We start from the raw sequence: 57,671 nt of genomic DNA, 5'->3' as shown, positions 1-57,671 counted from the left end.
AAGGGAAAGAACAAAAGAGCTGAACAAGGTCGTCCTTGGATATACATAGATGAAATAAATGAATATGATGGTGAATATGAAAATGGAGATATAGTTGAAGTATATAATCACAAAAATCACTTCATTGGTAAAGGTTATATTAACGATAGAAGTAAAATAACAATTAGAATAATGACAAGAGATATTAATGAAGAAATAGATGAAGAATTCTTTAAGAAAAGATTTGCCGCAGCTTGGGATTATAGAAAAACTGTTATTGATACATCATCATGCAGATTTATATTTGGAGAAGCTGACTTCTTACCTGGATTAACTGTTGATAAATTCGAAGATTATTATGTAATTCAAATTTCTACATTAGGAATGGATAAATATAGAGATTTAATAGTTAAAATATTAGTTGAAGAGTATGGCGCTAAAGGAGTTTATGAAAGAAGCGATATAAAAACTAGAGAAATAGAGGGATTAGAACAAACTAAAGGTTTCTTAACTGAACCATTTGATACTGATGTTGAAATTATTGAAAATGGTGTTAAATACATAGTTGATTTAGAAAACGGACAAAAAACTGGGTTCTTCTTAGATCAAAAAGAAAATAGAGCTGCCATGCATAGAATTTGTAAAGGTAAAGATGTTTTAGACTGCTTCACTCATACTGGTTCATTTGCCTTAAATGCAGGTATAGCTGGCGCAAAATCAGTTCTTGGAATTGATGTATCTCAACATGCCGTAGATTGTGCTACAAGAAATGCTAAATTAAATAATTTACAAGATGTTGTTAAATTTGAATGTCATAATGCATTTGATGTTCTTGGAGATTGGTCAAGAGAGGGTAAACAATATGATGTTGTTATTCTAGACCCACCAGCATTCACTAAGTCTAGAAATACTGTTAATGCTGCAATTAGAGGATATAAAGAAATTAACCTTAGAGGTTTAAAAATGGTTAAACCAGGTGGTTACTTTGCTACATGCTCATGCTCTCATTATATGAGTGAAGAACAATTAAAGAAAACTGTTCTTGAAGCTGCTCATGATGCTAGAAGAACCTTAAGACAAATTGAAGTTAGAACTCAAAGCTCAGATCATCCAATTCTTTGGAATTCAGATGAATCCTACTACTTAAAATTCTTTATATTCCAAGTGGTATAAAAGCTTTTACAAATAACTAAAACATAAAAAGTCGGCTTATGCCGACTTTTTAATATATAAATTAATAAAAATAAATTAGTTTACTATTATCTTTTATATCTTATTTATTATTATTTCTTATTCTCAATAATCTGATTAAGTATTGATTTTTCATTATATTTCATAGGTTCTATATCTGGAAAAAACATTATCATTCTCAAAATATACACAATTATTATTAAAATAACTGAACTTATTAATATCTGCTTAAAAAACCTTCTTTTAAAGACTATAAGTACTAATAATATAAATGGTAGCCAAAATAATGGATGAAATTTAAAGGCATTTATAATATCACCATTAATAACTGCTATAATAGCTCTACTCATTCCGCATGATGGACATGGAATTCCTGTTAAACCTCTTATTAAGCAAATACTTCCTGTTATTTTCCCAAATCTTTTTATAAAGAGAAATATAATAGATAGTCCTAATAAAGCTAATATTAATATATTTCTAAGTTTAATATTTTTATTGCTAAATTTAAAATATTTATTCATACCATAAACTCAATACACTTGTAAATTAATAATTACAATATGGTATATTATTCTCATCATAATTTAAATCATTATACATAGATTTAAAGTTGCTTACCTCTTCAGAATTTATTTTATACCACTTATTATCTATATTTAGAATATCATTTTTAATAATTATTGTGTGATTACCTTCTACTCCATTAGTCTGTATTAGAAAATCCCATTCCCCTAAAGTTTGTTTTTGAATTTCTTCCTTTGAAATATCATTTATAAAACTAATGATTTTTTCTATATCTACTTTATTATCTACAGATTTATAAGTATTTCCATCCACTATATTTTTAACTATTATCTTGTTAATGTTATTAGAATCTATAATTTCATCATCAAATCTATCTTCTAAACTAAACTTTTCTACTTCTTGTTTAGTTGCTTCATCATTCCCAATATCCCTAGTTGAAGTTTCATTGTGCCTAGCAACCTCTGGAATACTCTCACTATATTCTGTAACCTGATTTTTTAAACCTCTCTCTATAGAATTTGACCTATTTGAATCAACTCCATACCTTATTGATGTTGCTGCTAAAAATACAAACACAAAACATGCGGCTGTAGTCAATAAATTCTTATTGATATACCATACATTAGCTTTATTTTTATTTTCTTTATCTAAATTTTTTAGAGTATCTTCAAGTTTATATTCAAAAGACTTTGGTAAAACAAAATCTTCATTTTCGCTTTTACTTTTATTTTTTAAGTATTCATCAAATTTATCCATGAATCTCCTCCTTTAAAATATTATATAGCTTTTCTTTTGCCCTAGATAATCTTGATTTTATAGTTCCTTCTTTAACATTAAGAGTTTTTGCTATATCTTTATATTTCATATCTTCAAAATAAAATAATATAGTCGTCATTCTTAAATCTTCTTCTAAGGAATTAATTGCATCATATAATGACAAATCCTTATACTGATCATTAACTTTTATGTTTTTAAAATGCTCCCTATCTACAGCTATTTCCTTGGCTCTTTTTTTATATAAATTATTACTTTCATTTATTACTATTCTTATTAACCACGTTTTAAAAAACTCTTCATTTTTCAACTTTGGTATATTTTTATAAGCTTTTAATATTGCTTCACTAACTGCATCTTCTATATCCTCTTCCTTATTTAATATAGATTTTGCAACTCTATATATTGCAACTTTATTTACTCTAACTAAATTACAAAAAGCTTCTTTATCTCCACGTTTTGCTCTTTTTACTTGTATTATCAATTCATCTTTACTAAGATTATCTACTGAAGCCTCCAAATCCTTCGCTCCCTTCATCTATTAGACTTAATGTTAACCCCATTTGTTCCATAAGTTTCAAACCATTGTTTTAATTAGTATGTGATTCTTATATAATTATAAATAGAAAAGCGACTGTTGCAAAAATTATTACACAGTCGCTTAAATATGTCTATTTAAAATCTTTTCCTTGCCAAATATTATTATCTACAAGTGCTTTATCAATATCATTTAACACTTCCCACTTTTTCAAACTCCACATAGGTCCAATTAAACTTTGTCTTGGTGCATCCCCTGTTAGTCTATGAACTACCATTTCTTCTGGTATCATGGCTATTCCCTTACATATTAAATCAATATAATCCTCTTTACTTAACAGCTTTAATTCTCCATTTTCATATTGCTCTACCATCTTTGTTCCTTCCATTAGATGCAATAAATGAAACTTAACTCCTTGTGCCCCTGAATGTGCAACATAATCTACAGTCTTTAGCATATCTTCTTTAGTTTCCCCAGGAAGTCCAAATATAGTATGTACAACAACCTCAATTCCTCTTTCTTGTAATTTCTTTAAACTTCTATCAAAAGTTTCAAAATCATAGCCTCTATTAAAATTGCGAGCTGTCTTATCATTTATAGTTTGTAATCCTAATTCAACCCAAAGATAAGTCTTTTTATTTAACTCTTCAAGATAATCTAAAACATCATCGTCTAAACAATCTGGTCTTGTTGCTATAGATAAAGCAATAACATTTTTTTGGGCTAATGCTTCTTCATATTTTTTTCTTAATTGTTCTACAGGTGCATAAGTATTAGTGTAAGCCTGAAAATATGCAATATACTTACCATCTTTCCACTTCTTTTCCATCATTTCTTTTCTATCTGCAAACTGTTCTGTAATAGATAATATTCTACTTCCAGCAAAATCCCCAGAACCTCTTGCACTACAGAAAGTACATCCACCCTTTGCAACTTTTCCATCTCTATTAGGGCAAGTAAATCCTCCATCTAATGATATTTTATATATCTTTTCCCCAAATTTATTTCTTAGGAAATAATTTAAACTATGATACCTTTTTCCATTCCATTCCTTTATCATTTTTTTCTCCTTATTATTAACCTGCATATTTAATAAATAATTATATTAATACTCTATTAGATTTAAAGTTAGCTTATATAATTAAAATAGAGGTTATGTATAATACATTAACCTCTTTTATTTTTTACTATATTATAAATTACTTATCTCTTAATTACAATTTAATCATTTCCTCATTCTTCATATTAAAACTATACTCACCAGTAGTATTATCAATAGTGCCATCTGATTTATAAACATTAATAATTAATTTCTGACCATCAAAATACTCAGCTTTAACATTATATATATTAACATTAAAAATATCTTCTAATTTAGCATCTATCTTAGAGCCATCATCGGCCTTATATATATTTAATCGTTCTATGCCTGATTGATTTTTGTAATTAACAGCTATATCATTATCTTCCTTAGAAAATATAAAGTTTTCTATTTGAACATTGTTTAATAAATCCACAGGTACAACCTTACTTGTAATAGGCTTTTCTAAAGCTTCTTGTAATTCACTAATTTGATTTCCTTGAGAAGCCGTACTACTACTTATATCATCAGTACCATTTTGCATCAATGTATTATCAATATAAGCAATACAAATAAATGCATTTTTATCATCAATAGTAGAAATAGCTATCTTTTGTCCTGTAAATCCTAAAACTACTTTTCCAAAGTTATTATTAGGTACCTTTTCTTTATATAACATAATCTTATTTTCTCTTAAATATGTATCCTTAGGAATATTGTTTAAACTTATTACTAAACTACTTTTTCCACCCTTTTCTCCTATTATTCTTAATGAATTATTTTTTATATATAATTCTCTTTGTGACTTTGCCTTAATTTCACTTATTCTATAATTATCTCCATTTCTATTTACCTTTATAGTATAACTTTCTAAATCGCTTTTAGGCTCTATATTGGAATCCCTAATAACATTAAAAATATAGTATGCAAACTCACTACTTGCTATGGTTTTATCCAATTGAAAACCTACTAAATCTGAAATACCTTCAGATAAATTAATATTATTATTAACCAACTCTTCTAGACATGATTCATTAGCCTTTTCTATATCACCATTTCTGATATTTATTAAGTAATTTGTTGCTAAATCCCTTCCTTTAAATACATCAAATAAATCTATTGCTACTTCATTATCCTTATTTATCTTGCTACACCCAATTAATATACTAACTGTTAAAAGCAATATAATACTTAAAATTCTTTTAATGCTACCCATATCAATTAATCTCCTCACATATTTTATTCCACTTAAAAACAATCTCTTAAATTTATTTTACCTAATAAAATATAGCTTATTCACAAAAAAAGAATAATTGTACTGTAACCTTTATATATTAGATATTAGAAATATATTGGGGGGATATGCGTGAAAAAAGATTTCACTAAGATTTTTCAAATTGCTGCTGTATTTATTGGAACAGTTGTTGGTGCTGGGCTTGCTTCTGGTAAAGAAATTACTCAATTTTTTACTTCCTTTGGTGTAACTAGCTTTTTGGGAATACTCTTTTGTGGAGTATTTTATATATTGATGGGATCAGTAATAGCTAAAATAGGTATCAAATATAATCTTAACTCCTATAGCGATGTTTTAAAAATAATAAGTCCTAATTTACTTGGTAAAATAACAGGAGTAATAACAACATTCTATTTAATTTCTAGTGCATCAATCATTCTTGCCGGAAGTGGTGCTTTAATTAATCAGTTTTTTGGAATACCCAAAATTATTGGTTCATTAATCATGCTTTGCCTTGCGTGTATCTTTTTACTAAGAGATACAGAAGGACTTATTGAAGTAAATTCATTTATAGTACCTGCTTTACTATGTACAATTACTCTCATTCTAGTTTTATATTTTTTATTTTGTAAAGATTCGATTTCATTACAATATATCTCTAGCTTTGAACCTCCTAAAGATGGTGTTGTTATTTCTACTATACTTTATGCTGGATATAATATACTTTGTTGTTCAGGTGTACTTGTACCGTTAAGTAATGAAACTAAAAACTCTAAAGCAATGGTTTATGGTGTTGCATTAGGAGCTTTAGGCTTAACTTTATTATCTAGTGCCATTAATCTATTATTATTGGCTAACCAACCATATATATTTGAACTTGAAATACCCTTACTTTTAGTTGCCCAAAGATTCGGTAATGTTATACAAGCTTTACTCTTAGTAATAATTTGGCTTGAAATGTTCTCTACAGAAGTTTCAGATGTTTACTCAATTAGTAAAACATTAGAGCAAAGCTTTAATATTAAATTTAAAAAAGGAATTTTTATAGTTTTAGCAGTAGCCTTACCAATATCTCAAATTGGATTCTCAAATTTAATTTCAACATTATATCCTCTCTTTGGTCTACTAAGCTTAATATTCATAACACAATGTATTTATTTCTATTACAAACATAAATCAGAACTTAATTAAATTGCGCACTACATGGAGGGAAAAAATAAAATATTTATTTTTCCTTTCTCCATGTGCGCAATATATTTCACTAATCATCAAAATAGTTTATTTTTGGTACTTGTTCTGAGTTTAAAATATCAAATGATAATGGTGGAATGAATGTTCTTTGCTTAATAGATGATCTTAATTCTGCAATTCTTGTTACTCCAACATAAACATCTGATATTTTATACCAAGTTGCATAATCTACAACACCTGTTTGTGGTAAGTTAAATATACTTTGAAATACCTTAACTGCTTCTTGCGTTTTTGATCCATAAACTCCATCAACTGCTAACTTAGGTATTAGTGGATAATTTTGAGCTATTCTATTTAATTGCTCTTGAATTGTCTCAACCTCAGCTCCACTAGAGCCTATAGTTAAATCATATCCTGGATAAGAACTAGGACTTCCTTTTACAATTTCTGCTGTAACTAATTCAATATCATTTCCATAGTAATTAGTTAATATTTCATATGGAGTTTTTCCTTGATCTCCAAGATATTTACTTCCCCATTGAGTCATCCAACCTGGACATTGAACATTCTTTCCATCGCAATACTGTGTTAATAAGGGTTGCTTTCTACCTACTCTTCTTATATAACTTGAAAAAATATCATCAACAACTGCGCTTATACTATCATATATATTTCTTCCATAAGTAAAAGCATGATCATATGCTGTAGAATTAGTTATATCATAATTCTTTCCTTTTCCCCTATACCATTCCGTATATATTCTATTTAATGTAAATGATATTATTGCATAAACATTAGCCCTTATAGTATTTTCTGGCCAAGTTGAATATATTTCACATGAAGCTACATTTTTAATATACTCCTTATACAAAACAGTATAATTAGGTGCTGAAGTATTGCTTGGCGTTCCAGTATGAACAGTTATAAACTCTGGAACTACTGGCTTTGGAAGTACAACTCCACTAGTTGGAGGTGGTAAAGGCTTATCAACTTCTTCTGGAATTTTGGCTGGATAATTTCCATTTAATGTATTAGGGCCTATATTTATTACATCTGCTCTGCTGTTCCTACTATCAGATTTTATTAATTGACATTGTTGAATTGCTGTTTGGCCTGGAAATATTTGAACACCATTAATAACTAATGTTTGAAACCCCTCCCTATCTATTCTTAAATCATACAAACTGTAGGGTGTTGGTTGTGATGGTTCTTGTGAATATTCTAGTGGTGGTGCATTTAATTCAATAACTTGCGATTCTCCTGATGAATTAGTAACTAAGTTAACTTCTTTATTATCACTCGTTTTATCTGAAGATGATACTATGGTTATCTTACCACCCTCTACAGGTATATAAGTATCACCTACAAAACATTGTATTTTTAACCTACCTTTATCAGCCATAATAACTCCTTAATATATTAATCCATTAATTATTAATATGCTTTTTTATTATATTTAGTGATTATTATAAATCTCTAGGCTTTCTAATAAATAAGTTTTTAACTCTATACTCCTCAAAATCTGTATTTATTCTAGGTGTATATGTTTGTTGTATCCAATCAAATACACCTTGTAAATCAAACATTCCATATCCCCATCGCTTATTAGGATAAATATCACCAGGTCTTGTCTTTGCTCCACTTATAATATATGTTTTTATTTGTGATGAATATATATCTGGATAATTTCCATCAGTAACTGCCCACTGAAGAATAAGAGCACAACATCCTGCCACAACAGCACCTGCAACTGAAGATCCACTCATCACTGAAGTTGCTCCTCCTGGAATAGTAACTAAAGCATTACTTCCTCCAGCTACTATATCCGGTTTTATATTTCCATACCTTGTATAACCATTACTGGATTCTGATACAATGGAATTATTATTTTGATTATAATATCCTACTGAAATTGCATTATTAGAAGTACTTGGTAATGTAATAGTTGTATATTCAACTGGATTTAAAAACTTAGTTTCATCATCTATAAGTTCCCTTTGAGGTATCCATGCATAATAATTACCCTCTACTATATATTCTCCAGTTAACCTAAATTTCCAAATTCCTGGTCTTAAATTATATGCTCTTATAAAAATAAGTGAATCACCTGTTGATAATTCTGGTGAAGTAAAATTAACTATCATTTCAGTTTTTTCATATAAAAATTTTATTCTTCTATTATTTGTATTTTTAGCCTCCATGTTATCAATTATTTCTCCTGTAGGGGATATTATTGATAACATAACTCTATTAGGTTTGTTTATCCATATTATTATTGGTAATTTTTTTTGCTTTTCACCAATTCTTATCTCTATATCTTTTATATCTCCAACCTTTTCAATTATTCCTTCAGTATGAGTATCTGTATTTCCTTGATTTCCAACTGGCACTACAGCGACAGTTGCTGCTTCAGTTGAATAGTTATCAATAATACCTTCATTAATTCCATTTCCAGTATGAGAGCCCATATTACCTCCAAGTGGTATAAATATAACTAATGGCTTATTTAATTCTCTTGCAACGGAAACTACATACCTTATTCCTAATAATACACTCCACGGACTATATGATGGCACATCTGTTTTATCGATAAGTGATGCATCAAGTTCTGCTTTTGTTGCTCTAGTTAGCTTAACAATAACAAACTTACAGTCTGGAGCAGCTCCTTTTAAATCTGGATTTATACCCCTTCCACCAATAATTCCACTTACCTTAGTGCCATGTCCAATTTCATCCTTAGATGGAACTATACTATATGGATCCCCACCTGAAGTTTGTAAACTTATTGCTTGGTTTATTTGCTCTTCTGTATATTCAGTACCATATTTTAATCCATATATATTTGTATCTCCTTGAATAGTTTGATCCCATAACCGTACTATTCTTGTTGTATCATCTTCCATTTGAAATTCTTTGTTAAGATAATCTATTCCCGTATCAATTACTCCAACCAATACACCTCTTCCATTAAGCCTTAAATATGGATTATTATTAAATACAGGTGCTCCACTTGCTTCTACTGGTGAAATATCATTTAATGTCAATATAGTATAAAATTCTTCAATATTAACTATTCTAATTACCAATTTTTTTATTTCATCAACCTTATTAACTGGTGTAATTATTAATGCAAAATTTGATAATATCATTAAACCCTCAACCTCTTGTATCTTTAATAAATTTTTTAATACTTCTTCATTTGCAATTTCAACTAAAAGAAAAACTCTATCATTACTCTTTGAATTATAGTCTACATTTATTTCATCTACTCTTTTAAGGTAATCATTTATAATTATATTTTTAATATCATTATTTCTAAGACCTAACCCTAATGTTTGAGATACTAAATTAATACTTTCTCTTAAACAAAGTTCACCATATCCCCAGCCTGCATCTGGATACTCTATATCTTGCCTAGTCTTTTTTGAACCTAGAATTAAAAAATATTTTACTCTTTCCCCATATAAATAAGGATCATTTCCATTTACTATTCCCCATTGCATCATAAGAGCTGCGGCACCTGTAACTTGTGGTGCTGCCATAGAGGTTCCTGTTTTTTTATCAAATCCCCTATTAGGTATAGCAGAATAAATTCCTTCTCCTGGTGCAACTATATCAGGCTTTATATATTGTCCATTATATTTTTCTCCTCTTCCACTAAATGGTGAAATAATACCAACTAAATAATTATAACTTCCAACTGATATTACATTTTTAACTGTGGCAGGTATTCCTAATGTGTTATAAACAACAGGTTCTAAAAACTTAGTATTAACATTTAATCCTTCTGAAATAGGTAACCACATATCAAAGTTTCCGTTATATTTATTTAATTTTCTTAATGTTATTTTCCATTGTCCTGAAGATACAAAGCCATTAATTCCAGTTAATATAATTCCAATTTCTCCACTTACATCAAATGGCTTAGGTCCAGTTAAATATATGGAATATCTAGAATTTCCTATTGTTCCTTCATTAACTCCTTCTTTTACTAATATTTCACCAGTACCAATTCCATATGGAGAAATTAACTCTATACTTAATTGTGGCAATATCGATTTATATAAATTTATTACAACTATAGATTCATCTGATGAAATATTAAAATACACATCATTTACTTCTTCTAATGTTCCTCCTACATGATGTGCTGCTTCACCTTCATTTCCTGCTGCTATAACAATTGTTACTCTTTCAGTAGCAGAAACTGTTGAAATATATTGTTCAAGCAAACTACTACCATTATGTGCTCCATCATTAGTACTTAAACTCATATTTATAGCTAATGGCATATTTAGCTCTTTTCCCTTATCAATAAGAAACTTTATTCCCTTCATTATTTGAGTACTTAATGCAAATCTACTTCTAGCCACCTTGACCATTGCTATTGAACTTTCAGGTGCTACACCATAATATTGCTTATCTATTTTTCCTCCAGCACAAGCTATTCCTACAACATGTGTTCCATGTCCAGTAATATCAGTTGAATTAACTATTGAATATGGATCAGATGATTTAAGTGCTTCATTAATTTGCTCCTTAGTATATACCTTTCCACCTTCATCTAAATCATATATATATTCTATTCTAGTTGTTCCATCAGGATTTCTAAATGCAGGATGAGTATAATCTATTCCAGTATCAATAAATCCAATTAAAACTCCCTTTCCATTAAATTCACTTGAATTTAACTGTGTAATACAAGAAGCCCTATTACTTTCATAATCATCTGCATATAAACTTTTAGGTAGTTCTATATATTGAATTTCTGGGCTAGTTGCTAAAGCAACAAGATTTTCTATTGGAATTTCTGCTATTCCATATCCATATCCCAAATCAACATACTTTCCATTTAAGTTTTCCACTATTTTAGAAATTTCACTTGGAGAAGCTCCTGAAATTATACTTACTTCAATTTCAGAATCATTATTAGTTGCTAAAAAGCTATGTGATATATTAAGCTTTGATAATATTGATGTTGGCATATTCTTTAATATACCTAAATTATTTAAATTACCTTCTATGTTTACCACCTCGTAATAATTTCTCTTATCAATATATGTTTAATTTAAAATATCTGAACTATTAAATTTATTATTAATATCAAAGTTATCCACATGTTTTATTAAGTTATCCACACTATCCACATATTAATATATTGTTTTTTATTTTATTATTTATATAATAAAAAAGGTGCCCTTTGGCACCTTTTTATAATCTAATTTCTATTCTTTCTAACTTTGCAATTACCGATATTTCTCTAGATTCTACAGTTTCAGTCATAAGAGCTCCCCCGTTACTTACAAGAAGTAGCTTTGAATTTCCTAAGCTCTTTATTTGTCTTATTTTTCTATTTCCTTTATAATCAACCAAGAATATTCCATTATTGCTTATTTCTTTTACTAAATGTGCAAAAGCTAAATCTCCTTGCATCATTCTAAAGCCAGACATCTCATTATCCTGAATTTCTAAATACATAACTTTATCTTGAGGAAAACCTTCCACTTTATTTGAATGAATAGGTAATTCTATTTTTCCTTTAACATTCTTTAAACTATAATCATAAATTGGAACATTCTTTAAGACAGATGAAAATGCATTATCCCATACTTCTTCAGTTTCTATCTTTGATGGCTTCTTATTAATTGTATTATATGCTTTTCTTTCTTCCATTAATACTTCGTCTGTTACAACCATACTCACATCATTTAAGTCTGCTTTTAAAATTTTAGCTGCTTTATCTATAAATGATTCTTGTACAATTCTTCTACCCGTTTCAACTTCATTTATAAATTTCTCTGCAACACCTAACTTCTTTGCAAGTACTTTTTGTGTCATACCAGATTTTAATCTGGCTTCCTTTATCTTTTCACCAACTCTACTCATTGCTCTTTTCCTTTCTAACTTTTGAATACCATTCTTTCTCATATATTAAATGCTTAATAAGATAACTTATTTTCCAATTGATAGATTGTTCTGTTACTACAGCTAATATCCCATCTTTGATATTTCTTCTAGTATCTGCTATCGCTTTTCTAATCTCATTTTCCGATAAATTATTATATAGTATTACCTTTTCTTTAATTGGATTGCTATTAAATATGTCGAATCTCATACCAAGTAGTACATCCATTAATGTCATCTCACACATTTCAGGAGTTATTTCTATAATTTTATATCCTAATTCCCTTAAACTCACCAATTCTATATTAGATAATCCATATACTAAAATACACTTATTATTATCAAGCATTATACACACCCCAGTATACACATATAAATTTAATTTAAGGCTGCATTAAAATTTAATGTGAAACCCTTACTTAATTATCACATATGTATTTTAATACAGCCCTTAAAAGCTTAAACCTTACTTTAAATATTAGTCTTCTATTATTTCAGGCTCATCAAACTTTTCACCAAAAGTTTCTACAGTTACCTTTTTCATCACTTGATCTTCATATGGTTTATCACTGTAATCTCTCTTAGTATTAACTATTTTTGTAGCAACATCTAATCCTTCTATTAATTTACCAAATGAAGCATATTGTCCATCTAAATGTGGTGCATCTTCAACCATTATGAAGAATTGGCTACCTGCTGAATCTGGATGCATTGCTCTAGCCATAGATAAAACACCTTTTGTATGTTTTAAATTATTGGCAAATCCATTTCTTGAAAATTCACCTTTTATACTATATCCAGGTCCACCAATTCCCATTCCTTCTGGGCATCCACCTTGAATCATAAATCCAGGTATTACTCTGTGGAATATTAATCCATCATAAAATCCTCTATTTATTAAATCAACAAAATTCTTAACTGTATTTGGAGCTATTTCTGGATATAACTCCGCTTTCATTATATCTCCATTTTCCATTTCTATAGTTACTATAGGATTTTTCATATAATTACCTCACTTTCATTTTTTGGTATAACTTATTATTATCATATTTCTATATAGTAATTCAATGTTTTAATAAAATTTTTTATTTTTTAAGATTATTTTAAGCCTAAAGAAAAAAGCCTCGAAAATCGAAGCTAAGAAAATTATAATTACGAAGGAAGTATCTTTTAAAATATATTATGCTGAATAGAAAAGTTTAATTTATTGTTGAAATGCAGTACCTAAAACTACTCTTGAATAATCTCTATAGTTTGATAAATTTTTAACATCAATTTGTTTAAAAATATAGTCTCGTCCAAATTTATTTATTAAATCGTTAAATAAACATATTAAAAAAGTTGATGGAATTCTTTCTAAACCGTCAAAATCTAAAGTTACACCTGTATCTAAATTATTTTTAACTATTTCTCGTAACAAAATAGCATCTTCTATTGAATAATTCTCCCCTAAAAACTCTTTTATTTTTATATTCATGTTCATACCCCAATCTCCTTTTTTAAATATTCTGAAAATTCTTTCTATACTAATAATATATACAATTTTCAGAATATTGTCAACTATTTAACAATATTTTTTTTTTTAATATTTTCCTATTTATATATAAATAAAAAAAACGCTCCTTGGCGCTTTTCTTATTTAAGGTTGCTGAATTAACTTTAAACTTAAATCAATAACACTTTGTTCATCTAATGAGTTATATATAGTGATACTTCCTACTTCTTCTCTGTCAGTTAATAAATCTTTTTCCTTTAACCTTCTTTTAATTTCTCTTGCAGTTCCTTCTCCACCATCTATTATAGCAACATTATCTCCCACAATCTTTGCTATTGTATCCTTAACAAATGGATAATGCGTGCAACCAAGAACTACAGAACTGATTTCTTCTTTCTTATATAAACATAATTTTTCTTCTAAATATTCTTCTAATTCTTTTCCACTTAATACTCCATTCTCAATAAACTCCATAAGTCCAGCACATGGTATTGGAATTATTTCAGCCTTTTCTTTATATTTATTAAGTAATAAATTAAACTTCTGTTGCTTTATAGTCATTGGGGTTGCCATTATTAATATCTTACCACTTTTATTTAACTCTACCGCAGGCTTTATTGCAGGTTCTATTCCAACTAACGGCATGTCTGGATATACTCTTCTTAGTTCGCTTACTGCTGCACTAGTAGCTGTATTACACGCAACAACAAGTCCCTTTATTCCCTTTTCCATTAAAAATTCAACTACATTAAATGTTAAATCTCTAATCTCTTTTGTTGGCTTTACACCATATGGTGCATTTTTTGAATCTCCAAAATATATATAATTTTCATTAGGCATTATCTTTATGGCTTCTCTCATCACACTTAAGCCACCTACTCCCGAATCTAAAAAACCTATTGGCAAATTTTTCTTATCCAAGCTATCTCACTCCAATTTATATATTGATTAATTTTATTTTATACCTTAATTAATTGTAAATCTACTTTCATTTACTATAATATATAAATTATTGTGCATTTTCTTTAAACAAAAAGTTTTTAATTATTACACATCCAAGATGGTATTGATACTCTATCACTTTCAATTAATTGTGAACGTAATAACTCATTCTTCCTTGCTAATTCTCTTCTAGCAGAATTTATACTTAGTAGCTCTTCTGCCTCTCTTATGCTTTTAGCTTTAAAAACCATTGTCCATCCATCTTTATTATATTTTCCTGCACACATAACATATTTATCTTTATTTTTATTTATTCCATTCATACTATCATAAATAAAACTATTAAGCTCTCCAATATTTTTATAATTAACTTTTACAAATATTCCTCTATTCTCTTTCATACCGCACCTCCGAACAAGCGTTCACTTATTAACTAAAGAATATCAGAACATTCGTTCGAAGTCAACATTTTTTTGGTTTATTTTACATAATAATTGGTTTTTATTCATGTTAAATTATAATTATAAAAAAAAGAGGATGCTTTTACATCCTCTATTCAATGCCTAAATCATAATTAACTATTAATTAAATTTCAGCTATATTGAAAACTTCTAAATCTCTCTTATCAATTTCAGATACCTTAACATCAGCAATTGCTCTTAAAGTATCTAATGCCGTTATAACTCCTATATTTCTCTCAATAGCAGCTCTTCTAATTAAGAATCCATCTCTCTTAGAGTCGTTACCCTTAGTTGGTGTATTAACAACTAAATCAACTTCCTTATTTTTAACAATATCCAATATATTTGGTTCATTTTCGTTAAGTCTTCTTACTTCTTCTGCATCAATACCAGCTTCTCTTAATAATTTACAAGTGCCTTCTGTTGCTATAAATTTGTAGCCGACTTTAGCTAAATCTTTAGCTATTGGTAAGAATTCAGCTTTATCATGTTTATTTATTGTTGCTAATATTTTTCCCTTTTCCATTGATGGATACATTCCGCCACCAACAAATCCTTTATATAAAGCTTCCTTAACATCTCTACCTACTCCTAAAACTTCTCCAGTAGATTTCATTTCAGGACCCAATGATACTTCAACCTTTGGTAGTTTTTGAGTTGAGAATACTGGAACCTTAACTGATACTAGCTTTGGTTCTGGGTAAACATCTATTCCATATCCTAAGTCAGCTAATTTTTCTCCAAGCATAACCTTAGTAGCTAAATCTACTATCGGAACTCCACTTACCTTACTGATATAAGGAACTGTTCTTGAAGCTCTTGGATTAACTTCTATTACATAAAGATTTCCTTCAAATTCTATGAATTGAATATTTATCATACCCTTTATTCCTATAGCTAAAGCTAACTTTTTAGTATAATCTAAAACTTTTGTCTTTATTTCATCACTAATATTTTGGCTTGGATACATTGTTACAGAGTCCCCTGAGTGAACTCCAGCTCTTTCTAAATGCTCCATTATACCAGGTATTAATATATTTTCTCCATCAGATATAGCATCTACTTCAATTTCTCTACCCATTAAGTACTTATCTATAAGAATTGGATTTTTCTTATCTTTCATAAATGCATTCTTTAAGTAGTATGTTAACTCTTCTTCATCGTGAGTTATTTCCATACCTTGACCACCTAAAACATATGAAGGTCTAACAAGTACTGGGAACTTTAATCTTCTTGCTTCCTCTATACCTTCTTCTAAAGTCCAAACACCTTTTCCTTTAGGTCTTGCTATATCAAATCTTTCAAGTAATTCTTCAAATTTTTCTCTATCTTCAGCCATATCAATTTGATCGGCTGTAGTTCCTAAAGTTTTAATTCCCTTTTCTTTTAAGAAATTTGCAAGCTTAATGGCTGTTTGTCCACCGAACTGAAGAATAACTCCATATGGGTCTTCTTTTTCAATTATATTTAACACATCTTCTTCTGTTAATGGTTCGAAGTAAAGTTTATCTGAAATATTGAAATCAGTACTTACTGTTTCTGGGTTGTTGTTAACTATTATAGTTTCAATTCCCATCTTCTTTAATGCTATTACACAGTGAACTGAAGCATAGTCAAATTCTATACCTTGTCCTATTCTTATTGGTCCTGAACCTATTACTATAACTTTTTTCTTATCCGATACTTCAACTTCATCATATTGTTCATAAGTTGAGTAGTAGTATGGTGATAATGCTTCAAATTCTCCTCCACAAGTATCAACCATCTTATATGCAGGCTTTATATTCCATATATTTCTTAATCTATAGATATCATCAGGGCTAACTTTTAGCATATCTGCTATAGCCTTATCAGAGAACCCCTTTCTCTTAAGGCTTAATAACCATTCTTTATCTAAATCATCTATTTTGCTTAATTTTAACCTAGTTTCTTCATGTACTATCCACTTGAATTTTTCTAAGAAGAATATATCTATTCCAGTAATCTTAGCTATGCTTTCAATTCTATAATCTCTTCTTATCATTTCTGTAAGAGCAAATAACCTTTCATCATCTGGTTTCATTACAGCTTCCTTTAATTCCTGGATACTCATTTCCTTAAACTTAGGATGATCTAAAGAATATTTTCCTATTTCTAAACTTCTGATTCCCTTTAATAATGCTGACTCTAAATTAGCACCTATAGCCATTATCTCTCCAGTTGCCATCATCTTTGTTCCTAAAGCTCTATCAGCTGTAAAGAATTTATCAAAAGGCCATTTTGGAATTTTAACTACCACATAATCTAATGTTGGTTCAAAGCATGCATAAGTCTTTTGCGTTACTGCATTTTTAATTTCATCTAATCCATATCCTAAAGCTATCTTAGCTGCAAGCTTTGCTATTGGATATCCAGTAGCTTTTGATGCAAGGGCTGAAGATCTTGAAACTCTAGGGTTAATTTCAATAACTGCATATTCAAATGAGTTTGGATTTAAAGCAAATTGTACGTTACACCCACCTTCAATTCCTACTGCATTAATAATATTAATTGATGCAGTTCTAAGCATTTGATATTCTTTATCTGATAAAGTTTGAGATGGTGCTACAACTATGCTATCCCCTGTATGGATTCCTACTGGGTCAATATTTTCCATGTTACATACAGTTATACAGTTTCCATAAGAGTCTCTCATTACTTCATACTCTACTTCTTTCCAGCCCTTAACTGATTTTTCTAATAAAACTTGGCCTATTGTACTTAATTGTAATCCTGATGCAAGAATAGTTCTTAACTCTTCTTCATTTTCAGCTATTCCCCCACCAGTTCCTCCTAATGTATACGCTGGTCTTACTATAACTGGATAACCAATTTTATTTGCAAAAGCCATTCCTGCTTCCATGTCAGTTACTATTTCAGATGTAATAACAGGCTCATTAATTCTGTTCATCATATCTCTAAATAACTCTCTATCTTCACCTTCTTTTATAGAAGATATTGATGTTCCTATAACTTTAACATTATATTTTTCTAATATTCCTGCATCATGCAAATCAACTGCTAGATTTAGTCCTGTTTGTCCTCCCATACCTGCAAGTAAGCTATCTGGTCTTTCTTTTGCTATTACTTTTTCAACAAATTCTAATGTTAACGGTTCTATATAAATCTTATCTGCAACTTCTCTATCAGTCATAATAGTAGCTGGATTAGAGTTAACTAATACAACTTCTATTCCTTCTTCTTTTAATGCTTGGCATGCTTGAGTTCCTGAATAATCAAACTCTGCAGCTTGCCCGATAACTATTGGTCCTGATCCTATAACTAAAACTTTTTTAATATTTTTATTTAATGGCATTTTCTAAACCCTCCTATAGTGCATATTCCATAAATCTGTCAAATATATATTCACTATCCTTTGGACCTGCTGCAGCCTCTGGATGGAATTGAACTGAGTATATTGGTAAAGTAGTATGTTTCATACCTTCTATTGTTCCGTCATTGATATTTACATGTGTTGCTACAACTCCTTCTGGTAATTCATCAACTACATATCCATGATTTTGAGAAGTAATATGAACTCTGTTTCTCTCCAAATCTTTTACTGGATGATTACATCCTCTATGTCCAAATTTCAACTTAGTAGTTTTTCCACCTAAAGTTAATGCTAATAATTGATGGCCTAAGCAAATACCAACTATAGGTTTAACTTCAACAATTTTCTTAATATTTTCTATTACAGTTCCTAAATCTTCTGGATCCCCAGGGCCATTTGATAAAAATACTAAATCAGGATTTACTGACAATACTTCTTCTGCAGTAGCTGTCATTGGAAAAACTGTTATTTTACAATTTCTCTTTTTGAAATTTCTTATTATATTAGATTTTATTCCAAAATCCATTATTGCAACATATTTACCATTTCCCTCAATTGTATAAGTTTGCTTTGTTGAAACTATACTAACTGCTTCTTTATTTGAAAAAGCCTTAATTTTCTCTTCTACTTCTTCTAAGTTTTCATGTTCTAATGAAATAATTCCTTTCATAGTTCCATTATTTCTTAAAACCTTAGTTAAAGCTCTTGTATCTATTCCTTCTAATCCAATTATTTTATTTTGTTTTAAATAATCTTCTAATCCAATTTCACATCTAAAGTTATTTGGGAAGCTACATTTTTCTCTTACTATAAATCCTCTTACTTTTGGTGCCTCAGATTCATTATCCTCTAAATTTATTCCGTAGTTTCCTATTAGTGGATATGTCATAGTTACAATTTGCCCATAGTATGATGGATCTGTTAATACCTCTTGATAACCAGTCATTCCAGTTGTAAATACAACTTCTCCTACGCTATCTTTTAAATATCCAAATGCTTTACCTTCAAAAGTCATACCATTTTCTAATATAAGCCTTGCTTTCATTCCTAGCCCTCCTAAAATTTATGTATATAACAGCTAAAAATACACTTTCTAAAAGCTCTTTAATTTTAAATATAGTTTATATTAAATTTACTATATATTGGTTAAAATAACAGAAAAGGATAGTAGGGAGACATTTAACTATGTAATCTCTCCATACTATCCTTATAATATTTAAAATTAACTTTAGAAAATTTCTTTGATAAATCGATGTAACTATTGCTATTTACGTATAACATACCTACATACTCCTTTCTGGCCTCTCTGGACCAATTTAAAGTGTACTTTTTAACTAATTAACTTATTCTATATCTTTGTATATTATTCTATATGGCACACTAATTAATGTCAAGATAAAATAGTAATATTCGTCACTTACTGTATAATTAGTTAATTTAACGCTTTTATTTGAAATTTTTAACTTTTTTATTTTATAATTTATGCACCCTCTTGAATGTTTATGCAATAACTGTGCATTTTTATTCTTATTTAATTATATAAAAAAGTAGTTATATTAAAAGAAAATTTAATATAACTACTTTTTTTATTTTAATTTCTTGATCCAATCTACTATAAATTCTATTGGATTATCATCATTACTAGGAGCTATATATTTTGACTTTTTCTTTAATTCCTCACTTCCATTACTTATACAAAATCCATAATCAGCCACTTCTAAAAGCTCAACATCATTCATATTATCTCCAACTGAAACTACCTTAATTTCTTTAAATTCTCTATCTCTTATTAACTCTTTTAAAGCTTGTCCTTTAGATACTTCCTTCGGTATAACTTCTAAATACACATCTGAACTTCTTACAATATCTTTATCTCCATATGTTTCTCTTAAGTATTCTTCAACAAAGTCTAACTCCTCTTTTTCTCCCACAATTAAAGCTTTAGTCCATTTTTTACTCCAGATACTATCATCAATATTATAAATTACATCATAACCTAGTTTACTAAATCTTTCTGTTCTTTTGCATGACTGATAAATATATACAATCTCATCACTATATATTTCTATTCCTACCTTTAGGCTAACCTCTTTAACTACCTTAACTATTTCTTTTCGTTCTTCTTCTAAAAACTTTTCCCATATTACCTTATTAGTATTAAAATCAAATACTTTTGTTCCATTATACATAATAACAGGAAGTGTAACTTTCATTTTATGAATGTGTCTTTTTATGGATGGTAGCATACGTCCAGTAGCCAATGTAAATTGACCTCCATTATCTACAAAATACTCTATAGCCTTTTTATTTTCTTCTGATAGTTTCCCCTTACTATTTAAAAGTGTTCCATCCATATCCGAAACTAATAAATATCCATTAAAAATTCCCATATTTTTCTCCTTTATTTTCTATTAGTTTTTAGTATTATCTTTCTTGAAATACTTCTAGGTAAAAGTTTGTTGCCCATAACTAGTAATTTATTCTTCATTCCCGGAATTATAATAAGCCTTCCCCTATTAAAATCTTTATAACAAATTTTAGCTACCTCTTCTGCATCCATTAAATATCTTTTAGCTGCTTTACTTTTCTTAATACCAGCTTTTCCTTGGAAGCTAGTATTAACTGGTCCTGGACAAAGACACGATATCTTTATTCCAGTGTCTTTATATTCTTCATATATAGCCTCTGTTAAATTAAGAACATATGCTTTTGATGCATAATATGCAGCCATTCTTGGTCCTGAACAAAAAGCTGCAGTAGAAGCAACATTTAAAATTCCTCCATTTTTACTATCTACTATTTTAGGTAGGAAATATTTTATTAAGTGAGTTAATGCTTTTATATTTATATCTATTAATGCTTCTTCCATCTTCCATTCAATATCATTAAAGTCCCCAAAACTTCCTATACCTGCATTATTAATTAAAATATTTACCACTAGTTTATTTATTTCTATATAGTTAAATAAACTTTGAATATCTTCATCATTTCCTAAATCTAATGCTAATATTTTTATATCTATATTATATTTTAACAATTCATCCTTTACAGCTTGCAATTTAGTTTTATTTCTAGAAACTAAAATTAAATTATGTTTATCTTTTGCAAATACCTTTGATAACTCATAACCTATCCCTGTAGATGCACCTGTTATTAATGTATATCTTATATTACTCATAATCTACCCCAGCCTCTCTTCAATATATAATTTTATTATAAAAGCCTTCCAAAATAAAATTATATATTTTATTTTATAAAGTCAAAAGTAATTAAGTTAATAGAATTTAAAAATAGCCTTATAAAGCTACATTTTAATGTAACCTTATAAGGCATAAAAAGAAATCTTTAATTTGTGCTAATAATTCTCTTTTTTTATATTTTTTCATCCTATCATATTCCCTCATATCAGAAGCAATACCATAAGCGTCAATTCCTAATTTTCTTGCAATATATATAGCTCTTGGTAAATGATATCTATTTGTTGATATTATTGCACTTTTTATATTAAATATAGTTTTTGCTCTATACATACTATCAAATGTACAAAATCCACAGTTATCTATAAGCAAGTCCTCTTCTCTAATATTTGCTCTTGTATAATTATTCATAATCCAATTTTTCATAACCTTAAGTTCATTATAACTTTCTCCGCTATTATCCCCGGTTAATAAAATTGTTTTACTTATTCGTCTCACATATACTTTAGCTCCAGTATCTAATCTATCAGCTAATATATCGCAAGGATTTCCATCTGGCCTTACTCCAGCACCTAAAACAATTACTGTATCACAATTTATCGGAAGGTCTTTCATGTCTAAAATGTACCTTTGTCCATATCTATCCATTAATACTAAAATCTCTAGAATAATTAGCACTATCATTAAACAAAAAATCAATACATAAGCCATATATTATTCCTTCTCGACCATTTATACTACTATATGATATGTATTGACTCTTGTATTTGTACACCATTTTTTATAATTCTATCTTCATTTTAACATGTGGAATATTTACTTCATCATAGACATCTGATATAACTTTAAATCCTACACTTGAATACATTTCTTTTACATATTCTTGTGCAGATAATACCACTATATTTTCATTTAAATTATTTTTTATAAACTCTAGTGCTACTTTCATCATTTTTTGAGCTATTCCTCTTCTTCTATGACTATTAAGAACTAAAACTCTGCCTATTGAAATATTTTCATATCCAATTCCCTTAGGCACAATTCTACTATAAGCAACAATTCTTCCATCTTCTTTTAACATTACATGATGACATAATTTATCTTTATCATCAAAATCTTGCTCTTCTATAATTTCTTGCTCACAAACAAAAACTTCAAATCTTGATTTTGCAATCTCATACATATCATCAACTGTTAATTCACTAAACTTCTTTATTTCAAAGTTCATAATTTTACCCCCGTCTTATAGCATAATTTTTTATCCGAAACTCACTATTTGCTTCGCTCATAGGAGTAGGTTCAATCAACCAAATTACCTTTGCACTTTCACTTATCTTATTTGGCCATTTCCATAAATAATATATTTAATAGTAGTAAGTTCTTTAAGTCCCATTGGGCCTCTTGCATGAAGTTTTTGAGTACTTATGCCTATTTCTGCTCCAAACCCAAATTCTTCACCATCTGTAAATCGAGTTGATGCATTTACATAAACGGCTGCTGCATCTACTTTTTGTAAGAACTTTTGTGAATTTGCATAATCCTTTGTAACTATAGCTTCAGAATGTCCTGAACCAAAATGATTAATAAGATTAATAGCTTCATCTATACTCTTAACTACCTTAACGCCAATTATATAATCTAAATATTCATTATACCATTCTTCATCATTTGCCTTTATTATCGAAGAATCATAAGCAATTGAAGATTCATCTCCTCTAATTTCTACTTCTTTCTCTTTTAATGCATTTAAAATTATTGGCATAAAGTCCTTAGCTATCTTTTCATGAATTAGTAACTTTTCAGCTGCATTACATACTGATGGTCTTGAAGTTTTTGCATTTAAAACTATATTTTTTGCCATTTCAAAATCTGCGTATTCATCAACATATATATGACAATTACCTGTTCCAGTTTCAATTACAGGTACAGTTGCATTCTTAACTACCGCTTGAATAAGTCCTGCTCCACCTCTTGGAATTAGAACATCTATATAATCTTTTAACTTCATCATTTCAGTAGCAACTTCTCTACTAGTATCTTCTATTAATTGAATTGCATCTTCTGGAAGGTTTACAGATTTAAGTCCATATCTTAAAACCTTAACTATAGATTTATTAGAATTAATAGCTTCACTTCCACCTCTTAAAATAACTGCATTACCAGCTTTAAAACAAAGGCCTGCAGCATCACTTGTTACATTTGGTCTTGCTTCATATATTATTCCTATAACTCCTAAAGGAACTCTCTTTTGTCCTATTTGTAATCCATTAGGTCTAGTCCACATTCCTAAAACTTCTCCAACTGGATCCTGAAGTGCCGCTACTTGTCTTAGGCCATTAGCCATACCTTCTATTCTTTCTTCATTTAAAGTTAATCTATCAAGCATAGATTTAGATGTACCTTTTTCTACTGCTGCTTGTAAATCTATTTTATTTGCATTAATAATTTCTTCCTTATTATTAACTAAAAAATCAGCCATGGCATTTAGGCCCTTATTCTTTTCTCCCGTACTCAAATTTCCTAATATAAAAGAAACATCTTTAGATTTTTTACCTTTTATAATCAATTCACTCATTTTTTATTTAACTCCTCTTTATAATTATTTTCTTATAAATAATGTTCCAATTTCTTTTCCTTCAGTAATATCTAATAATATTGAAGGATTATCACCATTTGCTAATATCATATTACATCCTGAACTTATAGCTCTCTTTGCTGCAGTTAATTTTGTAGCCATTCCTCCAGTTCCAAGTGAACTTCCTGCACCACCTGCACATGCTTCTAATTCTGGTGTAATTTCCTCTACAGTTTTTATAAGTTTAGAATTTGGATTCTTTCTTGGATCTGAATCATAGAATCCATCTATATCAGATAATATAATTAATAAATCTGCCGATACTAATTGTGCAACTATTGCAGATAAATTATCATTATCTCCAAATCTAACTATATTTTCTATCTCATCTATAGCAACAGTATCATTTTCATTAACTATTGGTATTATTCCATTTTCTAATAAAGTTTCAAATGTATTAACAACATTTTCTCTTATATGGTCATCCTCAACAACATCTCTTGTTAAGAGAACTTGACCAACAACATGACTATATTCTCCAAAAAACTTACTATATATATGCATAAGTTCACATTGACCTACTGCGGCTACCGCTTGTTTTTCCTTTATACTTGTTGGCTTTTCTTTTAACTTTAGCTTATTAACCCCAACACCAACAGCTCCTGATGTAACAAGTACAATTTCTTTTCCAGAATTCATTAAGTCTGATAACACACGTGTTAATTTTTCAATTCTTGTTAAATTTATATTTCCGTTGGCATAAGTAAGAGTGGATGTTCCTACCTTGACTACTATCCTACTGCATTCCCTTATCTGATCTCTATAATTCACTTTACTCATCTCCCAAATCTTACATCGTTATTTCTATATTATAATTATCTTTATTCCTATTTGCTATAAAAATTTCCTTTACATTTATAGCCTAATATTCCTTTTAAAATGCTTTCTAGTTATAAAATTGAATAAAAAACTTATAAACTTTAATATTTTTGCATAAAAATTAAAATCTGTAAAAATTTTTTAGTTTTTTATGCATAAAAACTATTGATTTTTAATATTCTTGCATTTAAAATGAACATGTATGAATAATTATAAAATTTTACATGTATAAATATAAAGGAGATAAAATGGAAATTTCAAATTTAAAACCATCTGATGATAATAATAAAGTTACCTTAAAAGATAACTTTAAGTTTATAATACCTTCTATAATTGGTATCCTATTATTTATGATTCCAATAAAGCACAAAGGTGATATAACAATTCCAATAGCTATTTTTTCTGGAATGCTAGTAGATTTTCTTGGTGAGTACTTAGTATATTTAATCACTGGAACATTAGCAATATCTGCAGTTTTTAGTTTAATAGCTACATTATTTAAACCTAAGTTCATTACTAATAATAAATTATTAAATTCACTATTTAGCACTACACCTTTATGGTTAACAGCTAGAGTTCTTGGCGGAATTTTTGGAGTTCTTGCAGCATTTCAAATAGGTCCTGAAATGATAATAAGTGCAGATACTGGTTCATTTGTATTACATGATCTTTTAACTGTATTATTCTCTATATTTTTATTTGCAGGACTATTTTTACCACTATTACTTAACTTTGGGCTACTAGAATTCTTTGGTTCTTTATTAACAAAAGTAATGAGACCTGTGTTTAAATTACCTGGTCGCTCATCAATTGATTGTATTACTTCTTGGTTAGGTGATGGTACTTTAGGTATAATATTAACTAGCAAACAATATGAAGATGGATTTTATACTGAAAGAGAAGCTGCTACTATAAGTACTACATTCTCCGCAGTTTCAATTACATTTAGTTTAGTTGTAATAAATACTGTAGGACTTGGAAATATGTTTGTACCTTTCTATTTAACTGTTACATTTGCTGGTATAGTTACAGCAATAATACTTCCAAGAATTTATCCATTATCAAAAAAGAAAGATATTTATTATAATGGTGAAACTAAAAAAATAGACGAATCTATTCCCGAAGGATATACTTCTTTCTCATGGGGATATACGCAAGCTATAACAAAAGCAAGAAAGAATTCTAGTATAAAAGAATTCTTTACTGATGGTTCTAAAAATGTTTTAGAGATGTGGATTGGAGTTCTTCCTGTTGTTATGTGTATGGCAACAATAGCTCTTATAATAGCTACTTATACTCCACTATTTAAAATTTTAGGATTACCATTTGTTCCAATACTTCAATTGTTACAAGTTCCTGAAGCACTTCAAGCTTCTCAAACATTAGTTGTTGGTTTTGCTGATATGTTATTACCTTCAGTTGTTGCTTCAACAACAATAACTAATGAGATGACACGATTTATAGTTGCTGCAGTATCTGTAACTCAGCTTATATATATGTCTGAAGTTGGAGGAGTATTACTTGGATCAAAGATTCCAGTAAATATAAAAGAATTAATTATAATATTTATAGAAAGAACATTAATAACATTACCTGTTATAGTTCTAATTGCAAATTTAATTTATTAATATGTTAAGCTGTCCTTTTTAGGGCAGCTTATTTTATTTTAAAATAAAAAGGAGCAAACATAATGTTTAACTCCTAAATCCTTGATATGGTGACCTGTAGGGGAATCGAACCCCTGATTTCACCGTGAGAGGGTGACGTCTTGACCTCTTGACCAACAAGCCATTGTAAATTATTTACTTTACAATATTAATATTACCATATCTCACGAAAATATTCTAGATATTTTTTCCATTTTTTTAAAATTATTTATTTTTTAACTTTTAGTTTTCTAAATCTATTGTAAGCACTTATTATTTCTTGTTTTCTTACAGTAGCAAGACTTCCATATCCACCTTTTGTTCCATCAATTTTAATAAGATTATCATTTATTTCATTAATAACCTTATCTGTAATTTCAATTAAGGTTAAATCTTTTCCCATTAATTTATTTTCAACATATTTCATTATTGCACCTATAGTATTTAACTGTTCACTATCTACAATCTGCTCAACAGCCCTTAAATCTATGTTATCTCTATTAATAGAAATTCCATCTTTACCTAAAGTTTTTATCTTAATACCTTTTGTTCCAGACTCTATAGTTCCCTTAAGTATTACTCTATTAAAATCAATATTAATATCTAACTCTTTAATATAATCTTTATTTCCCTTACTCAAAGCTTTAGCCATTTCTGTCACTTCAAAGGGTTCATAATTATCCATTTGAATAACTAAATCTGCAATATCAAAAAAATCTCCTGAACTACCTGCAACTAATATAGTTGATATTCCCTTTTGAGTGTAAAGACTTTTTGCAACATCGATAAATGGAGTTATTGGCTCTTTATATTTTGCTACAAGTTGTTGCATAATAGCATCTCTAATCATAAAATTAGTTGCTGAGGTATCTTCATCAATTAAGAATACTCTAGTTCCACTTTCAATTCCTTCAATAATATTTGCTGCTTGAGATGTACTTCCACTTGCATTTTCTGTATAAAATTTTACTGTATCTTTTCCATTAGGTAGATTATTTATAAACAATGATATATCAGTTCTAGTTATTGCTCTTCCATCTTCGGCTCTAACCTTTAAAGCACTTTCATCAGTAATAACAAACTCTCTACCGTCACCTTCAATATGATTATATATACCTAATTCTAATGCTCTAAGAAGTGTAGACTTACCATGATATCCACCACCAACTATAAGAGTTATTCCTTCAGGTATTCCCATTCCTTTTATAACTCCTCTATTAGGTGTATTAAAATCTATCTCTAACGCCTTAGGTGATATGAACCTCTTCCCATCTTTTAATGGTTTTTGAGAAATGCCACTTTCACGCGGCAAAATTGAATTATTAGCTACGAATGCAATTAACTTTCTCTTTTTAAGCTCACCTCTAATAAACTCTTGATCTTCAACTAACTTTATTCTTTCATCTAAAGCTTTAGTGTTTATATTAGTATATACTAAAGTATTCTCTACTATATTAGGTAAAATATTAAATAATATTTTTTCTAATTCAGCCGATAATACGCTTCTTCCTCTTGCTGGAAACCCCACATAAAATCTTGCTTCAACTTTATCATTATCTATTATTATTGAAGTCCTTTCTAATATTTGTTGAGGACATCTACTTATTTCTAAAAGACCACTCTTACCTGAACCAAATATCTTCTCACCATATTTATATATATTTTTACTAAATAACCTAGTTAAAAAATCACATAATGCAATTTTCTTATACTTCTCATTAAATAATTGTTCTGGAAATTTATTAATCTTATTATCTACTATTACTCTAACCCTAGATGGTGATGCAAATGGATCTCCTTGAACATGATCTATACTTAATATATAGTTATTAAATTTATATTGTCCTTCTAAATCTTTATATGATTTATATCCTCGGCCATTAATTCTATCTAGTTCTCTTTTTAAATCACTTGCATTTCTCATATACTACTCCTGTTCAGAAAAAAATTCATCGATTAATTTTTCACTCATTCTTCTATACATATTGCTCATATTTACTAAAGAACATAACAATAAAAATCTTTTTTCAAATTCATTATTTAATACTTTATTTTCATCAACTTTATTGTCTATATTTTCAATTTTACTAATAACATCTTCCTTAAAGTTCTTTTCATCATTTATGCAATCTTCTAAAAAGCAAGAGTATAATTCTCTTAATGGATACTTTTCACCTTCAGACTTATTTATAATTTCTTCTAAAGAAAGCTTTATATCATTAATAGATAATGCTCCCTTTAAATTATAAATTAAAGACATTAATATTATATGCTCTTTTGAATATTTCTTATTTTTTATTGGCAATAATAACTTACCTTTAGCATAATTATTAATCATAGTTTTTGTTAGTATCTTTTCATCTTCTTTTCTTTTTTGTTCACTTAATTTTGATTCAAATAATTGTATTACTTGATCCATATATAAATCAATCTCTGGTATTTCATCTAACTTTATATTACTTTCTAATTGTAAATTGTTTAATATTTCAAATATATCCATAGCACCCTCCACATAGTTTTAAAAACTATATCATATCATTCCTATATTTAATAATAATAGCATTTACTAATATTTGCAAGAAAATTTGATGTAATTAATGATAACTTCCTTAAATCTCCTATTATAAACTTTGACTCTTTTGCACATATAATAAATAATATTAATATAATATCATATAGTTTTAAAAACTATATCATGAATTGAGAGGTGTTTATTTATATGTATAAAAAGTTAAGAGAACCTATTAACTCTATTACTCATCTTGCTGGAGCTGGATTATCTTTAATTGCTTTAATAGCAATGTTAAATAAAGCTATATCATCAAATGCTTCTAATATTTCAATATTATCAGTTACTATTTTTGGAATTAGTTTAATTCTTTTATATATAACTTCAGGAACTTATCATGGAATAATATCTAGTGAAAAAGTAATTTCTACATTTAAGAAACTTGATCATTCAATGATTTTTGTTTTAATTGCTGGGTCTTATGCACCATTTTGCTTACTTTCTATTGGTGGTAAATTTGGTATCACAATGTTTATAATTATGGTTACTCTTGCTATTGCAGGTATAATATTTAAACTTTGTTGGTTTAATTGTCCTTGTTGGGTTGATAGTGCAATGTATATTGGAATGGGATGGGCTGCTTTGTTTATGATTAAACCTTTAGCTTCTATTTTACCTGGAATAAGTTTATTTTGGCTAGTTCTTGGTGGAGTCCTTTATACAATTGGAGGAATTATTTATGCCACTAAGTCTAAAAAATTAACTATAGGTAATTGGGGCTTCCATGAAATATTTCATATCTTCATATTACTTGGTAGTTTAAGTCATTTCATCTGCGTATATACTTATGTAATTTAATTTTTTATTAAATAAGGAGTTGTATTAAATTGAATTAATAAATTCAGTTTAATACAACTCCTTTTCATTTATCTGACTTCTTTCTTTTTTATTACAAATTTAAATATTAATTCTTTTTTTTCGATATTAAATCATTTTATGTATATAAAAATTTTACAATGATTTTTTTTGCAGAATTCTCACTAATTCACTATCCTAATATTGCATATTTTCATGAAAAGATAAAAACTTTGTGTTATAATATCGGAAGAATAAGAAATGAAATGAGGTATGTTGAGTGATAAATGTTTTAAATGTAAGTTTAAGATACGGGTCTCGTAAATTATTTGAAGATGTTAATATCAAGTTTACTCCTGGAAACTGTTATGGTGTTATTGGTGCTAACGGAGCTGGAAAATCTACATTCTTAAAAATATTATCTGGAGAAGTTGAACCAAATACTGGTGAAGTTATAATTGCTCCAAATACAAGAATGTCTGTTTTAAGTCAGGACCATTATAAATATGATGAATTTCCTGTTTTAGAAACAGTTATAATGGGTAATGAAAGATTACATACTATAATGAAAGAAAAAGATGCTTTATATGCTAAACCTGATTTTTCAGATGAAGACGGAATTAAAGCTGCTGAATTAGAAGGTGAGTTTGCTGAATTAAATGGTTGGGAAGCTGAATCTGAAGCATCATCTTTATTACAAGGTTTAGGAATTGGAACTGATGCACACTATAAATTAATGTCAGAATTAACTGGGGCTGAAAAAGTTAAAGTATTACTTGCTCAAGCTTTATTTGGTAACCCAGGGATATTAATCCTGGACGAGCCTACTAACCACTTAGATATTAAATCAATTAAATGGCTTCAAAGTTTCTTAGGTGACTTTGAAGGTACAGTTATAGTTGTATCACACGATAGACATTTCTTAAATGAAGTTTGTACTCACATGGCTGATGTTGACTTCGGTAAGATTAAACTATATGTTGGTAACTATGATTTCTGGTATGAATCAAGCCAATTAGCTACTCAAATGGCTAAAGATCAAAATAAGAAAAAAGAAGAAAAAATTAAAGAATTACAAGACTTCATCGCTAGATTTAGTGCCAATGCTTCTAAATCTAAACAAGCAACATCTCGTAAAAAGTTATTAGAAAAAATTACTTTAGACGATATTCAACCATCAAGCAGAAGATATCCATTCGTTGGATTCAAACCTGAAAGAGAAGTTGGTAATGATATATTAGTAGTTGAAGGATTATCTAAAACTGTTGATGGAGTTAAGGTTCTAGATAATGTAAGCTTCAGAGTAAATAAAGATGAAAAAATTGCTTTCGTAGGAAATGAAATTGCAATTACAACTTTATTTAAAATAATTAACGGAGAAATGGAACCAGATGCTGGTGAATTCAAATGGGGTATTACTATAACTAAAGCATATTTCCCTAAAGATAACTCTGAATTCTTTAATGATTGTACATTAAGCTTAGTTGACTGGCTAAGACAATTCTCTGAAGAAAAATCTGAAAGTTATATCAGAGGATTCTTAGGAAGAATGCTATTCTCTGGAGAAGAAGCCTTAAAAGAAGCTAATGTACTATCTGGAGGAGAAAAGGTTAGATGTATGCTTTCTAGAATGATGCTTTCTAGTGCAAATGTATTAATTTTAGATGGTCCTACTAACCACCTAGACCTTGAATCAATTACATCTGTAAATAATGGATTAAAGGATTATAACAGTAACGTATTATTTGCTTCTCATGACCACCAATTCGTTCAAACAGTTGCAAATAGAATTATAAGAGTAAATGATGATGGATCTATCTTTGATAGAACTATGACATATGACGAATTCTTAGAAAAATTCGGTGAATAGTAAAAGAGCCAGTATTACTGGCTCTTTTACTTAATTACTAAACCATCAAACATTATATCTACAATCTTTTTCATAGTATTTTTATAATCTAGGTTTTCTTTATGTAAATTATTATCTTCAATTAAAATTATAATACTACCAATTAAAACACTCTTCATAAGGGATAAATTTACTTTTTTAATTAGTCCATCTTTAATACATTTATTTATTAATAGTTGTGTTGGTTGCCATCCTATATCTAATCTATTTATTATTTTTTCATATACATTAGGATAAAATTTCTTTATCTCATGTATCCTTGTATAATCAATAGTATTATATGAAGTTGGAATTATTGTTAATAGTAGCTTTAACTTTTCTAAATCCCCTATACTATCGTCTTCAATTATTTCTTGACCTTGATGTTTAATTGAATCAAACACTTCATCAACTAATAAGCTTAATAGTGTTTCTTTACTATCTATATTTTCATAAAGTGTTCTTTTACTAACTCCTAACTTATTAGCAATGTCATCCATTGTAAATTTAACACCCTTTTCCCTAAAAATATCTATAGTCGCATTTATTATTTTTATTTCTAAACTCATATTAACCTCCACAATTTACAAACTAATTCCTATGATTTATTCTATAGTTTTATATTTATACTTTCAAATAAATTTTCTATTCTATAATGTTAATAAACTATTAAAAGAAAATATGTTAATATATTATAAGAATATTATTGTAGCTTTGCTTATAATAAATAATGATATTTTTTAATTACAATAATTGATATGAGGTAAATTATGATACAAGTTTATAATAGAAAAACAAATAAATACGATACTGAAGATGTTGCTGGAGGAAAGTACATAAAATGGACTTATGAATCACCAATAGGTAAAAGTTTTTTAGAATTATTTATAAAAAGAAAACTTTTTTCTAAATTATATGGTAATTATTGCGATAGTAAATTAAGTACTAAAAAAATTAATTCATTTATTAGAAATTTTAATATTGATACTGATATATTTATTAATGATCCTTCTGATTTCAAAAGCTTTAATGATTTTTTCATCAGAAAACTTATTCCAGAAGCTAGACCTATTAATAAAGAGAAAAATATATTAATATCTCCTGGTGATGGTCGTTTGTTAGCTTATACTAATATCGATATAAATTCCTTAATTCAAGTAAAAGGAATTACTTATAGCTTGTCTGAATTATTAGAAGATAATCCTATTGCAAATGAATATGCTGGTGGAACTTGTTTAGTTTTAAGATTATGTCCAATAGATTATCACAGATTGCATTTTATAGATAATGGTATTCCTGAAAAATCAAATATAATTAAAGGAAATTATTATTCAGTTAATCCTACTGCCTTAGAAAGAATTCCTAAATTATACTGTCAAAATAAACGTGAATGGTCTATTTTCCACTCTGAAAATTTTGATGATGTAATTATTATGGAAGTAGGTGCAACTTGTGTTGGATCTATAGTTCAAAGTTATGAGCCAAATAAAAAAGTTTCTAAGGGTGATGAAAAAGGATATTTTAAATTTGGTGGATCTACAACTATTCTTTTCTTTAAACCAAATACAGTAAATATAGATGATGATATACTTATTCAATCATCCTTTGGCTTTGAAACACAAGTTATCATGGGCGAAAAGATAGGAGAAAAATTTAACTAAAGTGCTTTGCACTTTAGTTATTTATTATACTCTTAATTTCTTTAATTAATTTTTCTTCGTTCCCATCAAAAATAATTAAATGAATTCCCATCTCTTTTGCTCTTACTCTTACTGGAGATTTTATTGGTTCCTTTGTTGCCACTAATATTTTATAAGAATTTTCTCCTCCAAATTTAGTAGCATATACATTTAATTCATTTAATGCCATTTCATTATATTTATCACTATCTTTACAGGAAATAAAAATTGGAACTGAATCTTTTACTGCAACAACATCAAGTTCATTTCTAACAGATTGATTTTCATCATTCCATAAAAACATTACACCATTTTTAGCTTCATCTATCTCTTCAATACTATTAATTAATTTATTTGTTTCTATTTCTAACCATGTTCCACTTTTAAATATAAAGGCTTTTAAGTACTCATTATTAAAGTTAACAACTACTCTATTTTTTTCTTTCTTATAACTAATCTCATTCATCTCTTTAAATTTAGATAATATTTTATCTAATAAATTAATTTCTTCATCTTCTAAGGTTTGAGTATGAATATATATTCTTTGTGTTTCATTGCTATCATGTTCAAATATACTTGATTCGTATAATTGTTGCTTATACTTATGCCATAATTCTAAATTGCTAGATATTTTTTCTGCAAAGTAAATTAAATCTTTTTTATTACATAACTCTGAAGAATCTTCAATAATTTTTCCTCCTGAGGCTTTAACAATATCATCAATCTCTAGATCTTCAAAAGTTTTTTCATATATTTTTATATTATCCTTAAATTCATATATAATTTTCTTCTTAATATTTATATATAACGCTATAAGTTTTTCTTTTATACACAAATCTAATAAAATTAAAGAATTTATTCTTTTTCCCCCAGTTAAGTTAATTAAGATATTTCTATTCTTTTCTTTTAATCTACTTATTATCTCTTCTAACCTTTCTTTATCTCCTTCTTCAACAAGTAATTCTTCAATTTTAATTTTTTTAAAATTTTTTTCATAATATAATCTAAGTGTTTTCATTTTTTCTTCTGAGTCTTTATCTTTTATGAAATAAACTAAATTTGGCTTAAATTCTTGAGTTGCTAGGATATTACTTTCATTATGCTCATCTACTTGATTTATCAATATATCAATCATATATATCTACCTCTTTATTCTAACTCTAAAAATAGTTTTCCTAGTAACATAAAATTTTATAATAAAAAAAGAACTGTTGAAATTCAACAGTTCTTTTTTGGCAGAGCGTAAAGGAATCGAACCCTTAATGCGCCGTCCGTAGCGGCGTGTTATATCCGTTTAACTAACGCTCCATAGTGTTAACAACTCTATGTTAACACAAAAATTATAATTTATCAACAATTAAAATTTTTTACATTTAATTAATTACTTTCTATGTTTTGCTTTTCATTATTTAAAAATATATAGCTTAACCCAAACATTAATATAATTCCACCAACTAAAATAAAATATCCACCAATTGGATATATTAAATTAATTATTGCTGGTAATGTAACAGCATATAATGAAAGATTAAATAACTCTCTATAAGATATCTTTCTATTTCCAATTAGATTGCTTAATAAACCTACTAATGAAATTAATAATGAATATATTATTAATTGTACAAAATTAATAATTATCATAATAGGAATAATTATATATTTAACTATACCTACCTTTTCTAAGGCTGCAATTACGAAAGCATTATCAAAATCTATTTTATCTAATCCTAAATCAGAGTATTTATGTATAATATTTTCTGATCCGCCTTTAATCATAAATCCATCTTTAAGTAATACAGTTACCATATCTTTATGAACAGTAATGCTTCTTAAAGATTCTAAATCTTCTATTCCCTTATTTGTATCTATATATAATAATGCTTGACCTTCTTCCTCTTTTATAGGCGATTCCTTAAAATCTAATATACCATTCTTCATTTCAAATTGAACTTCATCTTGATTTAAAATCATTTCTGTAGTTTTTTCTAAGCTAGAAATAACTATAGCACTCATAGCCCCTTGAATTATTCCAGTAATCAAAGCAAGAACTAAAACATATAAAAAGGCCTTACTTAATTTTTCCTTATATAAATAAACATATTTTTTAGGATTAATACTAAAAATAAATTTACTTTTCATTTTTATTTTATTGCCCATTACTCCTCCATAAGACATAATTATTCACAAAAAAATTAATACTATATTAGTATTTTTATATTTTGATTATAACATATTCTTCTAAATTTTCTTGTGTACTTTTTGTAAATTCACTTGAAATAGGTTTAAAAATTAAAGAAATAGTCAATTATTAATAATAAAGCATAAGGAGGTATTTAATTGAGAAGTTTATTTCGAAAACCTAAAAAAAGTGTTTTTAAAATTATTACAATTATTTTTACTGGACTGTTACTGGTATTTGCTGCTAATTACTATATAAATTATAAATATTCTTTAATTACAGATGACTTTTTCTCTAAATTTAATAGTTGTGATTTCACTGCTGCTAAAAAAGTTATCACAGATGATAATATTTATTTAAAATTAAAAAAGAAAACTTTAAATAAAGATTTAAATATTTATTTCTCTTCTGTAGTAAAAAACATATGTGATTCTGTTTTAGATAATGAAGAAAATAAATCAAAAGCCTTAATAGTTTTAAATGAAATTAAGGGATATAATATATTAAATTCATCATTAAATAAAGTAATAATTTCATTAGATGATAATTATATTCCTGAAGACGATTCTGACTATAAAGCAATTTTAGACTTAGGTTTAGATAATTGTAATAATGGTGATTTTGCTATTGCTATTAACTTACTAAAAAAAATACCTGATTCTTCGAAATATTATAGTGATGCAACTAAGTACATAGAAAAATGTATAAGTGATTATAAAGATAGCTTATTTAAGGAAGCTGATAAGTTAGTTAAAGATGATTATTATACTAAAGCTATAAATTTATTATCTAATGCTGATACTTCTATAATATCAGAATCAGATGATGATATTAATAACAAAATTGACTCTATCGCTGAAGCTAAGGAAAAATATTTAGCTTCTATAGATTCTAATGATAATCAAAATTCAACATTAACATCTAGTCAATTGCTTCAATCAATTACTAGTACTAATATTAATACTTTAAATATAGAAAGCTTAACTCCATATTTAATATATGTAAACTTATCTGATCAAATGACATATGTTTATAAAGGAACTATGAATAAATGGAATACTGCTAAATCATTTATTTGTTCTACTGGTATAGATGATGAGAAAACACCAACTGGAATTTTTGATGTTCGTGAACGTGGAGATTGGTTCTTTTCAGATAAGTATGAGCAAGGCGGAAAGTATTGGGTTCAATTCTATGGAGATTACTTGTTCCATTCAGTTCCCTATAATAAGGACCAAAGCGAAGTTGTAGATAATACTTTAGGAACTCCAGCTTCTCATGGTTGTATTAGATTAAAAACCGAAGATGCTAAATGGATTTATGATAATATAGAGTCTGGTACAAAAGTTATAATTAACTAAATTTAGAAGCTATATATCAAATTTATTTAAATATAGATTTGATATATAGCCTTATTTTTTTACTATTAACGTTTTATATAATCTTTATGCTAAAATATATTAATAATACTTATTTTTAAAGGATGATTTTTATGTTTATTAATATACCTAATAATGTTCAATTTATTATAGATACATTTTATAACAATAATTATGAAGCTTTTATGGTTGGTGGTTGTGTTAGAGATTGCTTACTTGGTTTAACACCTAAGGATTACGATATAACAACGTCTGCCTTACCTAATATAACAGAATCATTATTTGAAAGAACAATCCCAACAGGAATAAAACATGGAACGGTTACGGTTATATTAAATAATGAAAATTTAGAAGTTACTACTTATAGAACAGAAGGAAATTATTTAGATAATCGTCATCCGGAATCTGTTGAGTTTGTTTCAAATATAAAAGAAGACTTATCAAGACGTGATTTTACAGTTAATGCTTTAGCTTATAATACTAAAGAAGGACTTATAGATTATTTTAATGGAATAGATGATCTAAAAAATAAAATAATTAAAGCTGTTGGAAATCCAACTAAACGCTTTCAAGAAGATGCTTTAAGAATGTTACGTGCAATTAGATTTAGCTGCCAATTAGGCTTTAAAATTGATGTTTTAACATATTTAGCTATTAAAGAAAATTATAAGCTAATCAAAAACATTAGTATTGAACGTATTAGAGATGAATTATGCAAAATCTTAACTTCTACTAATCCTTGTGATGGTCTAAACTTACTTAAAGATACAGGAATATTAGAAATAATTCTTCCTGAAATTCATAGTTTAATTGGATATACACCTCTTTGTAATAATCATAATAGAGATGTATTTGCTCATACTTTAAATGTAATAAACAATACCTCAAGTAATGATTTAATTTTACGATTATCTGCCCTTTTTCACGATATTGGTAAACTTAATACATTAAAACAATTGCCTAACGGCCATTGCTACTTTCCTGGCCATGCTCCAGAAGGTGCAATAATATGTAAACCAATATTATCAAGACTTAAATTTGATAATGCTACTATAGATAAGGTTTCTAAAATTATTTATGATCATTTAGTCTTAGATGTAAATTATATGCCTACAGATGGTGAGATTAAAAGATTATTGAGACGTGTTGGAAGTGAAAATATATTTACACTTTTTGAACTTCAAAAAGCGGACATCAATTCATTATGGGATCCAGTTCCCTTTTTAAAGAAAGTTGATTATATTTCTAATAGAGTACAATTAATACTAAAAAATAATGAACCACTTTATATAAAAGATTTAGCTGTTACTGGTTCTGATTTAATGACACATTTAAATATTAAACCTGGAAAAATTATTGGCGAAATACTAACCTTTTTATTAGAAAGTGTTTTAGATGATAAAAATTTAAATAATAAAGAAAGCCTTTTAGAAATAGCTCAAAACTTTATTTAATTAAGCTACTGATATAACTAAAGACCAGCAAATTTTTTTGCTGGTCTTTTTACTATTATGAAAGGCTTACTTCATCTTAACAATTAAACTTCTACTAGAATTTCTTTATCTATATTAAACAAATATAAATAACTTTCTTTTACTCTTTTCCCTATTATCTTCTCTAAAGCATCCTTATAATACTTAATTTGAGACTTATATCTTTCAATTATTTCATCAACTTTTCCTTCTTCAACATAATCAGTCTTATAGTCTAAAAGAACTATTCCATCCTCTTCCTCAAAGAAACAATCTATTATCCCTTGAAGTCTAATCTTTTCATCCATATAGATTTCTTTATTTAATTCTGGATCATATTCTACACTACTTAATTCTGTAAAGAAAGGTAACTCTCTACTTACTAGCCGATCTTCTTTATACGCTTTCAATACTCTTTCACCTAATTTGCTATTAAAGAAATTATATATTTTCTTATACCATACAGCTGAAGCTTCCTTTTCTGTTAATGAATTATCTAATATCATTTCTTCTATTTGTGATTTAATTTCACTAATTGTGCTTACTCTGTCATAATTTAATCTTTGCATAACATAATGAATTACAGTTCCTCTTTCAGCTGCAGATAATCCCTTTTCTTCTTTTAAAAATTTAGGCTTTAAAACTTCCTTTTCTTTAAATACTTCTACAGTGTCATGCACCTCATCACCATAAGTAAATTCTTTTTTCTTTAAATCAGAAACAGAAATATTACTTGGTAGCATTGCTCCCTCTATAAATTTATATTTATAATCAAGTCTTCTGCCTATTTCTTTATCCACAACAACATTTTTAGAAGTTATAAACAGGTTCTCATCTTCAATTTTATCCACAGGCTCTAAATTTTTATCCACTGTTAATAAGTCTTTTGTCCAGAATTTTATATTCCATGTGGAAAAGTCACTTGTAATTAAGTCTCTAGTAGCACCGGTAACCCCTCTTAACTTTTCTCCACAGGTATGTTTACACATAGCCATAGCAATCCAATCTAAATAAGATTTTCCTTTTAAAACTTCAGAAGGTAAAACTATATTCTTATCTAATGAAGCTGATGATATCCAGCCATTAATTGATTTTTCTAAATTACTAGTTGCTCCAGTAATAATTAACTTTTCCTTTGCTCTAGTAAATGCAACATAAAGTATTCTCATTTCTTCAGATAAAGTTTCTAATCTTATTCTTTTCTTTATAGCCTCTTTTGCTAAAGTTGAATATGAATTTCTAGTTTCAAGGTTAACGTAACTAGGTCCAAAACCTAGCTCTTCATGATATAAGATAGAATTTGATAAATCCATTAAATTAAACTGTTTACCCATTCCACTAGTAAACACTACTGGAAACTCAAGCCCTTTACTTTTATGAATACTCATAATTCTTACTACATCTTCATTTTCTCCAAGTACTTTTGCACTTCCCATATCTCCTGAAGACTTTCTTAATTTATTAATAAAGTTTATAAAATTAAATAATCCCTTAAAGCTAGTGCTTTCATATTGCTTTGCCCTTTGGAAAAGAATTTTTAAATTTGCCTGTCTAAGCTTTCCATTAGGCATTGCTCCAACATACCCATAAAATGCAGTATCCATATAAAGGTACCATATGAATTCATCTATTGGAGTATATATCGCTCTTTCTCTCCACTTAGATAAGTCTTCAATAAAATTATTACATTTAAACTTTAACACCTCATTGACTTGATAATTCCCTTCAGAAACTTCTTTTATTATTTCATAAAAATATAAATCCTTATTTAATAATCTTAAATCACTTAATTCTTCAGCAGTAAATCCACATATAGGTGATCTTAAAGTTGCTATCATAGGTACATCTTGAAGTGGATTATCTATTATCTTAAGTAAAGACATTATAGTTCTAATTTCAATAGATTCAAAATATCCACTACCAGTATCAGCATATACAGGAATACCTTCAGATCCTAATTCATCTAAAAATATTTCTGCCCAATTTTTTGTTGCTCTTAACAGAATAACTATATCCTTATATCTAACGTCTCTATATTCATTAGTATCTTTATCAAATACCTTAAACTTTTTTCCATCTTTAGTTTCAAATAACTCATGTATCCTCTTTGCTACTATTTTAGCTTCAAGAGTAATAGCATCTATATCTTCTTCCTCTTCTTTACTTCCATCTTCACTATCTTCATCTATAAATTCTTCTTCCTTAACTATACCTGACTTATCTAATATATGAAGCTCAATTTCGCCTCCTACAATTGATTCTTCATTATTAGCTTCCTTAAAGCTTGCGCCTAAGTTCAATGCTTCTTCATCAGTATATTCAAGTTCACCTACTGTATTAGACATAACCATCTTAAATATATAATTTACGCCTTCGATAACTTCTTGCCTACTTCTAAAATTTTTATATAATTGAATCTTCCTATCTTTACTTCCATCCTCTAAAGAATATCTATTATATTTATCTAAAAATAACTCTGGCTTTGCCTGTCTAAATCTATATATACTTTGCTTAACATCTCCAACCATAAATACATTAGCTTCTTCATATCTTCTTCTTGAAACTAAATCTATTATAGTTTCTTGAACATTATTAGAATCTTGATATTCATCCACTAATACTTCATCAAAGAACTCCATAAAATGTTCTGCAACTTTAGATGGTACAATATTATTATTTTCATCCTTATCAATTAATATTTTTAAACAAAGATGCTCTAAGTCATTAAAATCTAGTATATTTTTTTCTCTTTTCTTCTCATCAAATCTCTTTGAAAATTCAAGAGTTATAGTTGCTAAAGTCTTCATAAAAGGATATACACCTATTATTCCATCTAAAGCCTCTTGTGGAGTAAATTCAAATGTACTTTCAATTAATGACTTTATTTTTTTCTTAACTGAATCTCTTATACTCTTAACTGAATTTTGAGCATTTTCATCAGAAACTTGATTCTTCTTAACTGTTTTTAGCTTAATAAATGAAATAGAATTTAAAGCAATATAAATATCATTTAAACCACTATCTAAACTTTCATAAGCTCTTAATAAATTATCATAATCACTATTAAAGGCATCTAAATATGGTTCTAAACCATCAGTATCATTAATTATTTCAATAGCCTTTTTATACATATTTAAGAATCCATTTAATTCAACTCTTAAACTTTCCTTTAATACCTTTACCCATTCACTCTTATCAAGTTCTTCTAAAGTGCTAATATTAAAGGCTTCAGCCTTCTCCATCAACCATTGTTCTGGCCAGGGTCCACTCATAGAAAATCTATATAAAGAAAGTATCATTTCTTTTAACTTTTCATCATCCTTAGAACCACTATATGCTTCTATTAGTTCTTTAAATTCTTCATTATCTTCTTCATAATACTCTTCAAAAAGCTCCTCAATTATTTCATTCTTCATTAAAGTTGCTTCTGTTTCATCACCTATTCTAAAACTAGGGTCTAAATCAATAGTATAAAAATAATTCTTAATTACATCTAAACAAAAGGAATGCATAGTAGTAATATTGGCTCTACCTAATAAGGTAAGTTGTCTTTGAAGATTTTTAGAGTTAGGATTTTTCTCTAAAGCTTTTGATATAGCTGCTGCTATTCTTTCTCTCATCTCTGATGCTGCTGCACTAGTAAAGGTAACAACTAAAAGCTTATCAATGTCTACTGGATTTTCTTCATCTGTTATTATCCTTATAATTCTCTCAACTAAAACAGCTGTTTTTCCTGAACCTGCAGCCGCTGCTACAAGCAAATTACATCTTCTTGTTTCTATAGCTTGAAGCTGTTCATTTGTCCATTTAGTAGCTCCCATATCTATTCACCTTCCTCCACTTTTACTTTGTTACTCATTGCATCCCATAAATCATCTTTTTTCTTTTTTAATATTATTTTGTATTTATTATCTTTTATTGAAGTATCAAATTGACATATTGATGAATAATCACAGTAATCACAATATGTTACTTTTGATGATTTACAAGGTTCTATTTTAACCTCACCACTAAGCATTTCTTCACATATTTCAATCATTTTATCATTAACATATTTTCTTAATAATTCAAACTGTGATTCTGTTACTACAGAACTAGTACTTGTAAAATCTCCATCCTTTTTAAAAGCAGCTGGAATAATAAGTGAGTATGTTTCCATATCTCTATCCATTGATTTAACAAGCTCCACATTCCTTAATAACAATCCATCCATTTTTAACTTCTTTAATACCTCAACTTGAATTTCTTCCTCTGTTAAGGCTTTCTTTGACTTAATTATTGGATTATCAATTTTAAAATATAATATACCACCTGGCATACATTGTGTTTTTAAAATTTGCTCTGAGTTCTTTAGTATGGCATCTAAGTAAACTAATAATTGTATTTGAAGACCATAATATAACTCGTTTAAATCGAAACTCTTAGAGCCGGATTTATAGTCAACAATTCTAATATATGTTTCTCCATTTAAATCAACTTTATCAATTCTATCAACTCTACCCTTTAAATATACTGTTTCTTTTGAAGGTAATTCTAATTTTATTGGATTTGAATCTTTAAAATCTCCAAAATCAAATTCACTTTTGAATATGTCAAACTCACCTTTTCTCATTTGTTCTGATATTACTGTTACAGATTTAGTAATAGTCTTTTTAAATCTTTCTGAGAAATATTGATACTTTTTATTACTATTTAATATAGAATTACTTTCATTTTTAAGCTTACTATTAACAAGCTCATTAACTATTTCAGCACATTTATCTTTTGTTAAATCACCCCATAATATATTTTCTTTTCTTATCTTATTTGTAAATTGATCTAATATATCATGCATAAATGAACCTAAATCTGGTGCAGTGAATTCATATACCTTTCTATCCTTAGCTTTTAATCCATATTGAACATAATAACTAAAAGGACACTGCGCATATTTTTCTATTCTAGAAACACTAAACATTAATCTTCCATTATCATTGCTATAAAGTCTTTTTATCTTTTCTCTTGGTATCTTTTCAACTAAGTTAGTATAATTTAATCCATTAAAAATAATTTTAGTTCTATCTTTAAATTCCTCATTTTCTTCAAACCACTTAAATGTTTCTACCCAATATGGTTCAATTTCTTCCTTCTCATATTCTCTTCTTAATGCTTCTATGAGCTCATTAAATGTTGGTACTGGTGCAGTTATATTATGATATTTATCATTAAATAAATCATTATTAAATATTTCACTTTCTTCCTTTAACCTAGGCAAAATCTTTTTTAATCTAGGTATTATTATTGAAGGTCTTAATGATTTTCCCTCGAAATCTGCCATTGGATAAGTAATCATTAAATAATTTGAAGGTATTGTTAATGCCGTATAAACCATGAACTGCTCTTCAAATACTCTACTTCTTGTATCACTAGCAAGTTCAATTCCCATACCTTTAAGTTCAATTCTATCTTCATCAGATAATATACCCTCATCTTTATTAGCTGATGGTAAAACACCATCATTAGCTCCTACTATATAAAGTGCCTTTACATCTCTACCTTTTATTCTAGCTATATCGCCTATATTTACTTGATCTAAAGCCATAGGAATTACACCAATTTCTTTTTCTTCAAATCCTGATATTAATATCTTAGAAAAAGTCTTTAAATCAACTACTTCATCTCCTAATACTTCTACAGCTTGATCTAACATATCCATTACTATAGATGGAACTTGAGTATATTCCTTAATTTTATCTTGCATTCCTTTATTATTAAAATCATCAAGCCATTTATCCATAGTTTCAAAAGCATTTATTTCTAATAAAAACTCATATAAAGCCGTGCAATACTTTCTTACTGTAACATCACCTTTTATCTTATTATATAAATTAATTATTGGTCTTCTGATTTCTTCCATATACTCAAAGATTTCAATTTCTTCTTGTGTTAGCTCCTGATCTTGAGATGTTAATAAATCTCTAGTCCATTTATATCCCTTTATCCCATTAGCTAAAATATAATTTTCTAATTTATCAATAAAGTTAGTTTCTAATGTTATAAGTCCGCTTTTTACATATTTAAATACACTTTCATAAGACCAATTTGTAACTAATATTTCTAATGCTGATATTATTAATACTACTAATGGATTGCTTAATATTTCTCTTTTCTTATCTAGGAAATATGGAATATTATACTCATTAAATATAACTGAAGTTATTTTATCGTAACTATCAATTTCCCTACAAACAACAGCAATATCCTTATATCTATATCCTTTATCCCTAACAAGTTTTAATATATCTTGTGCTACCCATTCTATTTCAGAATAATTATTATTTGCTTTATATAATCTTATATCTTTACAATCATCCTTATATATTTTAAAAGGATAATTGAAGAAATATTTTTCTATATGACCTAACTCTCTACTCTCTTTAAATCTATAAATATTTTTCTTATTTAAATTTACAGGCTCTTTATAGGAAATATTATTTTCTTGCATCATTTTTAAAATTCTATTTTCAGTATTTTTTATTACGTCAAATATATCAGTTTCACCTTCAGTAAACTGAATTTCTCCATCACTACATAAAGTAATATTCACATTCTTACATTGTTTAGCTAATACCTTTAGTACCTCTAACTGCTGTGGCGTAAATGTTGTAAATTCATCTACCCAAATTTCAGCATTTTTATATAAATCGCATTCCTTTAACTTTTTAGCTAAAATAGATAATATATCTTCAGAATCTATATATCCTTTATGCAAATTTTTATTAAATGTTTCATAAATAGAAGCTAAATCACTTATCTTTTCCTTTAAGTCCTTATTTTCTATTTCTAATTCTTTTTCTTTTAATATTTCCTCGGAAATATTATATTTTTTAAATTCAGTTATTGATTTTGATACTATTCCAACAAATCCTTGTTGCTTACTTATTCTATTAAAGTATTTAAGTTCTTCTCCCTTATCCTTTAATAGTTTATAAATAAGCATATTCTTTCCTGAATCTTCTATTACATTAATTGCTCTTCCACCACATTTATCAAAAACCCTTGTGGCCATTCTCTTAAAACTTAAAACTTCAGCTCTAAGTAATGCCTTTTCTCCTACATATTCTAATAATTTTTTTTCAGTTTGAAATGTATATTGATCTGGTACTAACATTATTAACTTATTGTTTTTATCATTACTTAACTTTTTCTTTATTTGATTTAAGCAATAATAGCTTTTTCCTGCACCAGCTCTTCCAAAAACAAATCTAATTCCCATATTCAACTCCTTAAGCCTTAAATTCTTCTTTTAATAATCCCATTAAAATAGTATCTAAATATTCTCCCTTATAATAATATTTTTTTCTTCGTATACCCTCTTCAATAAATCCACATTTTTTATAGAATAATACTGCAGCTTCATTTTCCCTAACTACCTCAAGTTCAACCTTATGAACTTTTCTTTTTAAAAATAAATATTTTAAAATTGTCTTTATTGAATCTGTTCCATATCCCTTACGCCAATACTTTTTACCTATAGTTAAACTAATGTTATAAACATTTCTTGAATATTTATCTTCTGAATAAATAATTACTCCAACAATAGCTCCCTGTTTATTAATTATTACGTAATTTCTTTTAGAAGGTATATTTAAATATTTTAAATGTTCGATTATATATTTCTTTGATAACATCCCATATTCATTACCATTATATTTTAATACTTCACTATCTGAACATAAATTATAAGCTTCATCAATATCTTCCTTTAATATTTCTCTCAAATATATTTTATCTCCATAAATCACATTAATCCCTCCATAATTAATGATACTATCATTTTGAAAGTTTTACCAACAACTAACTATTAATTACTATAAGTCCCGTTAAATAAAAAACTACAATATATAAAGAGTCTCTCTTTATATATTGTAGTTTTTTTAATAATCTATATTATCTTTCAGTAATAGCTAAAGCTGCAGCACCTAATACTCCTGCTTTTCCACCTAGTACAGCCTTTTCAATTGTACAATTTTCAACGAATGCAGCCATACATCTTTCTTCAACAACATTTCTTATAGTGTCAATAACTATATCTCCGCCATTAACTACACCACCACCAACAACAACTTTTTCTGGATCAAAATTTGTTATTGTGTTAGCTACAGCAATTCCAAGATAAGTTAATGAAGTATTTAATATATTTTTAGCAACTCTATCTCCATTTGCAGCTTCTTTAAATACCTCTTTAGCTGTAACATTATCATAATTCTTTAATGAAGTTGTAACATTAGTTGATACAGCTTCTTTAGCTCTTTTACCAATTGCTGTACCAGATCCTAAAGCTTCTACACATCCTAAGTTTCCACATCCACATCTTGGACCTTCTGTTGAAACAGTCATATGTCCAACTTCTAATGCATTTCCTGTAGCTCCTCTAAATAATTTACCATTTAAAACAGCTCCACCACCGATTCCTGTGCTTGCTGTAATAAACACCATATTTTCAGTACCTTTTCCTGCACCAAACATAAACTCTCCTAATGTTGCTACGTTAGCATCATTATCTAGATAAGTTGGTAAATCGTATTTTTCTTTTATAGTTTTAACTATTGCAAAATTCTTAAAAGGTAAATTTGAATTTTCAATTATAATACCATTCTTAACATCTAATGGACCAGGCGAACCGATTCCAATTGATTTTATTAAATTTTTATCTGTTCCCTCTGTAACATAATCTATAGTATCTATTATTCTTCCCATAACAGCTTGTTCACCTTCGTGAGCTAATGTTTCAACTGTTTTTTCTTTTATAATATTTCCATCTAAATCTACTAAAGCTGTGTAAATTTTAGTTCCACCTAAATCGACACCTACAACATACTTCTTTTCCATTTATTACCCTCCCACTAATAAGTTATACTACTTTAACTATTAAAAGTATACCATTTAAAAATTACGTTTACAATTATTAATTATGGAAAATTTAGAATTAATTCATCTATTTTTAAATTATTTCACTAAACTTAATTTATTTCTTTATACACCAAAAAAGCATCTAACATTTGTTAGATGCTTTTGGCGGAGAACAAGGGATTCGAACCCTCGCACCAGTTTTATCCAGCCTACTCCCTTAGCAGGGGAGCCTCTTTAGCCACTTGAGTAATTCTCCACTTATGGCGGAGAGACAGGGATTCGAACCCTGGGTACGCTCACACGCACGCCGGTTTTCAAGACCGGTGCCTTAAACCAACTCGACCATCTCTCCAAGACAAGATTAATTATATCAACCATAGTTAATTATGTCAACACATTTTATTAAATTTTTTTTATTTTTATTTATCTTTAATTACTACTTCTAAATTTCCCGTTTCAGTATCCATTATTAACCCATGTACTTTTATTTTCTTTGGAACTAATGGATGCTTCTTTATTAATTCTACACTTTCTTTTATAGAATCTTCTACAGAATCAAATCCATGTAACCACTTCTTTATATTTATTCCTGAATTATTTAATGTCTCTATTGTTTCCTCTGGAATTCCTCTATTAATTATCTTATTAATAGTTTCCTCTCCATCAATATTACTCATCCCACAATTTTTATGACCAATTACTAATACTTCATCTGTATCGAATTCATAAATAGCAACTATAATACTTCTTATAATACTACCAAATGGATGAATTATAGTAGCTCCTGCATTTTTTACTTTTATCTTACCATAAACTTAAAATATATATACAAAAAAAGCTTCTAGAATTTGCTAGAAGCTTTTGGCGGAGAGACAGGGATTCGAACCCTGGGTACGCTCACACGCACGCCGGTTTTCAAGACCGGTGCCTTAAACCAACTCGACCATCTCTCCAAGACAAGATTAATTATATCAACCACTATTAATTATGTCAACATATTTTATTAATTTTATTATTTTTTATTTATCTATAATTATTCCTTCTAACTTTTGCCTTCATACTTCATTATTATTTTATACTTTTAGGTTTTTGTAACTTTAAATATATATACAAAAAAGCTTCTAGCATTTACTAGAAGCTTTTGGCGGAGAGACAGGGATTCGAACCCTGGGTACGCTCACACGCACGCCGGTTTTCAAGACCGGTGCCTTAAACCAACTCGACCATCTCTCCTCGGACAATTGTTATTATATCAGTGTACAAATATTATATCAACACTTTTTACAAAAATTTTTCAATTAATTTTATGTCCACTTGCTCCTGCTTTATAACTACCTAAAAATGACTCAAAACCTCTATTTATTTCTTCACCTATATCATTTTCCTCATTTATTTTAAGTAATTCTATAGCTGCTTCTATTGTACATAAGTTTCCTTCTTCTTGTCCCCTTCTTAATGTAAACTTAGAAGTTTTCTTCACTTCCAAAGGAAGTATAGGTACTTCTTTTAAATAATCACTTTTTCTTATTATCTTCCAAGCTTCCTTCCATGTTCCATCTACAATAATAAATACTGGTATGTGTCCATCTTTAACATATTTAATTCTTCTTTTCTCCATTTCTTCATTCACAATAGGAAATATTAAATATACCTTATAGATATCATTATTCATGTAATTTAAAATTTCTTGAGATTTTTCTCCTCTTCTCCAAATAATTATTTCTGTTGATTCTGAATTAATTAATTTTAATAAACTAGCTGTATTAGTATTTCTATATATCTCTCGTTCACTAGATAAAATTATAAATTTAGATTTTGTCTTAACTTTCTTTATACTATTGCATATACAAGTTATAACAGGTAAACCACATATATTACAATTATCACATATACTCGTTATTCTTTTTCTATTTATCATATAAAACCTCTGTTAATATTTTTATAATTACATAATACTATATATCACTATTAATAAAAAATGATGAATTTAGAATAAAAATATTATTCTAAATTCATCGTATTTATCTAAAACTATTTTTATATTTTATTATTCAGAAAGTTCACCATGTTTTTCATAATTAGTAATTCTACTAATTTTATTTTCTTCATTTACAAAAACAACCTTTGGTTTATGATCTTTTACCTCTTCTGTATCTAAATCACAATAAGCCATTAATATAATTTTATCTCCAACCTGTACACATCTTGCTGCGGCTCCATTTAAACAAATCATACCCGATCCTCTTTCTCCAGCAATAGTATAAGTTTCAAACCTTGCTCCATTATCAATATCAACTATATGAACTTTTTCATATTCATATATCCCTGCCGCATCTAGTAAATCTGCATCTACTGTTATACTTCCAACATAATTTAATTCAGCTTGTACTACTTTTGCTCTGTGTATCTTACCTTTTAACATATTTACCTTCATTATTGATTCTCTCCTTATTATAACTCATATGTGAAATTATCTATTAATCTTGTTTTACCTATAAATACGGCTATTGCTACTAATACTGATTTTTCTATTCTTTCTACCTTCTTCATAGATAGGCTATCTACAACTTCTATATAATCCACTCTTGCTAATTTTTCTGAATTAATTGTTTCTTCAATTAACTTAATAATAGCCCCTGAATTTCTTTCACCATCTTGAATTTTTTCTTTAGCTAATGTTAATGATTTATTTAATATGATTGCAGCATTTCTTTCTTCTACCGACAAATAAGTATTTCTTGAACTTTTAGCAAGCCCATCTTTCTCTCTTATTATAGGACATCCTATAATTTCTATATCTATATTTAAATCTCTTACCATTCTTTTTATAATTGCTAATTGCTGAGCATCCTTTTCCCCAAAATAAGCTCTATCTGGTGCTACTATATTAAATAATTTTGTTACAACAGTACAAACGCCTCTAAAATGAGTAGGTCTACTCTTTCCACATAATCCATCTGTTAATCCATTCATATCAACAAAAGTAGAAAAATCTTCAAAATACATTTCTTCATTTTTAGGATGGAATATAATATCTGCCCCTGCCCTTTCACATACTTTACTATCTCTCTCTAAATCTCTAGGATAAGTAGATAAATCCTCTTTAGGTCCAAATTGAATTGGATTAACAAATATGCTTACAACAACTCTATCATTTTCTTCTGATGCTTTTCTAATTAAACTTTCATGTCCCTCATGTAAATAGCCCATAGTAGGAACAAATCCAATCTTTAACCCCTTAGCTTTCCATTCCTTTACTGTAGATCTTACGTCATTTACCTTTTCTACAACTCTCATTTTCTCTTCCCCTTTAATATAACTTCTCAATTACTTCATCATTTATTTTAAAAGAATGCTCTTCTCCTGGGAAAATTCCATCCTTAACTTCTTCTATATACTTTTTAAAAGCCACATTCATTTTTTCACCTAAATTTTCATACTTCTTAACAAACTTAGGAGTAAAATCACTATACATTCCTAACATATCTTGATAAACAAGAATTTGCCCATCACACTGTGCTCCAGCACCTATTCCGATTGTAGGTATAGATAATTTTTCAGTTATTATTGCTGCAAGCTTAGCTGGAACACATTCTAATACAACTGCAAATGCTCCTGCCTTTTCTACAGCTAAAGCTGCTTCTATAAGATTCCTTGCTGCCTCTTTATCTTTACCTTGAACCTTAAATCCGCCAAAAGCATTAACTGATTGAGGTGTTAATCCAATGTGAGCCATAACTGGTATTGAAGCTTTAACTATAGCTTCTATCTTATCGCAAACCTCAACACCACCCTCTAACTTAACTACATGTGCTCTACCTTCTTTAATTAATCTTCCTGCATTAATTACAGCATCATATACTGATGTTTGATAAGACATAAAAGGCATATCTGCTACAACTAATGTATTCTTTACACCTCTAGATACAGCTTTAGTATGATGTATCATGTCTTCCATAGTAACTGATAATGTATCTTCATATCCTAAACAAACCATTCCTAATGAATCTCCAACTAAAATTCCATTTATTCCAGCCTCATCAATTATTTTGGCTGTAGAATAATCATATGCTGTAAGCATAGTAAGTTTTTCATTTTTTTCTTTTGCTTGTTTAAATGTAACTGCTGTATTTTTCATAATTACTCTCCTAGATACTCTTCTAAATTTTTATAATTTCTATTCTTATTTTTAACTTTTGCTATCTTTAAAATATTTTTTGATAATAATCTATATAACTCTTTATCTTCTTCACGTATTACATTTAAATGATTAATAACAGTGCTTAAATCTCCTCGTTCTATGGGCCCAGTCAAACTCTTAACTGCACCTCTTTCCTTAATATTTCTTAAGTTGTTTTCAATTAATGGATATAAGGCTTTAATAGCCATTTCTTTCGTAAATCCACATTCCTCTAGATAATTAACACCATTATTAATTAACCCTAACACTAAGTTACTAACTGTTACTGATGCTGCATGATATAAAATTTTATTCTCTTTATTAATAATTGCTACATCATTTCCTAAATGTGAAAATAACATCTTTAAATATTCAATATGTTTTTCATTACCTTCAATTGTAATAAATGCTTGAGATAAATCTTTGTAAGAATTATATTTGTCCGAGATAGCGAACATTGGATGAATAGAATAACCATATGCACCATGATTATTTATATTTGAAAAGACTTCTGAAGAAATAGAGCCACTACAATGGCAAATTAATTTTTCTTTAATAGGTAACTTTTTTACTTCATTCCATACATCTGCAATTTGATTATCAGGTGTTGTAATGAATATAGCATCACTATTTTTTATTAAATCTTCTAAATTATTATATTGTCGCGTATTTGTAAAAATTGCAGCTTCTTTAGATGAATGCTGTGATTTACTATAATACCCACTTATGTCTATGCTGTTTTCTTTTAGATATTTTCCTAAGGAAAAGCCAACTTTTCCTGCTCCAATAAATCCAAATTTTATAATTATCACCTCCAAAAGAGTGTGATACTAACAAGTCCCATTCAAAATTGATATGAGCTATTTCTGGTAATCTTTAAATTTTCAAATATATAAGGTGCGGTTTAATTAAAATACCACCCATATTAAATTTATCATATTTCTAAATTTTGTCAACATTTGCTATTATCTCATTTTTATAATTTCTTATAAAAAAATAAGATATAAGAAAACTATTTTTAGTCTTCTTATATCTTATTTAATACTTAAAAATTATCTTATAACATCCATTCCGCCCATATAAGGTCTTAAAGCTTCTGGAATATTTATTGATCCATCTTCATTTAAGTTGTTTTCTAAGAATGCAATTAACATTCTAGGTGGAGCAACTACTGTATTATTTAATGTATGAGCAAAATACTTTCCTTTTTCTCCATTTACACGAATCTTTAATCTTCTAGCTTGAGCATCACCTAAATTTGAGCAGCTTCCAACTTCGAAGTATTTCTTTTGTCTTGGAGACCAAGCTTCAACGTCAATAGATTTAACCTTAAGATCTGCTAAATCTCCTGAGCAACATTCTAAAGTTCTAACTGGAACATCTAAAGAACGGAATAATTCAACAGTATACTTCCATAACTTTTCAAACCATTCTTTACTTTCTTCTGGCTTACAAACTACTATCATTTCTTGTTTTTCAAATTGATGTATTCTATAAACTCCTCTTTCTTCTATTCCGTGAGCTCCTTTTTCTTTTCTGAAGCAAGGTGAATAACTAGTTAAAGTTTGAGGAAGGCTTTCTTCTTTTAATATAGTATCAATATATTTACCTATCATAGAGTGTTCACTTGTACCTATTAAGTATAAATCTTCACCTTCTATTTTATACATCATAGATTCCATTTCAGCAAAACTCATTACTCCAGTAACAACATCGCTACGAATCATGAAAGGAGGAATACAGTAAGTAAATCCTTTGTTAATCATAAAATCTCTAGCATAAGAAAGTATTCCTGATTGTAATCTTGCAATGTTACCCATTAAATAATAGAATCCATTACCAGCAACTTTTCTAGCACTATCTAAATCTATTCCATTTAATTTTTCCATTATTTCTGTATGATATGGAATTTCGAATTCTGGAACTACAGGTTCACCGAATTTTTCAACTTCTACATTTTCACTATCATCTTTTCCTATTGGAACACTAGGATCAATGATGTTAGGAATAACTAACATTATATTTCTTATTTTTTCTTCAAGTTCGCTTTCTTTAGCTTCTAATTCAGCAAGACGAGCAGCTTGTTCATTAACTTTTGCTTTTAACTCTTCTGCCTCTTCTCTTTTCCCTTGGCCCATTAATGCACCAATTTGCTTAGAAATTGTCTTTCTATTTGATCTTAATGAATCAGCTTCTTGTTGAGTAGCTCTGCTTTCTATATCTAAAGCAATTACTTCATCAACTAAAGGAAGTTTTTGATCTTGGAACTTATTTTTAATATTTTGTTTAACTATTTCTGGATTTTCTCTTAAAAATTTTAAATCTAACATAATATCCTCCATGTATATTTTATTTATTTTTTCTGGTATAAAAAAAGAGCTCTTTCTTCCCATATAAGGGACGAAGAACTCCGTGTTGCCACCCTAATTGATAATAAAATTTCACTTATTATCCACTCTTTATAAAACTAACGGGTTTATCCGTACTGCTCATCACAGTCCCTCCAAGGTGGATTCATAAAATATTGATGTCAGTTTTCACCAACCACTGACTCTCTTAAAACAATTACTTTATTACTAGCCTCTTCAACGGTTTAATTAAAATATTTACAACATTAATATATTTAATATATTATAATCTTCTACTTTTTGTCAATACATTAAAAACCTGATTTTATTAAAGATATTTAATAAAAAATTAAACTAATGACGTAAAAATATCATCGCTAATTATTTATTCTCAATATCCCTAGTACAAATTATATCAACTCCACTATTTAAAATATTCTTACATATAATACTTCCCATTTTTATAGGAATACTTACATATAATCTACTAACAACTTTAGACATTTCTATCCATAATTCTTTATCAACTTCATCACTACTTTTAACAGGAACAACTTTAAACCTATCACTACCTTTAACCCTAACTACAGAAGTGAAAATATCCTTTTTACACATACTTATTACTCCTATTATATATCCTTAAATTCTTTAATTCTACCTGAAACTATATTTGAATTTTTTGAATCATCTACTATATCAGTAATTTTTCTATCTAATTCCCTAGATAATATTTGTACTATCTTTTCATTACAATAGGCTCCATGGCAATTTCCAAATCCAGCTCCAGTTCTTCTCTTAACACCCTTAACAGTTCTAGCACCTAAAGGTCTTCTAATAGAATCAACAATTTCTCCCTCTGAAACATTATTACACATGCATACTATCTTTCCATAACGTTTATCTAGCTTAATAACTTCATTGATTTCTCTTCTATCCATTTCTCTAAATCTATAGAACTCTCGTCTTTTATCAATAAAATTCTTTTTTAACTTACAATTTAAATTGCTACTAATAGTATCACATAGCATTTTTGCTATAGCTGGAGCTAATGTAACCTTTCCATAATGAGTTCCTATTACGCTAATATAACCCTTATCTATTTTTTCATCATCTACTACAATAGAATCCTTATCATAACTTTCCCTAAACAGATTATTTATATTACTTTTATTTAATCCCTTCAATAACTTAGATGCATATCTTAAATTATCATCTAAGCTAGTTTTTTCAATACTCTTTATTCCAATAAGAGAGCCTCCATTTAAAACTGGAGTAGAAACAACAAAAGTATCCTTATCAAAGGTCTTTGTAACAATTCTTTGTAGCTTATTTTCATAACTATCATCAAGTAAAATGTAACTCATATTTTTGAAGGAGTTTACTCCATTATCTGATTCTTTTTCTTCAACTACACCCTTTTCATTTATATATATTTCATTTGCAATTGTATTTATAACAACCTTACATGAGAATTTATTCTTGTTAGTTACAACTCTAAAACCTTTTGTAACATTTTGAATAGTTAAAACTTCTTCTTCTAACCTAAAATTAACTCCATTATCAAAAGCAACCTCAGCATATGCAATTGCTAAATCATAAGGAGCAACTATTGCAACATTTTGAGAGTATAATCCCTTTTTTACTTCGGCATTAATATTAGGCTCTATTTCATATACTTCATCTGGTTCTATTAAATATACGCCATCGATTCCACGTCTTATAGCTCTTTCATACATTTCTTCTAATTTAACTACACCATTATCATCATTAACTACTCTTAATGATCCTATTCTTTTAAATGGAACATTAAATTTCTCACATAAGTCTTCTAATAGTATATTTCCTATATACTCTAATCCAGCCATTACATTATTAGATGTTTCTGAACCGTCATATACTATAGAAGTATTAACAAATGAGATATCATCTGCTATATCAAATTCCTTTTCAATCACTGCTATATTTAAATTATACTTAGATAATTCATAGGCAACGGCACATCCTATTATGCCACCACCTAAAACTAAAACATCATAATCCATAATTCAATTCCCCTAATTTATAAGATAAAACCACTTTCTTTTAGTTCTTCTTTTATTAACTCCATATTCTCAACAGAGTCGGCAGAAATAGTATGAAGGTGTACTCCATTAGTTAGCATAGATAATGGTTTTGCATCTATTTGGTTTAAAGAATTTTTAAACTTATTTAAATCGTTAAGATTTTTTATCATTAATATACCCCTTATCTCTCCATATAAAGGATGCTCTACTATTACATCTTCTATTATCCCACCATATTTAACAACTATCTCAAGCTCTTTTATAACCTCTTCATCATTATGATTTACTGCAATAACAGACTTTACCCTATTGCTATTATCCTCATTAATCATATAGCCATCTGGAGTTGCTATTATATTATTTCCTTTAGCTCTTAAAATAGCTATATCTTTAACTATTATTTGTCTAGTTACATTAAAGCTTTCAGCTAATGTTGTGCCTTTAATAGCTCTTTTTTCTTTCATCAACATTTCTATAATGTTACTTCTTCTTTCATCAGCCTTCATAATTCACCCCACAACTTAATTTCTATTATCGCTTTCCTTTATTATATCTAATAATTTATTTCCTTGTATTTTATTGCTATGATGGTATCTAACAGTATCTAAAAATTCCTTATCATATGTATTAAAACTTTTCAATAAATTTGCACCCTTTTCCGCATGATTATAATAAGTATCAACTGCTTTAATTCCATCATATTTCTTTAATTTTCCTTTAGTCACTTTGTTCAATATTACCAATACAGATTTTTCAATAATATTGAGTCCATATTCACCTTTTCCTATATCGTGTAATAATCCTACCTTAGCAACTCTATTTAAATTTATATTTCTTCCTTCTGATAAACTCACGGCATCTTTACTAACTCTAATACAATGATGTTTATCTGTTTTTTTTAGTTTATTAAATAATTTTCTTTCCTTTTTATTTAGAAATTTATTTACATATTCAGTATCAATATCTTCAGACAATGATTTTAATGCCCAAACAAATTGCTTTACTCTATATAAAGACATTTAACTATCACCTTGTTCTTTAACATATATTGTAATACACATACATATTTATAATACCACTATTAGAAATAAATTAAAAATATTAAAATATATTTTATTTAGTTATAATTCTACATTATAAGTTAAAGTATTTAAAATTTTATAAAGCAAAAAAAGCTACGATACAAATCGTAGCTTTTGGTGGAGGTAAAGGGATTCGAACCCTTGACCCCTTGCGTGCAAGGCAAGTGCTCTCCCAACTGAG

48 protein-coding genes, 6 tRNA genes, 1 pseudogene and 1 other annotated feature (1 of these 56 running past the window's edge) are annotated in these 57,671 nt (G+C 28.0%); of the genes and pseudogenes, 8 read left to right on the top strand and 47 right to left on the bottom strand.

Annotation, left to right across the window (positions count from 1 at the left end; translation table 11 throughout):
• On the top strand, positions 1-1,152 hold the 3' portion of the coding sequence (locus Q0G30_RS07050; protein WP_294388277.1) for a class I SAM-dependent rRNA methyltransferase. The gene continues 24 nt to the left of window position 1, outside the view; only the last 1,152 of its 1,176 coding nucleotides appear in the window; its start codon lies beyond the left edge, outside the window; it ends in the stop codon at positions 1,150-1,152.
• A 110-nt stretch (positions 1,153-1,262) separates the two neighbouring features.
• Here the strand turns inward: Q0G30_RS07050 and Q0G30_RS07045 are convergent, their stop codons facing one another.
• The 5 genes from Q0G30_RS07045 to Q0G30_RS07025 form a co-directional block, all read right to left on the bottom strand.
• Complete coding sequence (locus Q0G30_RS07045; RefSeq protein WP_294388274.1) at positions 1,263-1,691, bottom strand: DUF2752 domain-containing protein; 429 nt, start codon at positions 1,689-1,691, stop codon at positions 1,263-1,265.
• 25 nt (positions 1,692-1,716) lie between these two features.
• A complete protein-coding gene (locus Q0G30_RS07040; protein WP_294388273.1) occupies positions 1,717-2,451 on the bottom strand; it encodes a hypothetical protein in 735 nt (244 codons plus the stop codon).
• Positions 2,444-2,989 (bottom strand): sigma-70 family RNA polymerase sigma factor, encoded by a 546-nt coding sequence (locus tag Q0G30_RS07035; protein WP_294388269.1) that lies wholly within the window; start codon positions 2,987-2,989, stop codon positions 2,444-2,446. The genes Q0G30_RS07040 and Q0G30_RS07035 overlap by 8 nt, the downstream gene beginning before the upstream one ends.
• Before the next feature lie 151 nt (positions 2,990-3,140).
• Positions 3,141-4,067, bottom strand: coding sequence for a TIGR01212 family radical SAM protein (locus Q0G30_RS07030; protein ID WP_294388266.1), 927 nt, complete (start codon positions 4,065-4,067; stop codon positions 3,141-3,143).
• Between the two features lie 154 nt (positions 4,068-4,221).
• Positions 4,222-5,304 (bottom strand): hypothetical protein, encoded by a 1,083-nt coding sequence (locus tag Q0G30_RS07025; RefSeq protein ID WP_294388264.1) that lies wholly within the window; start codon positions 5,302-5,304, stop codon positions 4,222-4,224.
• Between the two features lie 150 nt (positions 5,305-5,454).
• Here Q0G30_RS07025 and Q0G30_RS07020 point away from each other — a divergent pair, with 150 nt between their 5' ends.
• Complete coding sequence (locus tag Q0G30_RS07020; RefSeq protein ID WP_294388262.1) at positions 5,455-6,513, top strand: transporter; 1,059 nt, start codon at positions 5,455-5,457, stop codon at positions 6,511-6,513.
• Positions 6,514-6,583: 70 nt separating this feature from the next.
• Here Q0G30_RS07020 and Q0G30_RS07015 read toward each other — a convergent pair whose 3' ends face one another.
• The 16 genes from Q0G30_RS07015 to proB form a co-directional block, all read right to left on the bottom strand.
• A complete protein-coding gene (locus Q0G30_RS07015) occupies positions 6,584-7,915 on the bottom strand; it encodes a peptidoglycan-binding domain-containing protein (protein WP_294388260.1) in 1,332 nt (443 codons plus the stop codon).
• A 64-nt stretch (positions 7,916-7,979) separates the two neighbouring features.
• Positions 7,980-11,546 (bottom strand): S8 family serine peptidase, encoded by a 3,567-nt coding sequence (locus Q0G30_RS07010; RefSeq protein WP_294388254.1) that lies wholly within the window; start codon positions 11,544-11,546, stop codon positions 7,980-7,982.
• Between the two features lie 178 nt (positions 11,547-11,724).
• Positions 11,725-12,399: a helix-turn-helix transcriptional regulator gene (locus Q0G30_RS07005; protein ID WP_294388251.1), complete on the bottom strand. Its 675-nt coding sequence runs from the start codon at positions 12,397-12,399 to the stop codon at positions 11,725-11,727.
• On the bottom strand, positions 12,392-12,766 hold the full coding sequence (locus Q0G30_RS07000; protein WP_294388248.1) for a DUF3783 domain-containing protein: 375 nt from the start codon (positions 12,764-12,766) through the stop codon (positions 12,392-12,394). The genes Q0G30_RS07005 and Q0G30_RS07000 overlap by 8 nt, the downstream gene beginning before the upstream one ends.
• A gap of 129 nt (positions 12,767-12,895) precedes the next feature.
• On the bottom strand, positions 12,896-13,420 hold the full coding sequence (locus tag Q0G30_RS06995) for a peptidylprolyl isomerase (RefSeq protein WP_148323273.1): 525 nt from the start codon (positions 13,418-13,420) through the stop codon (positions 12,896-12,898).
• Positions 13,421-13,621: 201 nt separating this feature from the next.
• Positions 13,622-13,900, bottom strand: coding sequence for an STAS-like domain-containing protein (locus Q0G30_RS06990; RefSeq protein ID WP_294388244.1), 279 nt, complete (start codon positions 13,898-13,900; stop codon positions 13,622-13,624).
• 156 nt (positions 13,901-14,056) lie between these two features.
• On the bottom strand, positions 14,057-14,833 hold the full coding sequence (murI, locus tag Q0G30_RS06985) for a glutamate racemase (protein ID WP_294388241.1): 777 nt from the start codon (positions 14,831-14,833) through the stop codon (positions 14,057-14,059).
• 119 nt (positions 14,834-14,952) lie between these two features.
• Entirely contained in the window at positions 14,953-15,255 is a 303-nt protein-coding gene (locus tag Q0G30_RS06980) for a hypothetical protein (RefSeq protein WP_294388238.1), read from the bottom strand.
• Between the two features lie 184 nt (positions 15,256-15,439).
• Positions 15,440-18,649, bottom strand: coding sequence for a carbamoyl-phosphate synthase large subunit (gene carB, locus Q0G30_RS06975; RefSeq protein ID WP_294388235.1), 3,210 nt, complete (start codon positions 18,647-18,649; stop codon positions 15,440-15,442).
• 13 nt (positions 18,650-18,662) lie between these two features.
• Complete coding sequence (locus Q0G30_RS06970; protein WP_294388233.1) at positions 18,663-19,712, bottom strand: carbamoyl phosphate synthase small subunit; 1,050 nt, start codon at positions 19,710-19,712, stop codon at positions 18,663-18,665.
• A 541-nt stretch (positions 19,713-20,253) separates the two neighbouring features.
• Complete coding sequence (locus tag Q0G30_RS06965; RefSeq protein ID WP_294388230.1) at positions 20,254-21,057, bottom strand: HAD family hydrolase; 804 nt, start codon at positions 21,055-21,057, stop codon at positions 20,254-20,256.
• An 11-nt stretch (positions 21,058-21,068) separates the two neighbouring features.
• Positions 21,069-21,845 carry an SDR family oxidoreductase gene (locus Q0G30_RS06960; protein WP_294388226.1) on the bottom strand — a complete coding sequence of 259 codons (777 nt, stop codon included), beginning with the start codon at positions 21,843-21,845 and terminating at the stop codon, positions 21,069-21,071.
• Between the two features lie 133 nt (positions 21,846-21,978).
• Positions 21,979-22,575, bottom strand: coding sequence for an ElyC/SanA/YdcF family protein (locus tag Q0G30_RS06955; RefSeq protein WP_294388223.1), 597 nt, complete (start codon positions 22,573-22,575; stop codon positions 21,979-21,981).
• A gap of 70 nt (positions 22,576-22,645) precedes the next feature.
• Complete coding sequence (locus Q0G30_RS06950) at positions 22,646-23,092, bottom strand: GNAT family N-acetyltransferase (RefSeq protein ID WP_294388220.1); 447 nt, start codon at positions 23,090-23,092, stop codon at positions 22,646-22,648.
• Between the two features lie 102 nt (positions 23,093-23,194).
• Complete coding sequence (locus Q0G30_RS06945) at positions 23,195-24,439, bottom strand: glutamate-5-semialdehyde dehydrogenase (RefSeq protein WP_294388217.1); 1,245 nt, start codon at positions 24,437-24,439, stop codon at positions 23,195-23,197.
• Between the two features lie 24 nt (positions 24,440-24,463).
• Positions 24,464-25,270, bottom strand: coding sequence for a glutamate 5-kinase (proB, locus tag Q0G30_RS06940; RefSeq protein ID WP_294388214.1), 807 nt, complete (start codon positions 25,268-25,270; stop codon positions 24,464-24,466).
• Positions 25,271-25,566: 296 nt separating this feature from the next.
• Between proB and Q0G30_RS06935 the strand changes: the two genes are divergently transcribed.
• Entirely contained in the window at positions 25,567-26,946 is a 1,380-nt protein-coding gene (locus tag Q0G30_RS06935) for a YjiH family protein (RefSeq protein WP_294388212.1), read from the top strand.
• 87 nt (positions 26,947-27,033) lie between these two features.
• On the opposite strand, the gene Q0G30_RS06930 is transcribed toward Q0G30_RS06935, so the two are convergent.
• From Q0G30_RS06930 to Q0G30_RS06920, 3 genes are all read right to left on the bottom strand, one after another.
• Positions 27,034-27,108 (bottom strand) — tRNA-Glu (locus Q0G30_RS06930).
• An 85-nt stretch (positions 27,109-27,193) separates the two neighbouring features.
• Positions 27,194-28,888, bottom strand: a complete 1,695-nt coding sequence (locus Q0G30_RS06925) for an ABC-ATPase domain-containing protein (protein ID WP_294388210.1) — start codon at positions 28,886-28,888, stop codon at positions 27,194-27,196.
• 3 nt (positions 28,889-28,891) lie between these two features.
• Positions 28,892-29,464, bottom strand: coding sequence for a DUF1836 domain-containing protein (locus tag Q0G30_RS06920; protein WP_294388208.1), 573 nt, complete (start codon positions 29,462-29,464; stop codon positions 28,892-28,894).
• Positions 29,465-29,683: 219 nt separating this feature from the next.
• Here Q0G30_RS06920 and Q0G30_RS06915 point away from each other — a divergent pair, with 219 nt between their 5' ends.
• Together Q0G30_RS06915 and Q0G30_RS06910 are read left to right on the top strand one after the other, a co-directional pair.
• Positions 29,684-30,331, top strand: coding sequence for a hemolysin III family protein (locus Q0G30_RS06915; protein ID WP_294388205.1), 648 nt, complete (start codon positions 29,684-29,686; stop codon positions 30,329-30,331).
• Between the two features lie 277 nt (positions 30,332-30,608).
• On the top strand, positions 30,609-32,198 hold the full coding sequence (locus Q0G30_RS06910) for an ATP-binding cassette domain-containing protein (RefSeq protein WP_294388201.1): 1,590 nt from the start codon (positions 30,609-30,611) through the stop codon (positions 32,196-32,198).
• A 26-nt stretch (positions 32,199-32,224) separates the two neighbouring features.
• Here Q0G30_RS06910 and Q0G30_RS06905 read toward each other — a convergent pair whose 3' ends face one another.
• Entirely contained in the window at positions 32,225-32,785 is a 561-nt protein-coding gene (locus Q0G30_RS06905) for a TetR/AcrR family transcriptional regulator (RefSeq protein WP_294388199.1), read from the bottom strand.
• Between the two features lie 201 nt (positions 32,786-32,986).
• On the opposite strand from Q0G30_RS06905, the gene Q0G30_RS06900 reads away from it, so the two are divergent.
• Positions 32,987-33,877 (top strand): phosphatidylserine decarboxylase, encoded by an 891-nt coding sequence (locus Q0G30_RS06900; RefSeq protein ID WP_294388195.1) that lies wholly within the window; start codon positions 32,987-32,989, stop codon positions 33,875-33,877.
• A 13-nt stretch (positions 33,878-33,890) separates the two neighbouring features.
• Here the strand turns inward: Q0G30_RS06900 and Q0G30_RS06895 are convergent, their stop codons facing one another.
• The 3 genes from Q0G30_RS06895 to Q0G30_RS06885 form a co-directional block, all read right to left on the bottom strand.
• The gene (locus Q0G30_RS06895; RefSeq protein ID WP_294388192.1) at positions 33,891-35,030 is read right to left on the bottom strand and encodes a DUF1887 family CARF protein; all 1,140 of its coding nucleotides are present in this window, start codon (positions 35,028-35,030) and stop codon (positions 33,891-33,893) included.
• A 98-nt stretch (positions 35,031-35,128) separates the two neighbouring features.
• Positions 35,129-35,203 (bottom strand) — tRNA-Arg (locus Q0G30_RS06890).
• 69 nt (positions 35,204-35,272) lie between these two features.
• Positions 35,273-36,052: a DUF1189 family protein gene (locus Q0G30_RS06885; protein ID WP_294388191.1), complete on the bottom strand. Its 780-nt coding sequence runs from the start codon at positions 36,050-36,052 to the stop codon at positions 35,273-35,275.
• A 180-nt stretch (positions 36,053-36,232) separates the two neighbouring features.
• Between Q0G30_RS06885 and Q0G30_RS06880 the strand changes: the two genes are divergently transcribed.
• Positions 36,233-37,435 carry a L,D-transpeptidase family protein gene (locus Q0G30_RS06880; RefSeq protein ID WP_294388189.1) on the top strand — a complete coding sequence of 401 codons (1,203 nt, stop codon included), beginning with the start codon at positions 36,233-36,235 and terminating at the stop codon, positions 37,433-37,435.
• Positions 37,436-37,566: 131 nt separating this feature from the next.
• Entirely contained in the window at positions 37,567-38,907 is a 1,341-nt protein-coding gene (locus tag Q0G30_RS06875; RefSeq protein ID WP_294388186.1) for a CCA tRNA nucleotidyltransferase, read from the top strand.
• Between the two features lie 83 nt (positions 38,908-38,990).
• On the opposite strand, the gene addA is transcribed toward Q0G30_RS06875, so the two are convergent.
• The 19 genes and pseudogenes from addA to Q0G30_RS06780 form a co-directional block, all read right to left on the bottom strand.
• Positions 38,991-42,746: a helicase-exonuclease AddAB subunit AddA gene (gene addA, locus Q0G30_RS06870; protein WP_294388185.1), complete on the bottom strand. Its 3,756-nt coding sequence runs from the start codon at positions 42,744-42,746 to the stop codon at positions 38,991-38,993.
• Between the two features lie 2 nt (positions 42,747-42,748).
• Positions 42,749-46,180: a helicase-exonuclease AddAB subunit AddB gene (gene addB / locus Q0G30_RS06865; protein ID WP_294388180.1), complete on the bottom strand. Its 3,432-nt coding sequence runs from the start codon at positions 46,178-46,180 to the stop codon at positions 42,749-42,751.
• 10 nt (positions 46,181-46,190) lie between these two features.
• Positions 46,191-46,709: a GNAT family protein gene (locus Q0G30_RS06860; protein WP_294388177.1), complete on the bottom strand. Its 519-nt coding sequence runs from the start codon at positions 46,707-46,709 to the stop codon at positions 46,191-46,193.
• A gap of 145 nt (positions 46,710-46,854) precedes the next feature.
• Entirely contained in the window at positions 46,855-47,796 is a 942-nt protein-coding gene (locus Q0G30_RS06855) for an ROK family protein (protein WP_294388172.1), read from the bottom strand.
• Between the two features lie 184 nt (positions 47,797-47,980).
• Positions 47,981-48,073 (bottom strand) — tRNA-Ser (locus Q0G30_RS06850).
• 5 nt (positions 48,074-48,078) lie between these two features.
• Positions 48,079-48,169 (bottom strand) — tRNA-Ser (locus Q0G30_RS06845).
• Between the two features lie 67 nt (positions 48,170-48,236).
• Positions 48,237-48,620, bottom strand: a pseudogene (locus Q0G30_RS06840) (carbonic anhydrase); the annotation flags it as partial.
• Positions 48,621-48,679: 59 nt separating this feature from the next.
• Positions 48,680-48,770: transfer RNA gene (locus Q0G30_RS06835), tRNA-Ser, on the bottom strand.
• 189 nt (positions 48,771-48,959) lie between these two features.
• A tRNA-Ser gene (locus tag Q0G30_RS06830) sits at positions 48,960-49,050 on the bottom strand.
• A 61-nt stretch (positions 49,051-49,111) separates the two neighbouring features.
• Entirely contained in the window at positions 49,112-49,735 is a 624-nt protein-coding gene (locus Q0G30_RS06825) for a tRNA-uridine aminocarboxypropyltransferase (protein ID WP_294388169.1), read from the bottom strand.
• A 129-nt stretch (positions 49,736-49,864) separates the two neighbouring features.
• Positions 49,865-50,251, bottom strand: coding sequence for an aspartate 1-decarboxylase (gene panD / locus Q0G30_RS06820; protein ID WP_294388167.1), 387 nt, complete (start codon positions 50,249-50,251; stop codon positions 49,865-49,867).
• A gap of 17 nt (positions 50,252-50,268) precedes the next feature.
• Positions 50,269-51,114, bottom strand: coding sequence for a pantoate--beta-alanine ligase (panC, locus tag Q0G30_RS06815; protein ID WP_294388163.1), 846 nt, complete (start codon positions 51,112-51,114; stop codon positions 50,269-50,271).
• A 13-nt stretch (positions 51,115-51,127) separates the two neighbouring features.
• Positions 51,128-51,955, bottom strand: coding sequence for a 3-methyl-2-oxobutanoate hydroxymethyltransferase (panB, locus tag Q0G30_RS06810; RefSeq protein ID WP_294388160.1), 828 nt, complete (start codon positions 51,953-51,955; stop codon positions 51,128-51,130).
• 2 nt (positions 51,956-51,957) lie between these two features.
• Entirely contained in the window at positions 51,958-52,800 is an 843-nt protein-coding gene (locus Q0G30_RS06805) for a DUF2520 domain-containing protein (protein WP_366013654.1), read from the bottom strand.
• 249 nt (positions 52,801-53,049) lie between these two features.
• Positions 53,050-54,327 carry a serine--tRNA ligase gene (gene serS, locus Q0G30_RS06800; RefSeq protein ID WP_294388157.1) on the bottom strand — a complete coding sequence of 426 codons (1,278 nt, stop codon included), beginning with the start codon at positions 54,325-54,327 and terminating at the stop codon, positions 53,050-53,052.
• A gap of 63 nt (positions 54,328-54,390) precedes the next feature.
• Positions 54,391-54,595, bottom strand: a binding site (T-box leader).
• Positions 54,596-54,726: 131 nt separating this feature from the next.
• Complete coding sequence (locus tag Q0G30_RS06795) at positions 54,727-54,960, bottom strand: DUF1667 domain-containing protein (RefSeq protein ID WP_294388154.1); 234 nt, start codon at positions 54,958-54,960, stop codon at positions 54,727-54,729.
• 14 nt (positions 54,961-54,974) lie between these two features.
• Positions 54,975-56,387 (bottom strand): FAD-dependent oxidoreductase, encoded by a 1,413-nt coding sequence (locus tag Q0G30_RS06790; RefSeq protein WP_294388151.1) that lies wholly within the window; start codon positions 56,385-56,387, stop codon positions 54,975-54,977.
• Positions 56,388-56,404: 17 nt separating this feature from the next.
• Positions 56,405-56,914 carry a transcription repressor NadR gene (locus Q0G30_RS06785; RefSeq protein WP_294388150.1) on the bottom strand — a complete coding sequence of 170 codons (510 nt, stop codon included), beginning with the start codon at positions 56,912-56,914 and terminating at the stop codon, positions 56,405-56,407.
• Positions 56,915-56,929: 15 nt separating this feature from the next.
• Entirely contained in the window at positions 56,930-57,427 is a 498-nt protein-coding gene (locus tag Q0G30_RS06780) for an HD domain-containing protein (protein ID WP_294388147.1), read from the bottom strand.
• Positions 57,428-57,671 lie beyond the last annotated feature (244 nt).

This window comes from uncultured Clostridium sp., from assembly GCF_934754925.1.
Taxonomy (GTDB): Bacteria; Bacillota; Clostridia; order Clostridiales; family Clostridiaceae; genus Clostridium.
This window is presented reverse-complemented; position numbering and strand designations above follow the sequence as displayed.

Excerpts from the sequence above, each read along its gene's own strand:
- panD (WP_294388167.1), bottom strand. The coding sequence starts at position 50,251 with ATGAAGGTAAATATGTTAAAAGGTAAGATACACAGAGCAAAAGTAGTA.
- addA (WP_294388185.1), bottom strand. The coding sequence starts at position 42,746 with ATGGGAGCTACTAAATGGACAAATGAACAGCTTCAAGCTATAGAAACA.
- Q0G30_RS07000 (WP_294388248.1), bottom strand. The coding sequence starts at position 12,766 with ATGCTTGATAATAATAAGTGTATTTTAGTATATGGATTATCTAATATA.
- Q0G30_RS07005 (WP_294388251.1), bottom strand. The coding sequence starts at position 12,399 with ATGAGTAGAGTTGGTGAAAAGATAAAGGAAGCCAGATTAAAATCTGGT.
- Q0G30_RS06900 (WP_294388195.1), top strand. The coding sequence starts at position 32,987 with ATGATACAAGTTTATAATAGAAAAACAAATAAATACGATACTGAAGAT.
- Q0G30_RS06885 (WP_294388191.1), bottom strand. The coding sequence starts at position 36,052 with ATGGGCAATAAAATAAAAATGAAAAGTAAATTTATTTTTAGTATTAAT.
- Q0G30_RS06965 (WP_294388230.1), bottom strand. The coding sequence starts at position 21,057 with ATGGGAATTTTTAATGGATATTTATTAGTTTCGGATATGGATGGAACA.
- Q0G30_RS07040 (WP_294388273.1), bottom strand. The coding sequence starts at position 2,451 with ATGGATAAATTTGATGAATACTTAAAAAATAAAAGTAAAAGCGAAAAT.
- Q0G30_RS07030 (WP_294388266.1), bottom strand. The coding sequence starts at position 4,067 with ATGATAAAGGAATGGAATGGAAAAAGGTATCATAGTTTAAATTATTTC.
- Q0G30_RS06780 (WP_294388147.1), bottom strand. The coding sequence starts at position 57,427 with ATGTCTTTATATAGAGTAAAGCAATTTGTTTGGGCATTAAAATCATTG.
- Q0G30_RS06905 (WP_294388199.1), bottom strand. The coding sequence starts at position 32,785 with ATGAGTTTAGAAATAAAAATAATAAATGCGACTATAGATATTTTTAGG.
- Q0G30_RS06935 (WP_294388212.1), top strand. The coding sequence starts at position 25,567 with ATGGAAATTTCAAATTTAAAACCATCTGATGATAATAATAAAGTTACC.
- Q0G30_RS06960 (WP_294388226.1), bottom strand. The coding sequence starts at position 21,845 with ATGAGTAATATAAGATATACATTAATAACAGGTGCATCTACAGGGATA.
- Q0G30_RS06825 (WP_294388169.1), bottom strand. The coding sequence starts at position 49,735 with ATGATAAATAGAAAAAGAATAACGAGTATATGTGATAATTGTAATATA.
- Q0G30_RS06955 (WP_294388223.1), bottom strand. The coding sequence starts at position 22,575 with ATGGCTTATGTATTGATTTTTTGTTTAATGATAGTGCTAATTATTCTA.
- Q0G30_RS06915 (WP_294388205.1), top strand. The coding sequence starts at position 29,684 with ATGTATAAAAAGTTAAGAGAACCTATTAACTCTATTACTCATCTTGCT.
- panC (WP_294388163.1), bottom strand. The coding sequence starts at position 51,114 with ATGAGAGTTGTAGAAAAGGTAAATGACGTAAGATCTACAGTAAAGGAA.
- panB (WP_294388160.1), bottom strand. The coding sequence starts at position 51,955 with ATGAAAAATACAGCAGTTACATTTAAACAAGCAAAAGAAAAAAATGAA.
- Q0G30_RS06875 (WP_294388186.1), top strand. The coding sequence starts at position 37,567 with ATGTTTATTAATATACCTAATAATGTTCAATTTATTATAGATACATTT.
- Q0G30_RS06925 (WP_294388210.1), bottom strand. The coding sequence starts at position 28,888 with ATGAGAAATGCAAGTGATTTAAAAAGAGAACTAGATAGAATTAATGGC.
- Q0G30_RS06855 (WP_294388172.1), bottom strand. The coding sequence starts at position 47,796 with ATGGAAAAGAAGTATGTTGTAGGTGTCGATTTAGGTGGAACTAAAATT.
- Q0G30_RS06920 (WP_294388208.1), bottom strand. The coding sequence starts at position 29,464 with ATGGATATATTTGAAATATTAAACAATTTACAATTAGAAAGTAATATA.
- Q0G30_RS06980 (WP_294388238.1), bottom strand. The coding sequence starts at position 15,255 with ATGAAAGAGAATAGAGGAATATTTGTAAAAGTTAATTATAAAAATATT.
- Q0G30_RS07045 (WP_294388274.1), bottom strand. The coding sequence starts at position 1,691 with ATGAATAAATATTTTAAATTTAGCAATAAAAATATTAAACTTAGAAAT.
- Q0G30_RS06795 (WP_294388154.1), bottom strand. The coding sequence starts at position 54,960 with ATGTGTAAAAAGGATATTTTCACTTCTGTAGTTAGGGTTAAAGGTAGT.
- carB (WP_294388235.1), bottom strand. The coding sequence starts at position 18,649 with ATGCCATTAAATAAAAATATTAAAAAAGTTTTAGTTATAGGATCAGGA.
- addB (WP_294388180.1), bottom strand. The coding sequence starts at position 46,180 with ATGGGAATTAGATTTGTTTTTGGAAGAGCTGGTGCAGGAAAAAGCTAT.
- Q0G30_RS06995 (WP_148323273.1), bottom strand. The coding sequence starts at position 13,420 with ATGAAAAATCCTATAGTAACTATAGAAATGGAAAATGGAGATATAATG.
- Q0G30_RS07025 (WP_294388264.1), bottom strand. The coding sequence starts at position 5,304 with ATGGGTAGCATTAAAAGAATTTTAAGTATTATATTGCTTTTAACAGTT.
- Q0G30_RS06970 (WP_294388233.1), bottom strand. The coding sequence starts at position 19,712 with ATGAAAGCAAGGCTTATATTAGAAAATGGTATGACTTTTGAAGGTAAA.
- Q0G30_RS06945 (WP_294388217.1), bottom strand. The coding sequence starts at position 24,439 with ATGAGTGAATTGATTATAAAAGGTAAAAAATCTAAAGATGTTTCTTTT.
- Q0G30_RS06990 (WP_294388244.1), bottom strand. The coding sequence starts at position 13,900 with ATGAACATGAATATAAAAATAAAAGAGTTTTTAGGGGAGAATTATTCA.
- serS (WP_294388157.1), bottom strand. The coding sequence starts at position 54,327 with ATGTTAGATTTAAAATTTTTAAGAGAAAATCCAGAAATAGTTAAACAA.
- Q0G30_RS07015 (WP_294388260.1), bottom strand. The coding sequence starts at position 7,915 with ATGGCTGATAAAGGTAGGTTAAAAATACAATGTTTTGTAGGTGATACT.
- Q0G30_RS06950 (WP_294388220.1), bottom strand. The coding sequence starts at position 23,092 with ATGAACTTTGAAATAAAGAAGTTTAGTGAATTAACAGTTGATGATATG.
- Q0G30_RS06895 (WP_294388192.1), bottom strand. The coding sequence starts at position 35,030 with ATGATTGATATATTGATAAATCAAGTAGATGAGCATAATGAAAGTAAT.
- Q0G30_RS06785 (WP_294388150.1), bottom strand. The coding sequence starts at position 56,914 with ATGAAGGCTGATGAAAGAAGAAGTAACATTATAGAAATGTTGATGAAA.
- Q0G30_RS06790 (WP_294388151.1), bottom strand. The coding sequence starts at position 56,387 with ATGGATTATGATGTTTTAGTTTTAGGTGGTGGCATAATAGGATGTGCC.